General features: G+C 62.9%; 36 protein-coding genes (1 of these 36 only partly in view). 10 read left to right on the top strand and 26 right to left on the bottom strand.

Annotated elements, in window-relative coordinates; translation table 11 throughout:
- Window positions 1-98: 98 nt before the first annotated feature.
- Together CCD76_RS01690 and CCD76_RS01685 are read right to left on the bottom strand one after the other, a co-directional pair.
- Window positions 99-434 (bottom strand): hypothetical protein, encoded by a 336-nt coding sequence (locus CCD76_RS01690; protein ID WP_143543245.1) that lies wholly within the window; start codon window positions 432-434, stop codon window positions 99-101.
- A 104-nt stretch (window positions 435-538) separates the two neighbouring features.
- The gene (locus CCD76_RS01685) at window positions 539-3,385 is read right to left on the bottom strand and encodes a beta strand repeat-containing protein (protein WP_143543244.1); all 2,847 of its coding nucleotides are present in this window, start codon (window positions 3,383-3,385) and stop codon (window positions 539-541) included.
- A gap of 516 nt (window positions 3,386-3,901) precedes the next feature.
- Here CCD76_RS01685 and CCD76_RS01680 point away from each other — a divergent pair.
- The 3 genes from CCD76_RS01680 to CCD76_RS01670 are packed head-to-tail and all read left to right on the top strand — an operon-like array spanning window position 3,902 to window position 7,927.
- On the top strand, window positions 3,902-4,678 hold the full coding sequence (locus CCD76_RS01680) for an ABC transporter permease (RefSeq protein WP_179208813.1): 777 nt from the start codon (window positions 3,902-3,904) through the stop codon (window positions 4,676-4,678).
- Window positions 4,668-7,013: a GNAT family N-acetyltransferase gene (locus CCD76_RS01675; RefSeq protein ID WP_087717804.1), complete on the top strand. Its 2,346-nt coding sequence runs from the start codon at window positions 4,668-4,670 to the stop codon at window positions 7,011-7,013. Before CCD76_RS01680 ends, CCD76_RS01675 begins: the two co-directional genes overlap by 11 nt.
- Window positions 7,010-7,927 carry a PIG-L deacetylase family protein gene (locus CCD76_RS01670; RefSeq protein ID WP_087717803.1) on the top strand — a complete coding sequence of 306 codons (918 nt, stop codon included), beginning with the start codon at window positions 7,010-7,012 and terminating at the stop codon, window positions 7,925-7,927. The genes CCD76_RS01675 and CCD76_RS01670 overlap by 4 nt, the downstream gene beginning before the upstream one ends.
- Here the strand turns inward: CCD76_RS01670 and CCD76_RS01665 are convergent.
- Entirely contained in the window at window positions 7,924-10,629 is a 2,706-nt protein-coding gene (locus tag CCD76_RS01665) for a glycosyltransferase (protein WP_087717802.1), read from the bottom strand. The two genes, CCD76_RS01670 and CCD76_RS01665, sit on opposite strands and share 4 nt — an antisense overlap.
- A gap of 208 nt (window positions 10,630-10,837) precedes the next feature.
- Between CCD76_RS01665 and CCD76_RS01660 the strand changes: the two genes are divergently transcribed.
- Window positions 10,838-11,809, top strand: coding sequence for a glycosyltransferase (locus tag CCD76_RS01660; RefSeq protein ID WP_256961028.1), 972 nt, complete (start codon window positions 10,838-10,840; stop codon window positions 11,807-11,809).
- 87 nt (window positions 11,810-11,896) lie between these two features.
- Here CCD76_RS01660 and CCD76_RS01655 read toward each other — a convergent pair whose 3' ends face one another.
- The 10 genes from CCD76_RS01655 to CCD76_RS01610 form a co-directional block, all read right to left on the bottom strand.
- Window positions 11,897-13,435 carry a TolC family outer membrane protein gene (locus CCD76_RS01655; RefSeq protein WP_256961027.1) on the bottom strand — a complete coding sequence of 513 codons (1,539 nt, stop codon included), beginning with the start codon at window positions 13,433-13,435 and terminating at the stop codon, window positions 11,897-11,899.
- Between the two features lie 2 nt (window positions 13,436-13,437).
- Window positions 13,438-14,805, bottom strand: a complete 1,368-nt coding sequence (locus CCD76_RS01650; protein ID WP_087717800.1) for an HlyD family type I secretion periplasmic adaptor subunit — start codon at window positions 14,803-14,805, stop codon at window positions 13,438-13,440.
- Between the two features lies 1 nt (window position 14,806).
- A complete protein-coding gene (locus tag CCD76_RS01645; protein WP_087717799.1) occupies window positions 14,807-16,627 on the bottom strand; it encodes a type I secretion system permease/ATPase in 1,821 nt (606 codons plus the stop codon).
- 286 nt (window positions 16,628-16,913) lie between these two features.
- Entirely contained in the window at window positions 16,914-17,390 is a 477-nt protein-coding gene (locus CCD76_RS01640) for a hypothetical protein (protein ID WP_087717798.1), read from the bottom strand.
- Entirely contained in the window at window positions 17,387-17,686 is a 300-nt protein-coding gene (locus CCD76_RS01635; protein WP_087717797.1) for a nucleotidyltransferase domain-containing protein, read from the bottom strand. The genes CCD76_RS01640 and CCD76_RS01635 overlap by 4 nt, the downstream gene beginning before the upstream one ends.
- 110 nt (window positions 17,687-17,796) lie before the next feature.
- On the bottom strand, window positions 17,797-18,114 hold the full coding sequence (locus CCD76_RS01630; RefSeq protein WP_256961026.1) for a nucleotidyltransferase family protein: 318 nt from the start codon (window positions 18,112-18,114) through the stop codon (window positions 17,797-17,799).
- On the bottom strand, window positions 18,114-18,512 hold the full coding sequence (locus tag CCD76_RS01625; protein ID WP_087717795.1) for a nucleotidyltransferase substrate binding protein: 399 nt from the start codon (window positions 18,510-18,512) through the stop codon (window positions 18,114-18,116). Before CCD76_RS01625 ends, CCD76_RS01630 begins: the two co-directional genes overlap by 1 nt.
- Before the next feature lie 106 nt (window positions 18,513-18,618).
- Window positions 18,619-19,881 carry a serine hydroxymethyltransferase gene (glyA, locus tag CCD76_RS01620; protein ID WP_087717794.1) on the bottom strand — a complete coding sequence of 421 codons (1,263 nt, stop codon included), beginning with the start codon at window positions 19,879-19,881 and terminating at the stop codon, window positions 18,619-18,621.
- A gap of 183 nt (window positions 19,882-20,064) precedes the next feature.
- Window positions 20,065-22,602 carry an ABC transporter permease gene (locus CCD76_RS01615; protein ID WP_087717793.1) on the bottom strand — a complete coding sequence of 846 codons (2,538 nt, stop codon included), beginning with the start codon at window positions 22,600-22,602 and terminating at the stop codon, window positions 20,065-20,067.
- Complete coding sequence (locus tag CCD76_RS01610; RefSeq protein WP_087717792.1) at window positions 22,599-23,321, bottom strand: ABC transporter ATP-binding protein; 723 nt, start codon at window positions 23,319-23,321, stop codon at window positions 22,599-22,601. The genes CCD76_RS01615 and CCD76_RS01610 overlap by 4 nt, the downstream gene beginning before the upstream one ends.
- Here CCD76_RS01610 and CCD76_RS01605 point away from each other — a divergent pair.
- Together CCD76_RS01605 and CCD76_RS01600 are read left to right on the top strand one after the other, a co-directional pair.
- Complete coding sequence (locus tag CCD76_RS01605) at window positions 23,320-23,997, top strand: arylesterase (protein ID WP_373419389.1); 678 nt, start codon at window positions 23,320-23,322, stop codon at window positions 23,995-23,997. The genes CCD76_RS01610 and CCD76_RS01605 overlap by 2 nt on opposite strands.
- Window positions 23,998-24,142: 145 nt before the next feature.
- The gene (locus CCD76_RS01600) at window positions 24,143-25,114 is read left to right on the top strand and encodes a zinc transporter ZntB (RefSeq protein WP_087717791.1); all 972 of its coding nucleotides are present in this window, start codon (window positions 24,143-24,145) and stop codon (window positions 25,112-25,114) included.
- Window positions 25,115-25,762: 648 nt separating this feature from the next.
- Here CCD76_RS01600 and CCD76_RS01590 read toward each other — a convergent pair.
- Window positions 25,763-26,035, bottom strand: coding sequence for a SelT/SelW/SelH family protein (locus CCD76_RS01590; protein ID WP_087717790.1), 273 nt, complete (start codon window positions 26,033-26,035; stop codon window positions 25,763-25,765).
- A gap of 212 nt (window positions 26,036-26,247) precedes the next feature.
- On the opposite strand from CCD76_RS01590, the gene CCD76_RS01585 reads away from it, so the two are divergent.
- The 4 genes from CCD76_RS01585 (at window position 26,248) to ettA (ending at window position 30,287) form a co-directional block, all read left to right on the top strand.
- Complete coding sequence (locus tag CCD76_RS01585; protein WP_087717789.1) at window positions 26,248-27,576, top strand: MFS transporter; 1,329 nt, start codon at window positions 26,248-26,250, stop codon at window positions 27,574-27,576.
- An 84-nt stretch (window positions 27,577-27,660) separates the two neighbouring features.
- Window positions 27,661-28,107, top strand: coding sequence for a PAS domain-containing protein (locus CCD76_RS01580; protein ID WP_244179798.1), 447 nt, complete (start codon window positions 27,661-27,663; stop codon window positions 28,105-28,107).
- A gap of 139 nt (window positions 28,108-28,246) precedes the next feature.
- Window positions 28,247-28,441, top strand: a complete 195-nt coding sequence (locus CCD76_RS01575) for a PA3496 family putative envelope integrity protein (protein ID WP_071231588.1) — start codon at window positions 28,247-28,249, stop codon at window positions 28,439-28,441.
- Window positions 28,442-28,625: 184 nt separating this feature from the next.
- Window positions 28,626-30,287: an energy-dependent translational throttle protein EttA gene (gene ettA / locus CCD76_RS01570; protein WP_087717788.1), complete on the top strand. Its 1,662-nt coding sequence runs from the start codon at window positions 28,626-28,628 to the stop codon at window positions 30,285-30,287.
- Between the two features lie 116 nt (window positions 30,288-30,403).
- Here ettA and CCD76_RS01565 read toward each other — a convergent pair whose 3' ends face one another.
- The 12 genes from CCD76_RS01565 to ispD all read right to left on the bottom strand — a co-directional run.
- Window positions 30,404-30,562, bottom strand: a complete 159-nt coding sequence (locus CCD76_RS01565) for a DUF1328 domain-containing protein (RefSeq protein WP_071231586.1) — start codon at window positions 30,560-30,562, stop codon at window positions 30,404-30,406.
- A 143-nt stretch (window positions 30,563-30,705) separates the two neighbouring features.
- A complete protein-coding gene (gene lpxL, locus CCD76_RS01560; RefSeq protein WP_087717787.1) occupies window positions 30,706-31,620 on the bottom strand; it encodes an LpxL/LpxP family Kdo(2)-lipid IV(A) lauroyl/palmitoleoyl acyltransferase in 915 nt (304 codons plus the stop codon).
- A 71-nt stretch (window positions 31,621-31,691) separates the two neighbouring features.
- Window positions 31,692-32,780, bottom strand: coding sequence for an alanine racemase (gene alr, locus CCD76_RS01555; protein ID WP_087717786.1), 1,089 nt, complete (start codon window positions 32,778-32,780; stop codon window positions 31,692-31,694).
- 183 nt (window positions 32,781-32,963) lie between these two features.
- On the bottom strand, window positions 32,964-34,439 hold the full coding sequence (locus tag CCD76_RS01550; protein ID WP_071231583.1) for a TolC family outer membrane protein: 1,476 nt from the start codon (window positions 34,437-34,439) through the stop codon (window positions 32,964-32,966).
- A 313-nt stretch (window positions 34,440-34,752) separates the two neighbouring features.
- A complete protein-coding gene (gene rpoS / locus CCD76_RS01545; RefSeq protein WP_087717785.1) occupies window positions 34,753-35,727 on the bottom strand; it encodes an RNA polymerase sigma factor RpoS in 975 nt (324 codons plus the stop codon).
- 251 nt (window positions 35,728-35,978) lie between these two features.
- Window positions 35,979-37,130, bottom strand: a complete 1,152-nt coding sequence (locus CCD76_RS01540) for a peptidoglycan DD-metalloendopeptidase family protein (protein ID WP_087717784.1) — start codon at window positions 37,128-37,130, stop codon at window positions 35,979-35,981.
- 51 nt (window positions 37,131-37,181) lie between these two features.
- Window positions 37,182-38,102 carry a DUF368 domain-containing protein gene (locus tag CCD76_RS01535; protein WP_256961023.1) on the bottom strand — a complete coding sequence of 307 codons (921 nt, stop codon included), beginning with the start codon at window positions 38,100-38,102 and terminating at the stop codon, window positions 37,182-37,184.
- Window positions 38,099-38,734 carry a protein-L-isoaspartate(D-aspartate) O-methyltransferase gene (locus CCD76_RS01530; RefSeq protein WP_256961021.1) on the bottom strand — a complete coding sequence of 212 codons (636 nt, stop codon included), beginning with the start codon at window positions 38,732-38,734 and terminating at the stop codon, window positions 38,099-38,101. Before CCD76_RS01530 ends, CCD76_RS01535 begins: the two co-directional genes overlap by 4 nt.
- Before the next feature lie 19 nt (window positions 38,735-38,753).
- A complete protein-coding gene (gene surE / locus CCD76_RS01525; RefSeq protein ID WP_087717782.1) occupies window positions 38,754-39,506 on the bottom strand; it encodes a 5'/3'-nucleotidase SurE in 753 nt (250 codons plus the stop codon).
- A 37-nt stretch (window positions 39,507-39,543) separates the two neighbouring features.
- Complete coding sequence (gene truD, locus CCD76_RS01520) at window positions 39,544-40,593, bottom strand: tRNA pseudouridine(13) synthase TruD (protein ID WP_256961019.1); 1,050 nt, start codon at window positions 40,591-40,593, stop codon at window positions 39,544-39,546.
- 11 nt (window positions 40,594-40,604) lie between these two features.
- The gene (ispF, locus tag CCD76_RS01515; RefSeq protein ID WP_087717781.1) at window positions 40,605-41,090 is read right to left on the bottom strand and encodes a 2-C-methyl-D-erythritol 2,4-cyclodiphosphate synthase; all 486 of its coding nucleotides are present in this window, start codon (window positions 41,088-41,090) and stop codon (window positions 40,605-40,607) included.
- On the bottom strand, window positions 41,087-41,839 hold the 3' portion of the coding sequence (gene ispD / locus CCD76_RS01510) for a 2-C-methyl-D-erythritol 4-phosphate cytidylyltransferase (protein WP_087717780.1). It continues 6 nt past the right edge of the window; only the last 753 of its 759 coding nucleotides appear in the window; its start codon lies off the right edge, out of view; the stop codon is at window positions 41,087-41,089. The genes ispF and ispD overlap by 4 nt, the downstream gene beginning before the upstream one ends.

Below are 41,839 nucleotides of genomic sequence, written 5' to 3'. Positions count from 1 at the left end.
TGTTATTAAATAAGTGGGTGTCCTTTTTTTTTCTGGGTTGGCGTTGCTCTCAGCTTAGCGCACACCGGTATGCTGTTAAATAAGTGGGTGTCCTTTCTTTATCCATACCATGTACCCTCTTCCTGGGCAGTCATTTGGTTACGGATAATGCTTTTAGTCGCGATAAGATGATGGGTGAGCACGCCATCGTTAACCTTCACGACCTTATTGTGTTTTTCCTCAATCGTTTTCCAATGATCGCGTAGTTTAAAAGTACCCTTTTCGGCGTCAAAGATCGTAGCTCCGAGAACCATGACTTCGTAGCCATTTTTGGCCAGTTGGATAAGCATCTCGCGCACGGCCATCGAAGCGCCGGAGGAGGTATCCAATAGACAGAAAGGGTTGGCCCAGAGCAGACGCGGCTTGCGCTGTCGGGAAGGCGTAGGGGCGGCCATAACAAGTCACACTTTATGAACGTGGAATAAAAAACCCCCAGCCGAGGCCGGGGGTTATTACGCTTTTACCTATCGAGAATAGGCATCCATCTCAGAGAGAGAGATTAAGCAATGTCAGCAGCAACATCGAAATCCGCCAACGCAACACCCGTTAACTTAACGACAGAGTCGGCATTGTCAAAGGTGCCATTGCCATCAACATCAGCAAAGACCCAAAGATCACTACCAACTTGCTGTGCGCTTGCGTCAATAGCAGGAGTACCAGCAGAACCAGTAAATGCAGTCTCGGCAGCAGCTTTGGCAGCAGCAAAATCGGCAACCGCTGCAGTTCCTTTAGTGGCGTTGGCGATTGTTACTGTTCCACCTACACCATCATCAAACGCAACAGTATCACCAGTACCAAAGTCAGTTACAGTATCTGCAGAAACAGCAGTGAGACCCGATTGAATAATGAAGCTGTCTGCGCGAGCACCGCCAGTCATGGTGTCTGCGCCTGCACCACCGTTAATGGTGTCAGCAGCATCAGTACCTGTGATGGTATCGTTTTGCGCGCTACCAATGAATGAGAATGTAGCAGAAGTACCGAACTCAAGACCGACTTGCGAACCATCGATAGTAGTGGCCTGAGTTGCAGCACTGGCATCAACAGTCAGAATGCCTGAACCAGCAACTTCAACAGAGCCGAGCTGTGCGAACTGTCCACCGGTGATTGATACATTGTTAGCACCAATTTCAAGCTTCTCGACGCCAGCTACTGTTAAGTTGGCACCAGTCAAGTCAGCACTGTCTGCAATTTGCAGAGTGTCGTTGCCTTCACCGAATTGCAGAACGATATTACCAGTGGAACCATCAGCAGTCAGATTAACAACATCATCACCAGCGCCTGCTTCAACTACCAGAGAACCAGTAGTCAAACTAGTAACGTTTGCCGTAATGGTGTCGTTACCACCAGCCGTTACCGCTGTCGCTTCGGTAGTAGCTGTTAGGGTACCAAAAGTTACTTTGTCGTCGTTTTCCTGACCAACAAAAGCAGCTTTAGTGGCAGCACTGTTAAAGGTTACGTCGTTCTCGCCTTGGCTACCGGCAACGGTTACGTCAAGCGCAGCAGCAGCTGTCGTTACGTCAAGAGCACCGTCGAGTTCGGTTGCATCAAGTGTTTTAGCAGTCAGTAACGTGACTTCAACGTCATTGGTGCCGGACAGATTAACGGTGTTACCGGCAGCAACAAGAGCACCAAAGGTAAGGTCAGTTACCGTTGTTCCTGTGGCTTGCTCAGCGGCTGCAACGATGTTGACAGTTTCAAAGTCGCTCGGCGTAGCATCAGAGAAAGTTGTCGAGGTCTGTGATTCAGTGAAGGTCATGTTGATGCTGTCAGCATCAGTTTCAGTACCAACGCCAAACACTGAAGTACCCAAATCTGCACCAACTACGACATTGGCACCAGAAGCAAGGGTCGCACCAGCAGAGTTAGCAGTAGCTAGACGGATGGTGTCAGCCTCAACCTTGCTCAAGTCAACTGAAGTAGTAGCAGTAGACTCAACAGTTAGCGAGCCATCGCTCTTAGCATTGGTTACTTCTTCACCGTCAAGTGCTACTGACTTAAGGGTCACATCGCCTTCGCCGGATACAGTTAGGCTTTCACCGATGTCATCCACAGTTACAGTTTTGCCATCTGCGATGTTGAGGGTCAGGCTGCCTTCTGCGTTAGTTACGGACGCATCAGCGCCGATTGTAACAGTTGCTGTGTCGGTAGCGTTACCACCAGCCAAGGTGATAGACGTAGCTTCAGCTGCATCTACCGTGGCGGTGTTGTAGCCAGTAACACTAACGCTAGTAGTAGCTTCGCCAGCAGTTACTTCAACGTTTTCTGTAGCGGTAGTAGTAATGCTAGTAGTGGCGGTACCCGCATTGATAACAGTGCTGTCGTTGTTGTTACCAGCACCGTTAACAGTAACGGTAGTCGCTGCACCAGCGTCAACGGTAGAGTTTTCTACATCGCTAACGGTAAGGCTGCCGCCCATACCTTCACCAGCAGTTACGTTATTAGTACCGGTGTTGGTAACGGTAGCATTACCCAAGAACCCAGTTTTGCTGGATGTCAAGGTAATGTTAGAACCGCCATCGACACCGGTAATGCCATCGGCATCGACGGTAGCAGTGCTAAATGCATCCCAGTTCAGGTTTACATTTTCAACACCCTGCAATTCAGTTCCTGCGAGCAGCTGAGAGGTCAGCGTCGCGTTTAGAGTGTCGTTGCCACCCTGGTCGATAATGCTCGTACCAACCAGTGCAGCGGAATTAGCTTCAACGGTGTCGTTGTTAGCTGTCAGGACAACGTTGGTGCCAGCGTCATCTGCAGTGAGCGTGAAGGTTTCGCCTTCGTTGACGACGGCGTCGATCTTGTCCTGGGCAGCTTGCACGGAGGCTTCGTCAGCCGTCACGCCAGAAAGCAGGTCCGGGATGGTGTCGCTGCTGTAGCCTTCAGCACCGCTTTCCAGATACGCCTGGCTGACGGCGATCTTGTTCTGGAGGATGGCGGCCGCGTCTTCCAGACCTTCCGGCGGCGTGTCCTGCAGCAGCTTCTCGCCGACTTCCATCAGGACCTGGCCTTCGGAAACGCCGGCATCCAGGCGCTGGGTGATGAAGTCCGTGCCGCGCGTGTAGGCCTGGGTGCCTTCAGTGATGTTCAGACGGCCGAAGACCAGGTCGATCAGACCCTGAGTCGTACCGTCGTACTGGCTCTGGAATGCATCGGTCTTGGCCAGGTCGGTGCCCAGGTCGTAGAAGCTGGGGTTCTGTTCGAGGATGGACGCGAAACGATCGTAGGAAGCCTGGTCCGGGGCGTAATCGAACATGAAGGACGTAACGCCGAGCAAACTCTGCTGTTGCTGTTCTGTAAGAGCCATTTTAGACACTTCTCCTTGCAATAAAGACAACGTTGTCGAGGCCATGGTACCTGTCCGGAACAACCAGGACCTCAAGGCTGATGTTAGCACAATATTTTTTCGTCAAACAAAAAAACACACGATGGCGATTTTTGCCTGAGATTGGTTACAACTTTTGTCTTACTCGCTCGTGAATCACGGTGCAGTAACAGCGCTTTACAGCCGTGACACCGCTTCCCGCGGCGGGTCGTTTCGGCTGGTGCAAGGCCCTGTGGTCGCGGCGCCGGCCCGGGCGTGCCCGGCCGATGCGCCCCACCGAAATCACCCTGCCCGCCGTTGCGGCAAACCCCGAAGCGGGTACGGCTTGTAGTGCCTATCGGCAGGTGAAAGCGGCGCTTTAATAGTAAGCGGTCACTACCTTCGCGAACCTCTGCTCCCGCCCCGCGCCGCCGTCAGGGCCGGCCGGTCTCGAATCGGGATGGCCGCTCGGTGAATCCGAGGCGGCAACGCGATACCATGCCTCCGGGCTCAAACCAGGAGCGATACCATGCCCCCGGGTTCAAACAGGAAGAGGAACTTTCGTTGACCAACGCGTTTCTATTGTGGCAGTTCACCAAGCGCGAGATTCAGGGACGCTATCGCGGCTCCATGCTGGGGCTGGGCTGGACGGTGCTGTCGCCACTATTGCTGCTGGGCGTGTTCACGCTGGTGTTCTATGGCTTTTTCAAGCTCAAGTGGCCCGTTTCTGCCACCGGCGTGTCACAGGTCGATTTCGCGCTGCAGGTCTATGTGGGGTTGACGCTGTTCAACCTGTTCGCAGAGGTGGTCGGCCGCGCGCCGACGCTGATCACCCAGCAGCCCAATCTGGTCACCAAGGTGGCGTTTCCGCTGCCGGTGCTGGCGCTTTCGGCAACCCTTTCGGCCGCCTTTCAGGCTGCTATCAGTCTGGCGCTGCTGCTGACGGTAACGGCGGTGCTCACCTCGCCACACTGGAGCTGGCTGACGCTGCCGCTGCTCATGGCGTTGCTGGTGTTGCTGATGGTGGGGGTGGCGCTGTGGCTGTCGGCACTGGGGGTCTATCTGCGCGATCTGGTGCCACTGGTCGGGCTGCTGACGTCGTTGATGATGTTTCTGTCGCCGGTGTTCTATCCGATGTCGACGGTCCCCGAGGCCTGGCAGGGGGTGTACCGCCTCAATCCGCTGGCACTGTTGATTACCGAGATGCGCGGCGTGCTGTTCAACGGGGCCTGGCCGGACTGGCAGAGCCTGGGGCTGCTGACGCTGGCCATTGCCGTGCTGCTGGGCTCCGGGGCCTGGCTTTTCGAGCGCCTGCGGGGAGGGTTCGCCGATGTCCTTTGAGCAAACCGCCATCACGCTGAACGATGTCGCCAAGACGTTTCGGCTCTACCCTCGCCCCTTGCATCGCCTGCTGCATCAACTGCCCGGCCTGGCGCATCTGGCGCGTTATCAGGAGATCAAGGGTCTGAAGCCGCTGAGCCTGTCGATCCCGACCGGGGAGGTGATCGGGCTGGTCGGCCGCAACGGCGCGGGCAAGTCGACCCTGTTGCAGCTGGTCTGCCATACCCTGTCGCCCAGCCAGGGCACGGTGAGCGTCAACGGCAAGATTGCGGCGCTGCTGGAGCTGGGCGCCGGCTTCAACCCGGAATTCACCGGGCGCGAGAACGTGTACATGTCGGCGGCGATCATGGGCATGTCGCGCAGCGAGATCGCCGATCGCTTCGCGGAGATTCATGCTTTTTCGGGCATCGGCGATTTCATCGATCAGCCGGTCAAGACCTACTCGAGCGGGATGCTGGTGCGGCTGGCGTTCTCGGTGGCGACCAGCGTGGACCCGGATATCCTGGTGGTCGACGAGGCGCTCTCGGTGGGCGATGGGGCCTTCGCCCGGCAGTCGTTCGATCGCATCATGGCGATGCGGGACGCGGGCAAGACGATCCTGTTCTGCTCGCATTCGCTGTATCAGATCGAGGTGCTGTGCAATCGGGTGATCTGGATGGAGTCGGGTCGGATCGTGGAGGATGGCCCGCCGGAAAAGGTGGTCCCCAATTATCAGAGCCATCTGGATCGGTTGAGTCTGTCGCAGCAGGCCAGCGCCGAGGCGAAGACGACACCGACCTCGTCTTCCGCTTCTTCTTCCACTTCTTCTTCCGCTTCGCCTTCGTCTCCCGCCACGGCGGATGAGACGGCGGATGAGACGGCGGCGCAGGCGAGCTCCGTGCGCCCCGGACGTACTCGTCTGACCTCGGTGACGGTGCTGGCGGACGATACGCCGGGCAGCGAGCTCGAGGTGAACAGCGAGTCCACCGAACTACGGATAGACGTGGCGTTCGTGACGCATCGTCAGGAGGAAACGCCCGGCATCGCGGTGGTGTTTCATGCCGAGAGCGGCCTGCTGGTGAGCAGTTGCGGCAGTTGGGACGACGGCGTGTCGCTGACGGTGGACGATCAGGGCCAGGGCCGGGCGTCGGTGACCTTCAGCCGGCTGCCATTGCTCAAGGGGCGTTACCGCGTGGGGGTGCTGCTGTTCTGCGAGAACGGGGTGTTCGTCTACGACGAGGCGGACCCGGTGGCGACGCTCAATGTGACCCAGAAGGGAGTCAATCGGGGGCTGGTCAGCCTGCCGCGTTCATGGCAGGTCAGTGCGCCGAGCCATGCACAGGGCCATGCACCGAGCCATGCGCCGGCGCCTGGCGCACGGGCTGACTCGCGGCCCTCTTCGGCCCATGACTGGCGGGTGGAAAACGCCCGCGATGCCAGCGAGCCTTTGCTGCTGGCGTTGTTCGAGCGTTGCTTCGGGCATTCGATCTCCAGCGCGACATGGCACTGGAAGTATCGCTATACCGACGATCCGGGCACGGTGGTGTACGACGATTCGCGGCTCGTGGCCTTCAATGGCGGCATGCCGCGTCGCGCACTGATGATGGGTGAACCCGTTACCGCCGTTCAGATGGGCGATGTGATGGTGGCGCCGGAGGCTCGCGGCGTATTGACCCGACGCGGCCCCTTCTACCGGGTGGTGGAGGCGTACTTTCGCGAGCGGGTCGGCCCCGACAAACCCTACCGGCTGGCGTTCGGCTTTCCTCACGCCCGCCACGCGCGCCTGGGCACGATGCTGGGGCTGTATTGCCAGACGGACCGTATTCTGGACGCACGCTGGCCGGGGCTGAACGGGCGCAACTGGCAGTACGGGCTGGCCCCGCTGACCGAGACCGATGGGGCGCGGGTCGACCAGCTATGGCGCGCGATGGCGGCCGACGCGGGGGAATTGGTGATCGGCTGCCGCGATAGCGAATGGCTCGGCCACCGTTACCTGCACAAGCCGCACAACGACTATCGCGTGCTGCTGGCGACGCACCGGGTGACACGCCGCCCTCTCGGGGTTCTGGTGCTGCGGGTGGTGGATGAGACGCAGGTGGAGCTTCTGGATATCGTGGCGCCCCGTTCGCATGTCTCCGCGCTGGTCGCGATGGCTCGCCGTCAGGTGACGCGTCTGGGCCGCCAGACATTGACCGCCTGGCTCACGCCGCAGGCGGCGGCCTGGTTCGCCGATAGTCGGCCGGAAACTGCGGAAACCGATGTGGTGGTGCCCGGCGCTGCCGTCAACCAGCCTGAATACGCGCTGAAAGCCCAGCATCGCTGGTGGCTGATGGGCGGGGATACGGATTTCAAATGAGCCTGGAGCGCTTCTTTACCCCTTATCAGGCCGATACCCGCCTGCCCGGCGATGTGGTGGCGGTACTCGCACCGCACCCGGACGACGAGGTGTTCGGCTGTGGCGGCACGCTGCATGCGCTGGCCGCGGCGGGAGCCGAGCTGCATATCGCGGTGATTTCGGACGGTGCCGGTCTGGGCCAGGATGCGGCGCTGGCCCGGCAGCGTCGCGCGGAGTCCTGCGAGGCGGCCCGTTGCCTGGGCTATCCGCCACCCGAGTTCTGGGAGCTGCCGGATGCGCGCCTGTACGAGCACCCGGCGCTGCAGCCACGCATCGATGCGTGGCTTGCCGAAGTGCAACCGACGCTGCTGCTGGCACCGTCGATCTGGGAGATGCATCGGGATCATCGCGCCGTGGCGGAAGCGGCACTGTCCAGTGAACAGCGTCCGGCACATTGCCGGGTAGCGCTGTACGAGGTGGGCCAGCCGCTACAGCCCAACCGGCTGGTGGATATCACCGCGCAGCGCGAAGCGAAACAACGCGCCATGCGTTGCTTCGCTTCGCAGTTGGCCGTGCAGGCCTATGACCGTCATATCTCGGGGCTCAACGCCTTTCGCACCTATACCCTGCCGATCGACATACTGGCGGCCGAGGCGTTTTGCTTGCTGGAGCCGGAGGAAGTGGCGCCGTTTCTGGCGAGCCGGCAACCGCAGGCCATCACTCGCGTGGTTCATGAAGCGGAACGCGCCGAACAGGCTACGGCGCACCGCCAGGAAGCGCTGGAGGCTGAACTCCGCGAACTGCGGGGCGACAACACCAGGCTCGCGGAACGATGTCGTGACCTCGAGGCGATGCAGCGGGCCATTCAGCAGTCGCGCAGCTGGCAGTTGACCCGCCCGCTGCGCTGGCTGGCCGAGCGCTGGCGCGGCAACTAGCCAGTGGTGGCCGAGTCGCGAACGAAGTCGTCGGCCTTGGCCGCCAGCACTGCCTGGCTTTTTTCGATCATGACATCGTAGGTGCTGTTGGTGAAGTTCCACAGCGTGGAGGTCTGCTCGGGCTGATGCCCGGCGATGAACGGTAGCGGCACGAGCACGCGCAGGGTATGCCGTTCCAGGTAACGGTCGATGGTGTTGCGCTCGATGTCCCTGTCCTGCGGGTCCCAGGCGGCCAGAACCTTCATTGCGCGTTCGCCGTAGACGTTGCAGACCATGCTGGTCATGCGGTCGATGACCACATAGCGTCGTCCGTCTTCCTCGAAGACTTCGATGACGCGCGTGGCATCGGCGGTGTCGGCTATCAGCCCGCAGAGCAGATCGAACCGACCGGTCGCCTGGCCAGCCCGGAACAGGCGTTTGGCGCGTTGCCAGCTTTGCTGTGCCTCTCCTTCCAGCAGGACGTCGTCCTCGCGCACTTCCAGCTCGGTCAGCCCGGCCTCGAGCGCGCGACGCGCCAGGTAGCGAAAGCTCAACGCGGCGCCTCGCCAGCCGTGCGCATGACGCAGTCCGGGGAATATCGCAAAGTCGGGGAAGGTGGCCTTGAATGCCTGATGACGGGCGAAGGTTTCCGGCAGCGATAGCCCGACGCCATGCGCGAGGGCGCTGCCATCGAGCGGCGGTGGCAGGGTGTCGAGTACATCCGGCGAGACGAGATCCAGCGCTGCCAGCGTCCGCGCAAAATGGAAATGGAAGTGAGCCAGATCCTCGGGCAAATCCGCCAATGGCGAGTGCCCGCTATCCAGCAGCGCCAACTGTTCGTCGATGGCGACGAGCATCTGGTCGACCTCACCGATGTCGGTGAAGCTGACCCAGGGTTCCAGATCGGCATGTTCGACCATGTCGACACTGCGTTCGGATACCACCGGCAACCCCAGCGAGAGGCATTCGTAGATACGGGTGGTTTCGAGCAGTGCGCCTTCATAGTAATGGATATTGAGGACCAGCCGTGCCCGGCGCAGTTGCGCGTAGAGCGCTTCGCCGAAGACCTCGTTGACCACCAGCAGCTTGTAGCGCTGCCCGATCGCATCGAGAAAGGCCTTGCGACGCGGGTTGTGAATATCGCCGTAGAAGACCACGTCGTACTCGGGGACCGGCGCCTCGGCGGAAGGCGACAGCGGCTTGCTCAGGTTGGAAATCGGTACGTGGAAAAGCTGGCGATATTCCAGGTTGCCTTCGGTCTGCAGGTATTCGATGTTCTTCAGCGAGTAGTCCAGAACCGCCAAGGCGTTTTCGAGCCGTTGGAAATAGGCGGTGTCGAACCAGCGCGAGCTGACCGACTGCTCCATCTGGAAGGCGATATAGCAACCCGGCAGGGTCTCGAACATTTGCGGGCACACGACGATGTGCAGGCGATCGGAGAACGATCGAGAGTCGGGTGCGAGAATCGTCACCGGCCCGCTCCCCAGCCGCTCGAGGGATTCGGCGATCAGGTAGGCCACGTAGCGGGTATGGTGAGTGCAGAGGATATCCACACCGGCTTCCAGCGTGATGGCAGCCGAGGCATTGTTCTTGGAGGCATTGTTCTTGGAGGCATGGGTCCTGGAGGCATGGGTCATCGAAGCATTGGCCGTCGGGCCGTGAACCGTGGCCATATCGGCACGCTGCCCCCAATGCCGGTTCACTCGCTCCTTGATGCCCGCCCAGTCCCCCTGTTTCAGCAGGCTCAATAGCGTTCGCGACTTGCGGGTAATGGTATGCGACCAGTGATGTATTGCCTGACGGTTGAACAGATGGGTCGTGACCTGACGCTCGAGCGCCAGTTTTTCGATCTGGAGATGGTCCAGCGTCTGCTGCTGACGTTCGACACGCTGCTGCATCTGGCGCTGGCGCTCGTCATGCTCTCTGGCCATGGCGTCGACCCGCACCTGGGCCTCGCGTAGCGCCTGACTCAAAAAGCCGAGGTGCATCACCTGTGCGTCGGTCAGCAGGGGTAGCGCCTTGCGAAGCGCAAGCAGGCGGTCCGCGGTGAAGTCGCGGTCACTCTTTCCGCCGACACCGCTGACATCCAGGGAATAGTAGGCCGTGATGGTCGCCAGCCGCTGCAGCGGCCCCAGGCGGGTTACCTGGAGCCAGAAGTGCCAGTCTTCATAGACGGAAAGCTCAGGATCGAAGCGGCAGCCTGCATCGATGGCCGCGCGCCGGAACAGCACGGCATGGATCGGCAGGTAGTTTTCGGTCGCCAGGCGTAGCGAGTCATATTCGTTGCAATAGTAGCGCTCTACCTTTTCGGGCGTGTCGCGGTGTACGCAGACCGTGTCGGCGTACACGCCGATATGATCGGGCAGTTCGGTCAGCCGGGCGACCAGCTGTTGGACATGCTCGGGAGCAATCCAGTCGTCGTCGTCGAGAAACAGGATCATGTCGCCCTGCGCCATCTCCAGAGCTCGGTTTGCAGCCGCGCTCCGCCCTTTCGCTCCCTCGAGATCCGCATACTGCCAATGAATGTCCGTCGCTTCGAGCGTCTCGGACACGACGTCACGTACGCTGGTGGCGTCGTCGTTGACGACGATCACCTCTATCGGGCGGTAGTGCTGCAAAGCGATGGAGCGCAGGGCTTCTCTCAATAGAGCGGGCCGCTGATAGGTGCGAATGAGCAGGCTGACGAGTTTCACTAGTAGACCGACGATCGAAAGTGGAGCCATATGATGCCATAGGGTATCCGACCTCCCAATCGTGAAACGTATTCCGCTTGCCAGGCTGCGCTGCTGCGGTGGCAAAGCCTCCGTCAGGCTGCCAACCCTCCATGGATCGGATAAACTGCCACGCCTGACGAACAGCCCCGCTCCAGCCAGGCCGGGCGTGCTCCGGTAACCGTTCCGGAAGGGAAATGGCAAGCAAAAGGGATTTTGAATGGTTTCACGGCAGCCGGCTTCGCTTCACGGAGCCTCGACTCTTCCGATGAGGGTATGCCTTTGCGTACCCACTCTGAACGCCGGTAAGCAATGGCAGGCGTGGCTCGAGCGCACGAGGGCGGCCGCGCAACGACACCAGATAGCGATCTGGGTCGTGGACTCGACCTCGACCGATGAAACCCCAGACCTGGCCAGGGCGGCTGGTTGTCAGGTTACACAGATCGATCGTCGGCAGTTCGATCATGGCGGCACGCGTGATTGGGCATTACGGCAGCTACAGGATTGTGACATCGTCATTTTCCTGACCCAGGATGCGTTGCTTGCCGATCTCGATTCGTTGTCGAGACTGGTCGAGATTCTGGAAGCCGACCCGCAGCTTGGCGCCGTCTACGGCCGGCAACTTCCCCATCAGGATGCGACCCCGGTGGCCGCTCATGCGCGGCTGTTCAATTATCCGTCGCGCTCCCACCGTGTGACCCCCGAAAACATGGCTGACTGGGGCATCAAGGCTGCATTTCTGTCGAACTCGTTCACGGCCTACCGGCGTCAGGCCCTGCTCGATGCAGGCGGCTTTCCGGGCGATGCCATCTTGAGCGAGGACATGGTGGCCGGCGCACGTCTGTTGGGTGCGGGCTGGCATCTGGCTTATTGCGCCGAGGCGCAGGTCTATCACTCCCATAACTATTCCTTGCGACAGGAGTTCAAGCGCTATTTCGATATTGGCGTTTTGCATCGCCGCCAGGCCTGGATTCTGGCCATGACAGGGAAAGCCGAAGGGGAAGGCAAGCGCTTCGTGAAGTCGGAATTGCGTTACCTGATCGATCAGGCTCCCACGGCGATCCCTGGCGCATTCGTCAGAAACACGTTGAAGTATCTAGGCTATTGGCTGGGGCAACGGGAGGCTTTCCTGCCAATGTCAGTCAAGTATCGGCTGTCGATGAACCGCAGATACTGGCTGGACAACCGATAGAAGCTGCTCTTACTGGCGCAGCGCAGAAATCACGTCACCGCTTTCAGGAATGTCGCCTCCGGTCCCTTCCCTGGGACCATTCCTTTCTCAACCGGTGACGCGCGATAGCAACGCCATGGTATCGACCAGATCCTGGGTGCCGAGATCGCCGACGGCGGCCTGCAGGTTGAGCCGGTCGAGCAGGTACTGGCGCACCACTTCGACGAACTGGATGCGCAGGTCATAGAGATCGGCGCGGGCGTCGAGCACGTCGACCAGGTCGCGCAGCCCGAGCTGTTCGCCCTTCTCGGCCGCCTGCAGGAACAGGTTGCTGGATTCGATGGAGCGCTTGAGCGCTTCGATCTGGCGTTCGTCACCGCGCAGGCCACGCAGGCGCTGGCGAACCTCCTGACGCGCCAGGTTGAGCGCGTTGGTGTAACTCGCCTTGGCGGCCTGCTGGCTCAGTTCGCCCTGCCTGACGCTGGCGCTGGTGTAGCCACCTTCATAGATGGGCACGCTCAGGCGCAGGTTGGCGGAGGCGTCCTTGCTTTCACGGAAGGGGTCGTTGGAGTCGCGGTCCGAGTAGCCCACGGTGAGATCGAGCTCGGGATAGTGCCCGGCGCGCCGCACGTCGGTTTCCGCGTCGGCGACCTTCATCTGCTGCTTGCCGAGAGCGACTTCGACGTTGTTGATGGTGCGCTCGAGCCAGGGATCGGCGTCATCCCAGCCGCCCGGCAGCGTCAGTTCGCCGAGGTCGCCGAGCGTGGCCCCGCTGAACCGGGGCAGCTCGCCGGTCAGGCGTTCCAGCAGGCTCAAGGCGTTGTCGAGTTCGTTCTGGGCGCTCACGGTGTCGGCGACCGCCTGGTCGAGCCGCGATTGCGCCTCGAGCAGGTCGATACGGTTGCCGACGCCCAGGTCGTAGGCGCGGCTGGCCTGTTTGACCTGTAGATTCAGCGACTCCTGCTTGGAGTCGAGCAGGCCGAGCTTGCGCGAGGCGAGAAAGGCATCGAGATACGCCTCGGCAACCTGTAGCGCCAGATCGCGCTCGCCAACAGCCACTTTCAACTCGGCGGCATCGCTCTGCGCTTCGGCCTTGCCGACCTTGCGCCAGCGTTCGAGGCTGAACAGCGACTGCGACAGCTGTACCTGCCATGTCTGATCGCGGGTCGTGCCCTGATAGCGCGCTTCGTAGTCGTCGTTGCCGCCAAGCTCGTTGTCGGGGTTATAGGACGGGTTGTCGGTGTAGTAGTTGTCCGACTCCTGATAAACGTAGCCGGCGGAGGCCTGAATCTGCGGCTTGAGCGCGGCCTGCGCCATGGGCACGTCCTGTGCAGCGGCTTCGGCCTCGAAGCGCTGGCTGGTGAGATCGGCGTCGTTCTGCAATGCCAGGGCGAACAACCGCGGCAGCGACGGCAGAGCGGCGTCCTCGTCGACCACGGGCGCAGCTTCGTTGCTCGCGACCGTCTGGCCGTTCAGTGCCGGCAGGCTGGCGTCGACTTCGTCCATCATCGACGTCGTCTGGCCTGGCATGGCCTGGTTTGACATAGCCTGGGCAGCGGCCAGCGGCGAGAACAGCTGCGCTGCCAGCGCTAGACCAGGCAGCGCTAGACCAGGCAGCGTCGTCCATAGCTTGCGGTCCTGTGCCATGCTCACTCCTCCCGCATGGCGCGTGCCAGCATGTCGGTGACGGGCTTGATCATGTAGCTGGCGAAGGTGCGCTCGCCGGTCCGGATCATCACTTCGGCGGGCATGCCGGCGAGCAGTTGCATGTTCTCGGTCATCTCCCGCTTGCCGTCTTCGGTCACCTTGACTCGTGCCTTGTAGTACTTGGCGCCGGTGGCTTCGTCCTCGAACGAGTCGGCACTGACATTGGTCACTTCGCCATCGATGACGTTGGACAGCCGCTGGTTGAACGCGCTGAAGCGAATCTCGGCGTACTGGCCGGGGTAGATGTTGTCGATGTCGCGGTCGGGAACGCGCGCTTCGACGATGAAGTCATCACCGGAGGGCACGATCTCCATGATCGGCTCGCCCGGCTTGATGACGGCGCCGACGGTATGCACTTTCAGCCCGACGACGGTGCCGGATACCGGCGCGGTCACGGTGGTTCGCTTGACCTGGTCGCTGAGTGCGGTGATGCGTTCCTCGGCATCGGCGATATTGCCCTGGGCCTCGCGCAGCTGCTCGCCGACTTCTTTCTGGAATTCCTGGATCTTGACCTGCTTCTGAACCTTGTTCTCGCTGATCTGGGACTTGAGTTCGGCGATCCTGGATCGGCTCTGGGCGATATCGCCCTTGAACTGCAGGGCCTGACGCTCCAGCTCGCGCAGGCGCTGGTTGTCGCCCAGCCCTTCCTTGAACAGGGAGCGATAGTCCTGTGCTTCTTGCTGCAACGAGTTCATGCGCTCCTGATTGACGTCGATCACGTCCTGCAGGCCGTCGATCTGCTCGCGCATCTGGGACATCTGCTCGTCGAGCGCGCTGAGGGTGCCTTCGAGCGCCCCGCGACGTGCCTGGAACAGGGCGCGCTGGACGGCCAGCACTTCCTTGACCCGCTGGGCGTCGCTGTTGAGCAGTTCATCGGGAAAGGTCAGCGTGTCGGCGTCCTTCTGCTCGGCGAGCAGGCGAATTTCGGCAGCGCGGTTGATCAGGTACTGGGAGCGCGAAATCGCGAGCTGCGAGCGTGCCTGGGTGTTGTCGATCACCAGCAGGGTGTCGCCGGCCTCGACGTGGTCGCCATCGTCGACGTTGATCTCGTCGACGATGCCGCCCTCGAGATGCTGAATGGTCTTCTTGAACGATTCGACCGAGACCGCACCGGGGGCCACCACCGACACCGCCAGATCGGCACTGGCCGCCCAGCCACCGAAGCCGCCGAAGGCGATCAGCAGGATCACCAGCCCGAGGCGAAGATAGCCCTTGCCGCTGGTGGGCAAGGGGCTGGCCGGTGCCGATTCGTCGGGCGTCGATTGCTTGGGCGGGGTGATATCGATACTGCGGGAATTATCGCCTGCCATGCTACTCATGCCCCCGAGATTGCGGCTTGTCGGAATTGCCAGAATTACCGGAATTGTCGGCGTTGCCAGAATGGTTCGCGCCCTGAACGGCGGTCAGCCGGCCGGCGTTCGACCGCCCCAGGGTGTTGCCGCCCTTCTGCGCCGGGGTCTTGGCGAACTGGGCCAGAACCTGGTCGCGCGGGCCGAACATGCTGACCTGCCCGTCCTTGAGTACCAGCAGCTTGTCGACATGCTTGAGTACGCTATTGCGATGGCTGATCACGAACAGCGTGACGCCTTCGGCCTTGAGCTGTTTGATCGATTCGCCCAGCGCCCGCTCGCCGCTGTCGTCGAGGTTCGAGTTGGGCTCGTCTAGCACCACCAGCACTGGATCGCCATAGAGCGCACGCGCCAGCCCGACGCGCTGGCGCTGGCCGCCGGACAAGGCGCCGCTGGAGGCACTGATATAGGTGTCGTAGCCGTTGGGTAGTTGCAGGATCATCTCGTGGACGCCAGCCTTCTTGGCCGCTCTGACGACCTTCTCGGGATCGACTTCGCCGAAGCGGGCGACGTTCTCGCTGATGGTGCCGTCGAAAAGCTCGATATCCTGCGGCAGGTAGCCGATATAGGGACCGAGTTCGTCACGGTTCCACTTGGCGATCTCGGCACCGTCGAGGCGTACCGTACCGACCTGCGACGGCCAGATACCCAGCAGCACCCGCGCCAGAGTGGACTTGCCGGCGGCGCTCGGGCCGATGATGCCGATGTGCTCGCCCTTGTCGACGTTGAAATTGATGCCGCGAATCGTCGCCATGCGTACGCCCGGGGGCGCGGCAGCGACGGTCTCGATGGCGATCTCGCCACGCGGGGCGGGCAATGACATGCGACGCTGCTCTTCGGGGATCTGCTCGAGCAGTTCGTTGAGGCGATGATAGGCGCTTCGCGAGCTGACGAAGCCCTTCCAACTGCCGATCATCTGGTCGATCGGCGCCAGTGCCCGGCCCATCAGGATGGAGCCGGCGATCATCATGCCCGGCGTCATTTCGCCTTCGAGTACCAGCAGCGCACCGAGACCGAGAATCAGCGACTGGAACAGCATGCGCAGCACCTTGGACGCGTTGGTCAACGCCCCGGCACGGTCGCTGGCCTGCGACTGCTTGGAGAGAAATTCATGATGCTTGCCGGCCCAGCGCCCCATGATGCCGGGCAGCATGCCCATGGCGTGCAGCACTTCGGAGTTGCGCAGGTTGGAGTTGGCGAGATCCTGGGCCTTGATGTGGTCGCTGTTGGCTTCGGCCAGCAGCGACTTGGTGGCCTTCTCGTTGGCGATCGCCAGCGTCAGCAGAATGAGACCTGCCACGGTGGCGAAAACACCCAGCCACGGGTGGAAGAGATAGAGCACGGCCAGGTAGATCGGCGCCCATGGCGCATCGAAGAAGGCAAACAGGCCGTTGCCGGTGAGGAACTGGCGCAGGTTGGTCAGATCGCTCAGCGGCTGGGCCGTCTGCTTGCCCTGGGTCAGCACGCTGCGCCGGAACATTGCGCTATAAAGCCGCTGGTTGACCATCTTGTCCAGCCGGTTGCCGACGCGAATCAGAATCCGCGAGCGCACCAGCTCCAGCCCACCCATGACCATGAACAGGAAGACCACGACCAGGGTCAGCATGAACAGGGTTTCTTCGCTGCGGGAACTGATGACGCGGTCGTAGACCTGCAACATGTACAAGGGGGGGACCAGCATCAACAGGTTGATGAACATGCTGAAGAACCCCACCGAGAAGAATGACCCGCGACACACCTTGAGGGCGCGTTGCAGATCGGTGGCTTCTTTCTGGGTGGCCATGCAATCGCTCGCTATAAGGACGATAAAACGGAGGATGTAAGGTCAGTAGGCGTCCAGGCCAATGCTGACAGGGCGCAAAGGATACCAGATTCTCATCCGCATCATGAAAGCGGCATCGTAAGAGGGAATCATGAGAGGTCATAGAATAGATCGAGGCGTCGCAAGCGACGCCTCGATTAGCTGGTCCGGAATACGGCTATTCGATCGATCGACCGATTGACCCGTTCGCAGGCGGTGATTTGAGCGGGTCGTGGGTCGTTTCAGGAGCGGCCCGGATTTTCACGGCCTATTCCAGCAGGTTCCTCTGCTCGGCATCAGTGAGCATGGCGAGGGCAAACGCCACGAGCGTTTCCTCATAGCCATGAGCCGTATTGATCGCGTCGGCCAGAACCTGAGGAGACTCGATATATTCATGGATCATTTGATTGCGTGTCTGACGAATCTCGAGCCACTTGTCGGCAGAATCGAGTACGCCCAGTTTCTCGGCGCGGTCCAGGTTATCGGCCACGGCGCCCGTTCTTTCGCCCAAGGCACGTAGCCAGAGCGGAAGCAGCTTGTCTCCGGTCGTATCCTGAAGCCGGCAAAAGCGGCTGGTATAGGCTTCCAGTTTTTCTGCCAATGCTTCGTCTTCACCCAGCATGGCGGCACGCTTCTCGGTAAACGGCGAGACGAATACGCTACCCGATGAGTAGCGAAGATGGTGAATCTCACGCTCGACCACGCGTTTCAGGAAGCGCAGCCGCTCCGAAAGGTTGTCGTTCATACAAAAACTCCCTGTTCTCGCGCCAGCCTGTGTATCGCCTGCTCGCTGAGGTTCGGCGCGCTCAGAAGCACGTCTACCTTGCGCCCGTACATGGCGCGTGTGATGCGTACGCTTAGCCGGGCAGCAAGCTGTGCGGGATGCTTCACTGGCTCGTCGAGCTCGATGAACAAGTCGATGTCGCCACCACGAGCGGCATCGTCCAGCCGTGAGCCGAATAGCTTTACGGAGACGCCAGGGCCAAGCTCGTCAGTGACGATATTCTGGATGGTCTGTCGTTGGGTATCTGTCAGGCGCATGGTGTTCATCCATCCCGGCAAGGCGTTCTGTCAGGTCGAGCTGCGACGTTGCTCATAGCCAATTTGACGCCATATATTCGAAGAGATCGCCGGTCAGGCAGGCGGAGTGCTCAGCCAGGGCTACGCGGCGAGTGGCTCTCATCGAACCTCTGCCCTACCCGTATTATATGGTCGCGTAGCGCTTCGTTATCGATATCGCGATAGCGCACGATATCGAACAGGTAGGGAGTGTTGAGCTCGTCCAGGCGATTCATGAGCGCGGACAAGTCATCATCGGAGATATCGCCGTACAGTGCCAGATCGATATCGGAGCCGGGGCGGAACGTGCCTTTGGCTCTCGATCCATAGATGACGACCTTTTCTATACCGGGACACTCAGCCAAGACCCGACGAATGGCCTCTATCGCACTTTCTGGCAAGCCAAACATCAGCGATGCCGCTCCATTGTCTCGCGAAACTGTTTCAGAGCCGGGTAATAACGCTCGACGATGTTCTTGAACTCTGTCTCCAGAATGCTGTGGCGGTACGCATGCACCGTATGATTACGGGTTTCTATCATATCCATCCATACCTGCCCGTCTTCCAGCAGGCCGATGTTGAAGGCATGGCGGGCCGCGCTACGTGATCCGGTCACGTTCTGGATACCTTCATGCTCCAGGTAGTCCTTCATGACCTTCCAGGCCAGCTCGTGAGTGAACTCGAAGCGCTGGATAACGCCTTCCTTGATGATATCCAATGTCGTGTCGCCGTAAGCTTCAACAGCTTGTTCCAGCTGAGAAAGCGCATTGACATAGTTGGAAAATCGCTGCTGCCAACGGATCTCCATCGCCTTCCCCTTCTATCGTTTACTGCACGTGTCGTTTACTGCACGTGTCGTTTACTAACACGTATCATTTACCGCAGCGCGCCGTTGGCGCGCTGCGGGACACCACTCAGCGATAGACCGGCAGGCGCGAGCAGACGGCTTCGACCTTGGCCTTGACCGCGGCTTCCGCCTGGCTGGAGTCGCCCTGCTGCATGGCGTCGAGGATGTCGCAGATCCAGCCGGCCAGGTCGCGGCATTCGGTTTCGCCGAAGCCACGCGTGGTCACCGCCGGGGTGCCGATACGCAGGCCGGAGGTGACGAACGGGCTCTGCGGATCGCCGGGTACGGCGTTCTTGTTGACGGTGATGTGGGCACGGCCGAGCGCGGCATCGGCGTCCTTGCCAGTCAGGCCCTGCTTGACCAGCGACAGCAGGAACAGGTGGTCTTCGGTGCCGCCGGAGACGACTTCATACCCGCGCTCGATGAACACGCCGGCCATCGCCTGGGCATTCTTGATCACCTGCTGCTGGTAGGTCTTGAACTCGGGGTCCATCGCTTCCTTGAAGCAGACCGCCTTGGCCGCGATGACGTGCATCAGCGGGCCGCCCTGGCCACCGGGGAAGACGGCGGACTGCAGCTTCTTCTCGATGTCGGCGTCGTTCTCGGCGGAGAGGATCAGGCCACCGCGCGGGCCGCGCAGCGTCTTGTGGGTGGTGGTGGTGACGACGTGCGCGTGCGGCAGCGGGCTCGGATAGAGGCCGGCCGCGACCAGCCCGGCGATGTGCGCCATGTCCACCAGCAGGAAGGCGCCCACTTCATCGGCGATCTGGCGGAATTTCGACCAGTCGATGATCTGCGAATAGGCGGAGAAGCCGGCGATGATCATCTTCGGCTGATGCTCGCGCGCCAGCTTGGCGACTTCGTCGTAGTCGATCCGGCCGCTCTCGTCGATGCCGTACTGAACTGCGTTGTAGTGCTTGCCGGAGAAGCTCGGCTTGGCGCCGTGGGTCAGGTGGCCGCCGGCGTCCAGGCTCATGCCCAGGACAGTGTCGCCCGGCTTGACCAGCGCCTGGAAAACCGCGCCGTTGGCCTGGGAGCCGGAGTGCGGCTGCACGTTGGCGTAGGTCGCGTCGAACAGCTCCTTGGCGTAATCGATCGCCATCTGCTCGACCACGTCGACATGCTCGCAGCCGCCGTAGTAGCGCTTGCCGGGATAGCCTTCCGCGTACTTGTTGGTCAGCTGCGTGCCCTGGGCCTGCATCACCCGCGGGCTGGCATAGTTCTCGGAAGCGATCAGCTCGATGTGGGCTTCCTGGCGCGCGACTTCCTGCTGCATCGCGTCCCAGAGGGCGTCATCGAATCCGGCAATCTGCATGTCTCGGTTGAACATCGGCGGGTATCCTCGGCTCGGGGATGATTCGTCCTGGCGCCAACAGGGAACCGCTACTGACGGCACAGGCTCGGATTTGGTGGGCGCATGATACCCCAGCGCCAACACCCTTTCCTATGAAAGTGGGTCATGCGCTGGACCATAATTTCTCACGTTGGCTTTAGCTTCGTTAAAACATGCAGCTCAGGTCTCTCCCAGCAGCCGCAGGCTGGCCATCGGCGCTTGGCGGCGGCTGCCCCGCGAGAGCAGATAGCCGATCCCGCCCACGATCGCTGCGCCCAGTACGGGCATGGCACCCCACATCAGCCAGTGCATCCGAGGCGCCAGACCCAGCCAGCCGTAGATGCCGAGGGCAGACGCCTCGGCCAGTGCCGCGCCCAGCAGCCCGCTGGCAAAGCCGAGCAGCGCGAACTCGGCCCACTGCATGCGCGCCAGGGTGCGGTTGCCGGCGCCGAACACCCGCAGCAACGCGCCTTCGTGGGCACGCGCCGGGCGGCTGGCGGTGAGCGCCGCGTAGAGCACGCTAATGCCGGCCAGCAGCACGAAGCCCAGCACGAACTCGATGGCCCGCGTCACCTGGCCGAGAATGCCGCGCACCTGTTCCAGCAGCGCCTCGACATTGAGCACCGAGACCCCCGGATACCGCTGCACCATCTCGCCCAGCATCTCGTTGCCGGCATCGGGCAGGTGGAACGAAGTGATGTAGCTGTGGCCGAAGCCGTCCAGGGCGCCGGGCGGGAAGATGATGAAGAAGTTGGGCTGGAAGCTCTCCCAGTCGAGATGGCGCAGGCTGGTGACCCGGCCGGTCACGCTGTCGCTGCCGATGGTGAACGTCAGCTCGTCGCCCAGCGAAAGGCCGAGCCGGCCCGCCAGTTCCTCTTCGACCGATATCGGCACCGAGCCGTCGCTCGCTGTCGCACTGTCGGCATCGGAGCCGCTCTCGGCGTCGAACCAGGCCCCTTCGGTAATCCGGTTGCCTTCCGGCAGCGTCTCGCGCCAGGTGAGGTTGAGGTCACGCCGCAACGCGCCGTCGGTCTGATGTTCCTCCGGCACCTGCTGTTGCGGGGGTTCGCCGTCGATGGCGGTCAGCCGCCCCCGCACCATGGGATAAAGCCCGCTGGTGGCGTCGGCGGCGCTGTCGATCAACGTTTCGACGCCGTCGCGCTCCTGCGGCTGGATGTTGATCGCGAAGTAGTTGGGCGTATCCGCCGGCAGCTGGGCCTGCCAGGTCGTCAGCAGGTCCCCGCGCACCAGTGCGATGATCGCCATCGCTGCGAAGGTGACCGAGAACGCCAGCAGCTGGCCCAGACTGGCGTTGCGTCGTCTCGCCAGCTGGCGGCCGCCGAGCTGCCACGCCCTGCCCTGCTGACTGCGTTGCGGCAGCCGCGCCAGCACGGCGAGCAGCAAGGTGAGCATCAACTGGCCGAGACCCCACAGCACGACCAGCGCCACCAGACCGCCGAGCAGAATGCCCACCGACAGCAGCGGGTCGCCGGAGTAGAGCCAGAGCAGCGTGCCGAAGACCAGGCTGGCGACGACGACCACTACCCAGCCCGACGCCGGAATCGGGTCGAGCTCCCGGCGCAGCACCTTGAGCGCGCTGACCCGCTTGAGCCGCAGCAGGGTCGGGCCGGCGAAGCCGACCAGCACCGCCAGCGCGGTGAGTACGCCCATCAGCCACGGCATGCCGCCGGGCGGGGGCAGTTCCAGCGGCAGGAAACGTGTCAGCAGTGCCAGCAGCGCGGCCTGCCCGGCAAGCCCCAGCAGCGCCCCGACCGCTGCCGCGACCAGCCCCAGCCACGCCAGTTGCCAGGCGAAGAGCTGGCCCAGCTGGCGTTGGGACGCGCCGAAACAGCGCAGCAGCGCGGCCGTGTCCAGATGGCGGTCGACATAGCGTCGCGTGGCCATGGCGACCGCGACACCGGCGAGCAGCACCGCCGCCAGCCCGGCGAGGCTGAGGTATTTCTGCGCCCGATCCAGCGACCGCCCCAGGCTGGGCCGATCCACGCGCACGTCGCGAATCTCGACACCTGCGTCGCGCAGCGCATCGAGCCGCCCTTCGAGGCCGTCGATCGCCGCTGGCGGCCCGGCGGCCAGTATCTCGTATTCGATCCTCGAGCCGGGCCGGACCAGCCCGGTCGCCTCGAGATCCTGCAGGTTGAGCATGATGCGCGGCGCCAGGCCAGAGAATCCGCCCTGCTGATCGGGTTCGCGCTCGACCAGTCCAGTGACGGTCAGCGAAAGCGAGCCCACCTGCACCGTGTCGCCGATGCCGGCATCCAGCAGTTGCGCCAGGCGCGGCGCGATCCAGGCGCTCCCCGGCGGCGGGCCGTGCGCCAGCCCTTCGATACCATTGCCCCGGTCGACGCGAACTTGCCCGTAGAGCGGGTAATGATCGTCCACCACCTTGAGCCCCGCCGGCTGGAAGGCATCCGCCTGGCTGACCATCGATACCAGGTCGACCTGGTCGCTCAGTTCGAGCCCGGCCTGGCGCAGCGTCTGGCGGAGTTCGTCGTCGAAGGCCTGGCCCTGCTCCAGCACCAGATCCCCGCCGAGTAGCTGGCCCGCCTGACGGGTCAGCCCGCGGTCGAGCCGGTCGAGAAAGAAGCCGATCATGGTGGTCGCGGCCACGGCCAGCGCCAGCGCCACGAACAGGGCCCGCACGTCGGAGGCGCGCAGATCGCGCCGGAGCCCCTTGAGCGAGAGTGCGATCAGGTTCATGCATCGACCTCTTGCCGCTGCCGTTCGAGCGCCTGCAACCTGCCGCCTTCGAGCTGCAGGCAGCGATCGCATCGTCTGGCGAGGGCCATGTCGTGCGTCACCAGGATCAAAGTCGTGCCGGACTCTCGGTTGAGCTCGAACAGCAGATCGATGATACGCTTGCCGGTTGCCTCGTCGAGGTTGCCGGTCGGCTCGTCGGCGAAGACGAGGTCAGGGTCGGTCACGAAGGCACGCGCCACCGCCACCCGCTGCTGCTCGCCACCGGAAAGCTGCTTCGGCAGGTGGTCGAGGCGCGCGCCCAGGCCAACGCGCTCCAGGCATTGACGACTTTTGGCCGCTATGTCTTGCCGTGGCGACAGTTCCAACGGCAACATAACGTTTTCCATGGCGGTAAGAGTGGGTAATAACTGGAAGTTCTGAAAAACGAAGCCGACGCGCCCCGCACGCAGTGCCGCCCGCCCGTCTTCGTCGAGAGCGCTCAGGGATTGGCCGAACATTTCGAGCTCTCCTGAGCTGGGCGAATCGAGCCCCGCGAGCAGGCCGAGCAGCGTCGACTTGCCTGCACCGGAACTTCCCACGATGGCGACACTCTCACCGCGTTCGACATCCAGCGCCAGCGATTCGAGGATAACGAGCTCCCGTTCCCCGCTCGTCACCCGTTTACCGAGTTGGTTGGCGTATAAAATTCGCTTTTGCTGATCGTCCGAGGAGTGAGACATGGTGCCTGGTTTCCCTGTGCCTGAGTTCGAGTTGCCTTTCGCCAGGATGGCAAGGCGCTGTGCAGGTGCCGCGCTATTGTTGTGTCTTGCCGTGCTGTCGCTGACGCCCGGCGCGGCGCGTGCCGATACCGTTCTGGTCATGGGCGACAGCCTGAGCGCGGCCTACGGCATCGACCCGCAGGCGGGCTGGGTCAATCTCCTGAAACAGCGGCTCGGCGATGAGCACGAGGTCGTCAACGCCAGCATCAGCGGCGAGACGACATCCGGCGGCTCGGCACGGCTACCCGACATTCTGGGACAATACCATCCCGATATCGTTCTGCTGGAGCTCGGTGGCAACGATGGCCTGCGCGGGCTCTCCCCCCAGCAGATGCAGGTCAATCTGGCCAAGATGATCGAGCGTAGCCAGGAGAAAGGCGCCGAGGTCCTGTTGCTCGGTATCGAGGTCCCTCCCAACTATGGTCCCGCCTATACCCAGGCCTTCCGTGAAGTCTTCGCGCAGTTGGCCAGCGAGCACGACGTGCCGTTGGTGCCGTTTCTGCTCGAGGGCGTCGACCTCGACGGCATGCTCCAGAGTGATGGCATCCACCCCACTGCCGAGGCACAGCCGATCATCCTCGAGAACGTCTGGTCGAAACTGGAACCGATGCTCTCCTCCTCGGACGAGGAAAAATGATCCTCCTCGCGTCGAGCCTGTTCCCCATCGGACATGACACGCGTCGGCCGTCATGCCTGCTGATTTCGCCGGCATGCTATCGTTAACGTCTTGAAAAGACTCGCGGCATGGCGAGCCGAGACACGCTTCGACGAGGAGTTTGACGATGGAGGCAGAAACGGCGCTGGTCGCCGCCTACGAACTGGACGGAAAAGGCGGCGGCACCCTGCTCAGCGTTCGCCAACTGCGCGAGGCCTGGGCCGATCCCCAGCGCCCGCTGTGGATGCATCTCGACTTTCGGCATGAAGACGTTCGCACCTACCTCGTGGATATCGCCGGGCTCGACGAGGCACCGGTCGAGGCGCTGCTGGAAGAAGATACTCGCCCCCGCGTCGCCAAGTTTCGCAATGGCGCCGTCAGCACGCTGCGCGGTATCAACCTCAACCCGGGGGCCGCGCCGGAAGATCTCATTTCACTGCGCATCTGGATTGCGCCCAACCGCCTGATTACCTTGCGCCGCCGGCCGCTGAAATCAGTCGGTGACGTGCGTGAACGCATCGACAACGGTGACGGCGCGCTTTCGGTCCCGGACCTGCTGGCGTGGCTGACGGAGACCCTGGTGGACAGGGTCGGCGATGTCGCCCATGAACTCGACGACCGCCTGGGTGAACTCGAGGAGGATCAGTTGAGCGATCGCGAGATCGAGCCGGACGACCTTTCCCGGCTGCGACGTTCGCTGATCACCTTGCGGCGCTTCATGGGCCCGCAGCGGGACTGCCTGGATCAGATCGCCCATGGGCCGGAGTGGTTCGACGAAGACACCAAGGTATCGATCCGCGAGAGCGCCAACCAGCTTTCACGCTACGTGGAAGACTTCCACGCCATGCAGGAGCGCGCGCTGATCCTGCAGGAACAACTCTTCAGCGAACACAACGAGCGCCTGAACCAGCGGATGTACATGCTGGCGATCGTCACCACCGTGTTCCTGCCGCTGAGTTTCCTGACCGGCCTGCTGGGCATCAACGTCGGCGGCATCCCCGGCGCCGAAAGCCCCTACGGCTTCATGATCTTCCTCACCATTACCGTCCTGGTCGGCGGCTGGGTGATGTGGCTGCTCAAGCGTAAGCATTGGTGGTGAGACGAGCTGCGAGCTGCGAGCTGCGAGCCGCGAGCCGCGAGCCGCGAGCCGCGAGCCGCGAGCCGCGAGCCGCGAGCCGCGAGCCGCGAAAAGCAGAGTGTGGCCTCCGGAAATCCGCAAAGCCCGAAGCCCGAAGCCCGAAGCCCGAAGCCCGAAGCCCGAAGCCCGAAGCCCGAAGCCCGAAGCCCGAAGCCCGAAGCCCGAAGCCCGAAGCCCGAAGCCCGAAGCCCGAAGCCCGAAGCCCGAAGCCCGAAGCCCGAAGCCCGAAGCCCGAAGCCCGAAGCCCGAAGCCCGAAGCCCGAAGCCCGAAGCCCGAAGCCCGAAGCCCGAAGCCCGAAGCCCGAAGCCCGAAGCCCGAAGCCCGAAGCCCGAAGCCCGAAGCCCGAAGCCCGAAGCCCGAAGCCCGAAGCCCGAAGCCCGAAGCCCGAAGCCCGAAGCCCGAAGCCCGAAGCCCGAAGCCCGAAGCCCGAAGCCCGAAGCCCGAAGCCCGAAGCCCGAAGCCCGAAGCCCGAAGCCCGAAGCCCGAAGCCCGAAGCCCGAAGCCCGAAGCCCGAAGCCCGAAGCCCGAAGCGATTATCGCTATTGCCGTAAGGGGTCGGCTTTGCTTTTTCTTCCCGCTTCCAGGCGCGTAGCGCCGCTCTTCCAGCTTCAAACTCTATCCGTATGCCCCAGATCCCGTTCGGGATCGAGACGGTCGCGAACGCGCCGCTTCAGTTCCTTGATATCGGGAAAGCCGCCGTCGCGTTTGCGCTCCCACAGCGTCTCTTCGTCGTAGAGCACTTCGAAGTGTCCGCCGTGGCTGGGCGCCAGAGCTACCTGCTCGAGATCTTCGCCGAAGGTCTGCAGCAGTTCCTGGGCATACCAGCCCGCACGCAGCAACCACTGGCATTGGGTACAATAATGAATACGAACCTTGGCCATCTCTCTGTTCTCCCGAGCCGGTGGCACGAATCTGCCGCACTCATGCCGACAGCGTTGAAAACGCCCATGATGCGCTCGGCCGGACGGCTCGCTCAAGCAGAGAGAGGGAAACGTCGTGTCGGCAGCGTCGCGTTCGGCGCCCAGGGTTCCTCGTAGACTGCCTGTCGCCAATAGCTTGTCACTGGGATAACAGAAAACAGGGAACGTTTTGCATGTCAGCCAATGAAGCCAGCCTCACTCGCCTCTTCGAACGCGTCACCGGTGATGAAGACAGCCGCATGTGTCGCGACATCTCCGACGAGGCGTGTCAGGAACAACCCGGCAACTTCTTCCGTCATCTCGTCGCCGCACTCGGCAACAAGCTCGCCGACGAACTCTCCAACGCTCGCCTGATCCTGCCGTGGCTGATGGGCGCGATCGGCGCACCGGTGTGGATGGTCGGTCTGCTGGTACCCATCCGCGAGGCAGGCGCCCTGCTGCCGCAACTGCTGATCGCCGGCTACATCCGGCTGCGCCCGATCCGCAAATGGGTCTGGGTCACCGGCGGCATCGTCCAGGCGATCGGCGCCCTGCTGCTGGCACTGCTGGCGCTTTTCGGTCACGGCAGCTGGGGCGGCGCGCTGGTACTGGTCGCGCTGACCGGGCTGTCGCTCGGCCGTGGGCTATCGTCGGTTTCCACCAAGGATGTGCTGGGCAAGACCATTGCCAAGCAGCGCCGGGGCACGCTGATGGGGTGGAGTGCCAGCGTTGCGGGGGCGCTCACCCTGCTCATCGGCGCCGCCATGGTCGTCATGGGGGATCAGCCCGGCACCTGGGCGCTGGCCATCCTGTTGTTCGCCGCCGCGCTGGGCTGGGGCCTGAACGCGCTCTGCGCCGCCGCGATACGTGAAGCGCCGGGAGCCACCGAAGGCGGTGCCAACGCCTGGGACAGCGTCAAGCAGGGTGTTTCGCTGATGCGCCGCGATCGTCGCTTTTTGCATTTCAATCTCTCGCGGGCGCTGCTGCTGTCCAGCGCGCTCGCCCTGCCCTACCTCGCCCTGCTAGGCCAGCAGAACAGCGGCACGGATCTGGCCAGTCTCGGCATCCTGATCGTGACCTCCGGTGCGGCCAGCATGATCGCCGGCCCGATCTGGGGGCGTCTGGCCGATCGCTCCAGCCGGCGGGTAATGCGCAACAGCGCCATCGGCGCCGCGGTGTGCTGCCTGGCGGGCGCTGCCTGCGTATGGCTGCCGGACGCGGCGCGCGAAAGCGTGTGGCCCTACGCTCTGGTCTACGGCCTGCTGATGATCGCCCATGCAGGGATACGCCTGGGCCGCAAGACCTACGTCGTCGATCTGTCGGACAGCAATACCCGCGCGCTCTACGTCGCGTTTTCCAATACCTTCACCGGCGTCCTGATGCTCGTCGTCGGGCTGTTGCTCGGGGGCCTGGCGCAATGGCTAGGCAGTGCAGGCCTTCTGCTGGTGCTTGCGGCACTGGCCGTGGCGGCTGCGCTCAGCTCCCATGCCCTGGTGGAAGTCGAGGACCCTGACGCATCGTGAAGCGTTGTAATCCCGAAACACCGTGGCATGATGTTCGATCGTGTCGACCCTACAATCCGTCGAATGCCCAGTCTGGAGGCAAGGATGGCCAGTACCAGTAAGCAACCGCCCATGATCAGCCCGGCGCTACTCGAACGTATCGTCAACGCCTCGGATGACGGCATCGTGGTGGCTGAACAGGAAGGCGACGAAAACATTCTGATCTACGCCAATCAGGGCTTCGAACGCCTGACGGGCTACAGCGTCGACGAGATTCTCTATCGCGACTGCCGCTTTCTGCAGAATGGCGATCGCGACCAGCCGGCCATCGACCGGGTGCGCACCGCCCTGCGCGAAGGCAAGCCGTGCCGCGAAGTGCTGCGCAACTATCGCAAGGACGGCAGCCAGTTCTGGAACGAGCTCTCGATCACGCCGGTCTACGACGAGGAAGACAGGCTCACCTATTTCGTCGGCGTGCAGAAGGATGTCACCAGTCTGATCGAGACCCTGCAGGAACTCGAGGCGCTGAAAGCCGAGCGCGATCCGGCCTGAAACCTCAGCAGAATCCTGAACTTATCGCCGCCTTGCGCGGCGATAGTTTTTTTAACCAGGAAAATCTTGTACCCGGCGGCATTCGACGATATATAGCCCGGAGCGTCACTGAGATGCGATTTCACGGGAGGGCTAAAACATGAGCCGTGAGGATTACGTCGAGGATCAGGATTTTTCCGAAGCCATCAACGACGAGCAGTTCGAACGTCCACGCAGCAGCAAGGCGGATACGCTGCGTGCCAGGCGCCAGGTCGAGGCATTGCTGGAAGAGCGTCGTCTGAAACGTGCCATCGAAGATGACTGGTACAACGATTTCGGCGACGAAGAAGAGTAGGCCGACAGCGGCTTTCCGCATTACCCCCGACGGGCGCCTCCAGGCGCCCGTTCGCATTGTCGGCACGACTCGTTTACCCTGCCTGTCAGACGCTGGGCCCCGTTGACGGGCGCTGCAGCGATGACTGCCTGTTTTTATCCACTGCGATTTTTATCTATCCACTGCGACTTACTATCGGATTTCCATGGCGCAATACGTTTACACCATGAACCGGGTGGGCAAGATCGTCCCCCCGAAGCGCGAGATCCTGAAAGACATCTCGCTCTCCTTCTTCCCCGGCGCCAAGATCGGCGTGCTCGGTCTCAACGGCTCGGGAAAATCGACGCTGCTGCGCATCATGGCCGGCGTCGACACCGAATATAACGGCGAAGCCCGCCCGATGCCGGGCATCAACATCGGCTACCTGCCGCAGGAACCCGAGCTCGACGACAGCAAGAATGTCCGCGAGACGGTCGAGGAAGCCCTCGGCGAGGTCAAGCAGGCCCAGGTAGAACTGGAAGCCGTCTACGCCGCCTATGCCGAGCCGGATGCCGATTTCGATGCGCTGGCCGCGCAACAGGCGCGTCTGGAGAACATCATCGAGGCGGCCGACGCGCACAACATCGAGCGCAAGCTGGAAGTCGCCGCCGAAGCGCTGCGCCTGCCGCCGTGGGAAGCCAGCGTCGGTCATCTTTCCGGGGGCGAGCGTCGTCGCGTGGCACTCTGCCGCCTGCTGCTCTCCAGCCCGGACATGCTGCTGCTGGACGAGCCGACCAACCACCTGGATGCCGAATCCGTCGCCTGGCTCGAGCGCTTCCTGCACGACTATCCGGGCACCGTCGTGGCCATTACCCACGACCGTTACTTCCTCGACAATGTCGCCGGCTGGATCCTGGAGCTCGACCGCGGCCACGGCATTCCGTTCGAAGGCAACTACTCCCAGTGGCTCGAGTCCAAGGAGCAGCGTCTCGCCCAGGAATCCAAGCAGGAAGCGGGCCGCCAGCGCGCGATCAAGCAGGAACTGGAGTGGGTCCGCCAGAATGCGAAGGGCCGCCAAGCCAAGAGCAAGGCGCGTCTCAACCGCTTCGAAGAACTGCAGTCCGGCGACTACCAGAAGCGCAACGAGACCAACGAGATCTACATTCCGCCCGGACCGCGGCTGGGTGACAAGGTCATCGAGTTCCACGATGTCAGCAAGCGCTTCGACGAGAAGATGCTGTTCGACAACCTCTCCTTCCAGATACCGACCGGTGCGATCGTCGGGATCGTCGGCGGCAACGGGGCCGGCAAGTCGACCCTGTTCAAGCTGATCGCCGGCAACGAGCAGCCGGACAGCGGGGAAGTGGTACTGGGCGATACGGTGGACGTGGCCTACGTCGAACAGCTGCGCGACCATTTCGACAATTCCCAGACCGTGTGGGAAGCCGTCTCCGGCGGCCAGGACATCCTCAACATCAATGGTTACGAGGTCTCTTCACGCGCTTACGTCGGCCGGTTCAACTTCAAGGGAACCGACCAGCAGAAGCGCCTGAGCGAACTCTCGGGCGGGGAGCGCGGACGCCTGCAGCTGGCCCAGACGCTGAAGCAGGCCGCCAACGTGCTGCTGCTCGACGAGCCGTCCAACGATCTCGATATCGAGACCCTTCGCGCGCTGGAAGAGGCCCTGCTGGCCTTCCCCGGCTGCGCGCTGGTCATCTCGCACGACCGCTGGTTCCTGGACCGTATCGCCACGCATATCCTGGCGTACGAAGGCGATTCCAACGTCGTCTTCTTCGAAGGGAACTACACCGAGTACGAAGCGGATTACCACAAGCGGGTCGGCACCGACACGCCGAAGCGAATGAAGTACAAGCGTATCGACGCCTGATTCGCTGCCCGTCTTCATCCGGCAATACCAAATACCCCGCCATCAAGGCGGGGTATTTGTTGGAGACTATGTCTGTTAGCGGCGACGATGATTGGCGACTGCGGTCCTGCCAGTCTTCAGCGACCTCGTCCGCGAATCAGCGAGACGACGAACAGGATCAGAAAGATCACGAACAAGACCTTGGCGATCGTCGCTGCGGCACCGGCGATACCGCCGAAACCCAAAACCCCGGCAATGATAGCGACGATGAGAAAAATCACGGCATAGCTAAGCATGGCAACTCTTCCTGTGCTGACCCATTGGACTTGCTGGCGACGGTAATATCGGCCGCCTGCCAAGCCACCCTCTCGTTCCGTGAGGGCAAACTAAGCCTTGTCGTTCATTGCGTTTTCGTCAAGTTTCGCGCTTGCCTGCCCGTTCAATAAAAGGACGCTTCACCCGGCGGACGGGTCTTGAAACGCCGGTGCAGCCACAAATACTGCTCGGGGTGACGGCGGATCGCCTGCTCGATGAAGGCATTCACCTGTGCGGCGTCCGCCACATCGTCTCCGCTCGGAAAGTTCTCCAGTGGCGGCAGGTATTCGAGCGTGTAGGTTCGGTCGTCGGGATTGCGGTGAAACATCAGCGGCATGACAGGAGCGCCGGTCATTCTGGCGATCTTGGCCGTCAGCTTGATCGACGCGGCGGGAATGCCGAAGAACGGTGCGAAGACGCTCACCTCGCGACCGAAATCCTGATCCGGCGAGTACCACACGGCATGGCCCGACTTGATCCGGCGGACGACACCGCGCAGGTCGTGACGGTCGATGGCCGCGCCGAAGATGCCACGCCGGGCGCGGGTCATGAAGTCCTCGAACACCGGGTTGTCGTGCGGCCGGTAGACCACATCGGCGGGGAAGAACAGCGAGTGCAGCGCGCCGCCGAGATCCAGGGTCGAGAAATGGATGCCGATGATCAACGCGCCCTTTCCCTGCGCCATGGCCCGTTCCATGTGCTCGGTTCCCTTGAAGGTCACGCGGTGACGCAGATGCTCGGGATCGCGGCACCAGCCGGTAGCGGTTTCGAGAATGCCGATCCCGTTGGCGATGAAGGTCTTCCTGACCAGCGCCGCGCGCTGCCGGTCGTCCAGCTCGGGAAAGCACAGCGCCAGGTTGGTGTCGGTGATATGGCGGCGTCGTTTGGCCAGCTTCCAGGTCAACAATCCGATGCCTCGCCCCAGTGCCAGCTTGAGACGCCAGGGCAGCATCGCCCCCGCTCGCATCAGGCCGATGCCGAGCCATGCTCCCCAGTAACGGGGGTGAGCGCGATTGGGGGGATAGGTTTTCTTGGCCATGTTCCTTCCGATTCTCTATGCGTGCCGGTCTATGAATGCCGAATAGTGTAGCGAACTGCAGCAAACGACCTCTACGCGCCTTCGTGGTAGCGTCGCGGCACCCTTGGCAGCAGTCCGGTCAGCAACGTGTAGCCGATGGTATTGCAGTGGCCCGCGACCTCGTCGACGCTCAGCCCCTGCCCCCACAGCACCACCTCGCTGCCGACGCCGGCATCGGGCAGGTGGCTGATATCCACCGTCAACATGTCCATCGAGACGCGCCCCACCAGCGGGCAGCGGTGACCATCGACCAGTATCGGCGTGCCGTCGGCAGCGTGGCGATCGTAGCCGTCGCCATAGCCGGCAGCGACCACGCCGATTCGGGAAGGGCGCGAGGTGTGCCAGCGCGCGCCATAGCCGACCGGCTCCCCGTCGGGCAATGACTGCACGGCGATCAGACGCGAGCGCAGCGTCATCACTGGCTTCAGCGAGACGTCCGGTGGCAGTTCGCCTTCCAGCGGATTGCTGCCGTAGAGCATGACACCGGGGCGATTCCATTGCCCGTGAGTCTGGGGCCTGGTCAGCGTGGCCGGCGAGTTGGCAACACAGACCGGCGCGTCGAGACGCCGGCGGACGGACTCGATCGTTCGCTGCTGGCGCTCGAACTGTGACGTATCGGCCTGATCGGCACTGGCGAAGTGGCTGATCAGGTGGATATCCCGAACTCGGTGAGAAGCCGCCTTCAATCGTGCCCAGCGGTCGGCGAACGACTCGGGATCGTAACCCAGCCGATGCATGCCGGAATCCAGCTTGAGCCAGACCGTCAACGGTTGTGCGGCGGGATGGTTCAAGACGGCGTCCAGTTGCCAGTCGCTGTGTACGACCTGCCACAGCTGCAAGGCCTCGACGCGGGCCAGTTCTTCGACCTCGAAGATGCCTTCCAGTAGCAGTATCGGCCGCTGGATGCCCGCTTCACGCAGGCTCTCGGCTTCTTCCAGCGAGGCGACCGCAAACGCTGGCGCCGCGCTCTCGAGCGCCTGGGCGCACGCCACGGCACCGTGACCATAGGCATTGGCCTTGATCACCGCCATGGAACGGCTTCCGGGTGCCAGTTCGCTGGCAATGGCGTAGTTGTGGCGCAGCGCGTCGAGATCGATATCGGCGATGAGAGGCCGGGCCATGAAACTTCCTTCGAAACGGGCAGAGGAAAACCGGCGGCTGCCACCGGTCGATCGTGGTCATTTTACCCTGCCTGACAGCCTTCGCGGCATCGGGAGACGATAAAGGCTGCCTCCGGAAACGACGACGCCGCTGCTGGGGCAGCGGCGTCGAGGCGACTTCCTGCGGACGCTATCAGAACCGTATCAGGACGCCGGCGGCGGCGTGGGCCGCGCACCGATATCCTCGACGGAAGACGAGACGCCGGCATCGTCGACCTCCGTCAGCGACACGGGATTGCTGTCGCGCAGCCAGCGGTTGGTCGCACGGATCACGTCGAGATTCAGCACGCCGGTCTGCTGGCGCAGCTGCAGCAGGTCGGTGACGTAGGTGTAACGGGCGTCGGCGTAGTTGGAGATGGATTCGTAGAGCGACTGCTCGGCATCCAGCACGTCGACGATGTTTCGCGTCCCCACCTCGTATCCGGCTCGTGTCGCTTCCAGGGCACTGCGACTGGAGACGATGGCTTCACGCTGCGCCTCGACCGATTCCACGTCGTTGCTGACCTGGGCAAACAGGGAACGCACCTGCTGCATGGTGTAGCGACGCTGGTCCTCGAAGTCGTACTGGGTCGCTTCCAGCGTGTAGGTGTTCTCGCGTACCGCGGCGCTGGTCGAACCACCGGTGTAGATGGGCAGGTTGGCCTGCACGCCGATCTGCAGGTCTTCGTTATGGCCGCGAAGCTCGTCGCGGTCGTTGTTCGAGTAGGAGTAATCCGCGAACGCGTCCAGCGTCGGCAGGTGGCCGGCCTCGGCGATATCGACGCCGGATTTCGCCAGCTCGACCGCAGCCTGGGCGTATTGAATGGACGGGCTGCTGGACAGCGCCAGCTCGACCCAGTCGTCGCGACTGGCTGGTACGGGAGGCTGGATCGGCAGCTCGTCATCGAGCCCTTCGATGCTGTCGTACTGCTGCCCCGTCAGGCGCTCGAGCGTCTCGAAACTCACCTGCAGGTCGCTCTTGGCAGCGATACGCTGCGCACGTGCCGAGTCGAAGGCAGCCTTGGCCTCGTTGACATCGGTGATCGCCACCAGGCCGACGTTGAACTGCTCTCTGGACTGCTCGAGCTGCCGCCCGATCGCCTTTTCCTGGGCCTGGCGTGCTTCCAGCACTTCCTTGGCGCGCAGAATCTCGAAATAGGCCTCGGAGACATCGTAGAGCAGCTGCTGCTGGTCGATTTCCAGCTGCAGCGCCTGCTGGCCGACCTGCTTCTTGCTCTGCTGGTACTCGTACCAGTTGGTGGCATCGAACAGCGCCTGGGTAACGCTGACACCGATGCTGCTGCCGTTGTAATCCTCGCCGCTGGATGACGAGCCGGTACCGGCGGCGGCCTGGCTACCGCTAGAACCAGCGTAGCTCTGACTCTCCAGCGAGTCATAGCGATACAGACTCCCGGTGGCGCTGGCCTGCGGCAGCAGATCGCCGCGTTCCACATCCTGACCCGCTTCGGTGCTCTTGAATGTCGAACGCGATGAATTCAACGTTGCCGAATGCTCTAGCGCGTCCTGAGTGATGGTCAAGAGATCTGCCGCGTGAACCGAGGGGGCGAACGCTGCCACGACCAGCAGCGAAATGGCATGTCGCAGGGGAGAGCGCGACGGCAACGAGATGAGAGGCGACATCGAGAAATATCCTATCGTTGAGCACTGGTGACGATACGAATCCGGCTGTGCGAGTCCATGCAAGCATGCACCACAAGCCACGGATGTCGTCGGCATCGCCCAGAAACCCAATCATGGCTGTTTTTCTGGCGGACTCGAGACGCCAACGACCGTCGACGTCATCCGGGACCACACAACAAACGACCGAGGCGCCAGCAACACAGCTGACGCCTCGGCTTGAGGTTTACATACAATGCCGCATGTATGCGACCGGATCAATAGCATGGCCGGTCTTCACCGGCATTTGCGCATTCGTCATGTTCCCGGAACCGGCCTATTCGAAGATCGAATCCATCGACAGGCCCTGCTTTTCCAGCATCCGGCGCAGCTTCTTGAGCGCCTCGACCTGGATCTGGCGCACGCGCTCGCGCGTCAGGCCGATCTCTTCGCCGACCTCCTCGAGCGTGGCGGCCTCGTGTCCGCGCAGGCCAAAGCGGCGCAGAACGACCTCCCGCTGCTTGTCGCTCAGCTCGACCAGCCATTCGTCGACATGCTGCTTGACGTCGTCGTCGACCAGGTTGGATTCCGGGCCGACCTCGTTCTCGTCCGCCAGCGTGTCGATCAGGGGCTTGTCGCTCTCGGCGCCCATCGGATAGTCGACCGAGGAGACGCGTTCGTTGAGTCCCAGCATGCGTTTGACGGTGCTCACCGGCTTGTCGAGGAACTCGGCGATCTCTTCCGCGGTGGCCTCGTGGTCGAGCTTCTGGGTCAGCTCGCGAGCCGCGCGCAGGTAGATGTTGAGTTCCTTGACAACGTGGATCGGCAGGCGAATCGTGCGCGTCTGGTTCATCAACGCCCGCTCGATGGTCTGGCGAATCCACCAGGTGGCGTAGGTCGAGAAACGGAAACCGCGCTCCGGATCGAACTTCTCGACCGCACGAATCAGGCCCAGGTTGCCTTCCTCGATCAGATCGAGCAGCGACAGTCCGCGGTTGAGATAACGTCGGGCGATCTTGACCACCAGGCGCAGGTTGGACTCGATCATGCGCTGACGCCCCGCCGGATCGCCCTTCTGCGCAAGGCGGCCGTAATGCACTTCTTCTTCGGGCGTCAGTAGCGGTGAAAAACCGATTTCGTTGAGATAGATCTGTGTCGCATCGAGACTGTGGTGGTAGGAGTTTTCTTCACGGCTCAACGCTTTCTCGAAAGCGCTTTCATCATCCTTGCGACCCGTGTCGTCGCTATCGACTTCTGCGGTATCGACACCGTCGAGCTCGACATCCTGAATTTCCCGTTCAAGCATGCTCATGTCCACTACCCCCAATCTTGGCTACCTGAGTACCTCGCCATGGCAATCCCGCTCCATGGCGATCGCATATTCCTTGCCGTTTCGAACTTCCCTAGGGGCCGTTGGATCCGCGCCTCGCCAATCATCTTTTCGAACACCGTCCTCGATGCCGCCTTCCGGGAGGGCTACGTTGAATGCGGATGTACGAATGCGGTCACTGACGCTGGATCCAGAAAGCCCTGTCACAGCGGTCTTGGGCGCCGATCCGAAGATCAGCGCGCAGGCAGGTATTGCAGTGGGTCTTGAGGTTGTCCGTTCACGCGAACCTCGAAATGTAGCTCGACCTGGTCAGCATCCGTCTGCCCCATGGTAGCTATCGTCTCTCCGGCCTCAACGACGTCGTTTTCCTTCACTTTCAACGAGTCGTTGTGTGCGTAAGCGCTCAAGAAGCGATCATTGTGCTTGAGGATGATGAGGTTGCCATATCCCCGCACGCCATCGCCAGCATACACCACAATCCCTGGTCCGGCTGCTTTGACAGGTTGCCCCTTTTGACCGGCAATATCAATGCCGGGGGTTATGTTCGAATCATCATCGAACTTGCCAACCACCTGGCCGCTGGCGGGCCACTGCCATGGCACGTTCTCGACCGGTTTGTAGGTCCGATCCGAACGGTCCGGCGCCCCGCTGGGCTCGCCAGCCACTTCCGTACCCGCATCGTTTCCGGAAGCCGCCTGCGTACCGCCTGAACTCATGGAAGCAGAAGAGGATGACGATCCCGTGTCAGCGGGTTTCGCAGTGGAACCGGCATTGCCGGGCTGCCCGGAGCGCGTATCGGTACTGGCCACCGAGGCGCCCTGCTGCGATCCCTTCCCGGCGTCACCCCGGGTGCCGCCCTGGGCCGTGACGGGGCCCGGCGCGGAAGGCGAAGCGTTGCTGCCAGCGGCTTGCCCGCCCTGCTGCGGCGAACTCTGAGCATTGGCATTCCCGGCGCCAGCCGTGGCGTTACGCCCTTCCGCGGGCAGCAACCAGGATGGGTTGTCGACCTCCCCCGTCGCGGACTGAGACGAGCCAGCGCCGCTACCTGAACCGAGCCCGGTTGCGACCACACCGCGGCTGGCCACAGCCTGCCCGCCGCTGACACTGGCGCCAGGCTTCAGCCGGAGCTGCTGTCCGGGCTCCAGGCGGTAGGGAGGCGAAATGCCGTTGAGCTGGGCCAGATCGCGAAAATCGACCCGATTCTGCCAAGCGATGCCGTAGATCGTGTCGCCGCTCTTGACCGTGTAGGTCGAGCTCGCTTCGCTGTTACGGCTGACGGAGAGATCCTGCACCTGCGGCCGGCCGCTCGAGGACGTGCAGGCATTCAGCCCGACAGCGACAACGGGGAGGAGCCCCAGTAACAATGCAGTTCGACGCTTGCTCATAAGAAAATTCCTTTTTCGTGACGGAAAGCGGGTGGAAACCGACGCATCGCGTCATGACGATGTTTTCCTGCGCTCTCCCAGGCACATTACCACCACGATGCCGATGATGATCAACACGGCCGCCAGCAGCCACTGGGACGGTTGCCCCGTCACCGCAGCGTAGTCCGAGGGCAACAAGTAATGATAAGCCAGCGCCACTTGCTGACCGTCGGCACCCATGCGGTAACTCGCCAGCTGGCGCCAGGGCCAGAGTTGCGGCAGCGACCCCAGAATGAAACCGACGATCGCCATCAGCGTGATCGCATGGTAGTGACGCAGCAGCCAGGACAGCAGGCGGGAAAAGGTGAACAGCCCCAGCAGGCAGCCGGCGCCGAAGATGGCGATCAGCCCGACATCGAAATTCTTGATGCCGCTCATCACGGTGCCGTAAAGCCCCATCACCAACAGCAGAAAACTGCCCGACACCCCCGGCAACAGCATCGCGCTGATGGCGATCGCACCGGCCACGAACAGGGTGGCATCGCCAGCCCGGCTCATGTCCGGCAGCAGGCTGGGCAAGAGCGCCGCGACCGAAAGCCCTGCCAATACCGGAAGCAGGTAGCGCCAGCGCCAATGGCCGACCTGCCGCATGACCGCCCACGCCGAGGCCAGCACCAGGCCGAAGAAGAACGCATTCAGCAGCAGTTGATGGTGCGACATCAGCCAGGTCACCAGATGCGCGATCGTCACCAGGCTGATGCCGATCCCCAGTACCAGCGGCACCAGAAAGCGTAGATTGAGGTAGGTGACCAGTCCGGCAAGCCCCTGTCGGCGCAAGACGCCGAACGCCCCCGGACCGAAGCGCTTGATGGTCTCGATCAGTTCCTCGTAGATCCCCACGATCAGGGCGATGGTGCCACCCGAGACGCCCGGCACGGCATCCGCCGCGCCCATGCCCATGCCTTTCAATACGGTTGTCGCGATGCGCTTCAACGAATGACTCCCTCAAGCAACGGTACGAAACGCACCTCTTCAAGACGCTGATGATCGAATGCCTGTCCACGTCGACGCACCCGGGTCAGCCACTGACGCCCTTCGCTGTCCGCCAGTGGCGCGATCAGCACACCACCATCCCGCAGCTGGGACAGCAGTGGCTGGGGAAGCTCGCTGGCGCACGCCGTCAGCAGAACGACATCGAACGGCGCCGCCTGCGGCCAGCCCATGGCGCCATCGGCGTGGCGCAGATGGACGTTATGCGCACCCAGCCGCGCCAGGCGCTGCTGGGCGCGGGACTGCAGCGCCGCAATACGCTCCACGCTCCAGACGCTCTTGACCAGGCGCGACAGGATCAGCGTCTGGTAGCCGGAGCCGGTGCCGATCTCCAGCACCCGTTGCGGCTCGGCCAGCGCGACCAGCTCGCTCATCCGGGCCACGATCCAGGGTTGGGACAGCGTCTGCCCCAACCCCAGGGGAAGCGAGGTATCTTCGTAAGCGCGATGGGCCAGGGCTTCATCGAGGAACAGGTGACGCGGCTCCGTCGCCATCACCTCCAGCACCTGCGCATGACGAATCCCGCCGGCCGATAGACGTTCGACCATGCGATTGCGGGTTCGTTGCGACGTCATGCCGACACCGCTCAATTCTTCAGGCGTGTGACAGACCATCCAGCCAGCCCTGTACGTCGTTCAGCGTTTCATGACGGGTCAGATCGGTTTGCAGCGGCGTGATCGAGACGAAGCCCGCCTCGATCGCCGCAAAATCGGTATCGGGTGCGTCGTCGGCGTTTTCCGAAACCGCCGCGATCCAGTAACGGTCGCGCCCGCGCGGATCCTTCATGTGGATCGGCCGCGATGCCGGACCGCGATACCCCAGCCGGGTCACCCGGAATCCGCGAATCTCGCTCCACGGCAGGTCCGGCACGTTAACGTTGAGCAGGCTGCGCGGCGGCAGCGACAGGTTTTCCGCAGCGCCGACCAGACTGGCGGCCACCCGTCCGGCGGTCTCGAAATGGCGCTGCCCGCAGAGCGAAATGGCCAGCGCCGCCATGCCCAGGTTACGCCCTTCCATGGCCGCGGCGACGGTGCCCGAGTACAGCACGTCGTCACCCAGGTTGGCGCCATGGTTGATCCCGGAGATCACCAGGTCGGGTCTTTCCTCCCAGACGCCGTTGACGCCGAGATAGACGCAGTCCGCCGGTGTGCCGTCGACGCTGTAGAACCCGTTGTCCAGCGCGGACAACGCCAGCGGGCGAGTCAGCGTCAGCGAGTTGCTGGCACCGCTCATGTCCCGATCCGGCGCCACGACTCTCAGCCGGGCGTGGCTTTCCAGCGCGCTGGCCAGGGCTTTCAATCCCGGAGCATGAACGCCGTCATCATTGGACAACAACAGTCTGCGCATCTTCTTTCCTCCTGGACGATGGTCGATACCGGCGACGTCAGATCAGCGTCGGGTGCCGAAACAGTTCGCGAAGCACCGAGGTGGCAAAGGCGCCTCGCGGTAAGGTGAAGGAGAGCCGGACCGCCTCTTCTTCCCTTTCCCAGCTGGCCTCCCCGAGCCGCAGCCGCAGCGGCCGCCGGTCGTGACGCGCCCCGGCCTGGACCAGACCGTCGCTCAGCTCGGCATGGCCGGTGGCGATGGACGTTTCCCGCTCGGCCACCTCGCCCTCGCTCTCCAGCCGGCCGACGCCCCACAGCGGCCCGGTGGGGTGCAGATCGCCGGCCTGCGCGCGGGCAAGCAGGTCTTCGTCGACCATTGCGCTGGCGAAGCGGCTCGCGGTGCCGTTCAGATTCAGCACGTCACCGGGCTGCGGGACACACCAGGTGCCATCGGCAACGCGCGCCGACAGCACCTGGTTGAAAAGATAGCTGCGAGCGGTGGAGAGCAGTAACCCCTGGGGATCCTGGCGTTTGCGCCAGCCCCGAGCCAGCAGTTGCCGGGCGCGCTGCAGGTTGCGCCCCGCCGGGCCGAAGCGCTGCGGGCCGAAGTAGTTGGGCACGCCCTCGGCCACCAGACGGTCCCAGCGCGCGCGGGTGTCCGCCGCGTCGATGGCTTCGCCCCGGATTCTCAGATGGAAGCGGTTGGCGCGGTGCACGCCGCGTTTCAGCTTGCGCGGGTGTCGCGCCGCCTCGAGACAGCGGACGCCCCGTTCGGCCAGGCCCGCATCCCACTCCGCCGGCGGCTCGCGACCGGGCAGCGCCAGCGAGAACCACTGCCGCGTCACCGCGTCGCGATCCTTGAGCCCGCTGAAGCCCACGTCCCGTACCGGGATATCGACCGCGCGGGCGAGCAGACGCGCCAGATCCGGCGTGGTCATCCCGCGCTTCTCCAGCCACAGCCACCAGTGCTCGCCGTGGCCCTCCGGGGCGAAATCGAACTGCTCCTCGACCTGGAAGTCTTCAGGGCGCTGGCGGTACTCGCCGGTAACAGTCGGCATGCTCGCGACATGGCACCAGTTCGGGGGCCAGACGTCGGCTGAGGGCGTCATCGCCGAATCGCTCATTTAGCGTCCGCGACCAGCAGTACCACCGCTTCCGCGGCGATGCCTTCACCGCGCCCGGTAAACCCGAGCCGCTCGGTGGTCGTCGCCTTGACGTTGACCGCCCCCAGCTCGACGCCCACGTCGGCAGCGATCGTCTCGCGCATGAGCGGGATCGACTCGGCCATGCGCGGCGCCTGGGCCATCAGCGTGGCATCGAGATTGCCGATCCGATAGCCGGCCTCGCGCACCAGCGCGACGACGTGGCGCAGCAGCGCGCGACTGTCGGCACCCTTCCAGGCCGGATCGGTATCCGGAAAGTGCCGCCCGATGTCGCCCAGTGCGCAAGCGCCCAGCAGCGCATCGCTGATCGCGTGCAGCAGCACGTCGCCATCGGAGTGGGCGACGAAGCCGCGGTCGAACGGCAGGCGAACCCCACCGATCATCAGATGGTCGCCCTCGCCAAAGCGATGCACGTCGAACCCGTGACCGATCCTGAAACTCATGCTTCCCTTCCTCCTTGTCCGCTGACGGCGCCTTGTCCGGTGACGGTTGGCGTCGGTCCCGACGCGGCTTCCGACTGCACGGCGAGTATGCGCGCCGCCATGGCCAGATCCTCGGGATGGGTGATCTTGAGATTGTCGCGGCTGCCGGCGACCAGTCGCGGCGCCAGCCCCATGGCTTCGATCGCCGAGGCTTCGTCGGTCACCGTCATGCCGGTGGCCAGCGCCGCATCGAGCGCCTGGCGCAGCAGATCGAAGCGGAACACCTGCGGTGTCAGCGCGTGCCAGAGGCCGTCTCGCGGTTCGGTGTGGCTGATTCGTCCGCGCTCATCGGCACGCTTCATGGTGTCGGCCGCCGGGGTCGCCAGCAGCGCGCCGATCGCCTCGTTCTCGAGCGCTTCCCGCAGGGCCTGCAGATCCTCGAGCCGCACGCAGGGCCGGGCGGCGTCATGCACCAGCACCCAATCGTCGTCCGCCGCCTGTTCCACCAGCGTCGCGAGGGCACGGCCCACCGTATCGGCGCGCTCGTCGCCGCCGCCGACACGCTGCCAGTCTTCGAAGGGAACGTCGTCGGGGTCGAAATACTCGTCGTCGGGATCGAGACACAGCCGCAGCGCGGCTTCGGGAAAGGCCTGATGCAGGCGTTCGAGCGTGCGTGCCAGGACGCTTCTGCCCTGAAGCATCAGATACTGCTTGGGACGGTCGGCCTGCATGCGCTGGCCGCGACCGGCGGCGGGCACGATCAACCAAAG

The sequence above is a fragment of the Salinicola salarius genome (assembly GCF_002179555.1).
In the GTDB taxonomy this organism is placed as follows: domain Bacteria; phylum Pseudomonadota; class Gammaproteobacteria; order Pseudomonadales; family Halomonadaceae; genus Salinicola; species Salinicola salarius_A.
Note: the sequence above shows the minus strand (reverse complement) of the source record. Positions and strands in the feature narration are given on the sequence as shown.

Bases quoted from the DNA above. Each gene is read 5' to 3' on its own strand.
- CCD76_RS01580 (WP_244179798.1), top strand. From the start codon at position 27,661: ATGGCCAGTACCAGTAAGCAACCGCCCATGATCAGCCCGGCGCTACTC.
- CCD76_RS01575 (WP_071231588.1), top strand. From the start codon at position 28,247: ATGAGCCGTGAGGATTACGTCGAGGATCAGGATTTTTCCGAAGCCATC.
- surE (WP_087717782.1), bottom strand. From the start codon at position 39,506: ATGCGCAGACTGTTGTTGTCCAATGATGACGGCGTTCATGCTCCGGGA.
- CCD76_RS01655 (WP_256961027.1), bottom strand. From the start codon at position 13,435: ATGGCACAGGACCGCAAGCTATGGACGACGCTGCCTGGTCTAGCGCTG.
- CCD76_RS01685 (WP_143543244.1), bottom strand. From the start codon at position 3,385: ATGGCCTCGACAACGTTGTCTTTATTGCAAGGAGAAGTGTCTAAAATG.
- CCD76_RS01665 (WP_087717802.1), bottom strand. From the start codon at position 10,629: ATGGCTCCACTTTCGATCGTCGGTCTACTAGTGAAACTCGTCAGCCTG.
- CCD76_RS01550 (WP_071231583.1), bottom strand. From the start codon at position 34,439: ATGTCGCCTCTCATCTCGTTGCCGTCGCGCTCTCCCCTGCGACATGCC.
- CCD76_RS01585 (WP_087717789.1), top strand. From the start codon at position 26,248: ATGTCAGCCAATGAAGCCAGCCTCACTCGCCTCTTCGAACGCGTCACC.
- CCD76_RS01635 (WP_087717797.1), bottom strand. From the start codon at position 17,686: ATGCGCCTGACAGATACCCAACGACAGACCATCCAGAATATCGTCACT.
- CCD76_RS01530 (WP_256961021.1), bottom strand. From the start codon at position 38,734: ATGACGTCGCAACGAACCCGCAATCGCATGGTCGAACGTCTATCGGCC.
- CCD76_RS01690 (WP_143543245.1), bottom strand. From the start codon at position 434: ATGGCCGCCCCTACGCCTTCCCGACAGCGCAAGCCGCGTCTGCTCTGG.
- CCD76_RS01540 (WP_087717784.1), bottom strand. From the start codon at position 37,130: ATGAGCAAGCGTCGAACTGCATTGTTACTGGGGCTCCTCCCCGTTGTC.
- CCD76_RS01615 (WP_087717793.1), bottom strand. From the start codon at position 22,602: ATGAACCTGATCGCACTCTCGCTCAAGGGGCTCCGGCGCGATCTGCGC.
- CCD76_RS01565 (WP_071231586.1), bottom strand. From the start codon at position 30,562: ATGCTTAGCTATGCCGTGATTTTTCTCATCGTCGCTATCATTGCCGGG.
- CCD76_RS01630 (WP_256961026.1), bottom strand. From the start codon at position 18,114: ATGTTTGGCTTGCCAGAAAGTGCGATAGAGGCCATTCGTCGGGTCTTG.
- CCD76_RS01675 (WP_087717804.1), top strand. From the start codon at position 4,668: ATGTCCTTTGAGCAAACCGCCATCACGCTGAACGATGTCGCCAAGACG.
- lpxL (WP_087717787.1), bottom strand. From the start codon at position 31,620: ATGGCCAAGAAAACCTATCCCCCCAATCGCGCTCACCCCCGTTACTGG.
- CCD76_RS01600 (WP_087717791.1), top strand. From the start codon at position 24,143: ATGGAGGCAGAAACGGCGCTGGTCGCCGCCTACGAACTGGACGGAAAA.
- rpoS (WP_087717785.1), bottom strand. From the start codon at position 35,727: ATGAGCATGCTTGAACGGGAAATTCAGGATGTCGAGCTCGACGGTGTC.
- CCD76_RS01650 (WP_087717800.1), bottom strand. From the start codon at position 14,805: ATGGCAGGCGATAATTCCCGCAGTATCGATATCACCCCGCCCAAGCAA.
- CCD76_RS01645 (WP_087717799.1), bottom strand. From the start codon at position 16,627: ATGGCCACCCAGAAAGAAGCCACCGATCTGCAACGCGCCCTCAAGGTG.
- glyA (WP_087717794.1), bottom strand. From the start codon at position 19,881: ATGTTCAACCGAGACATGCAGATTGCCGGATTCGATGACGCCCTCTGG.
- alr (WP_087717786.1), bottom strand. From the start codon at position 32,780: ATGGCCCGGCCTCTCATCGCCGATATCGATCTCGACGCGCTGCGCCAC.
- CCD76_RS01610 (WP_087717792.1), bottom strand. From the start codon at position 23,321: ATGTCTCACTCCTCGGACGATCAGCAAAAGCGAATTTTATACGCCAAC.
- CCD76_RS01625 (WP_087717795.1), bottom strand. From the start codon at position 18,512: ATGGAGATCCGTTGGCAGCAGCGATTTTCCAACTATGTCAATGCGCTT.
- CCD76_RS01660 (WP_256961028.1), top strand. From the start codon at position 10,838: ATGGTTTCACGGCAGCCGGCTTCGCTTCACGGAGCCTCGACTCTTCCG.
- CCD76_RS01640 (WP_087717798.1), bottom strand. From the start codon at position 17,390: ATGAACGACAACCTTTCGGAGCGGCTGCGCTTCCTGAAACGCGTGGTC.
- CCD76_RS01605 (WP_373419389.1), top strand. From the start codon at position 23,320: ATGGTGCCTGGTTTCCCTGTGCCTGAGTTCGAGTTGCCTTTCGCCAGG.
- truD (WP_256961019.1), bottom strand. From the start codon at position 40,593: ATGACGCCCTCAGCCGACGTCTGGCCCCCGAACTGGTGCCATGTCGCG.
- ettA (WP_087717788.1), top strand. From the start codon at position 28,626: ATGGCGCAATACGTTTACACCATGAACCGGGTGGGCAAGATCGTCCCC.
- CCD76_RS01670 (WP_087717803.1), top strand. From the start codon at position 7,010: ATGAGCCTGGAGCGCTTCTTTACCCCTTATCAGGCCGATACCCGCCTG.
- CCD76_RS01590 (WP_087717790.1), bottom strand. From the start codon at position 26,035: ATGGCCAAGGTTCGTATTCATTATTGTACCCAATGCCAGTGGTTGCTG.
- ispF (WP_087717781.1), bottom strand. From the start codon at position 41,090: ATGAGTTTCAGGATCGGTCACGGGTTCGACGTGCATCGCTTTGGCGAG.